The following is a 57671-nucleotide window of genomic DNA, read 5'->3' as shown; positions in this document are numbered from 1 at the left end:
TGGGGGATATGCTGAGAAAGCGGATGGAGATTATCCGCCAGTTGAAAGAAGAGGGTGTATTTACATTGAATAAAGAATTACCGTTCCCTGTCCTGCCTAAACGTATTGCTGTTATTACTTCCCCGACGGCTGCCGGGTATGAGGATTTCCTGAATCAGCTGGCAAATAATAAAGCGGGCTATCCGTTCTATCCGAAGTTATTTCCCGCCCTGATGCAAGGGGAGAGAACGGAAGAGTCTGTCATCGCAGCGCTGGACCGTATTTACCATCATATCGATTGTTTCGACGTGGTGGTCATTATCCGCGGCGGTGGTTCAACTTCCGATCTGAATAGTTTCGACTCCTATCTGCTGGCGGCAAATTGTGCCCAGTTCCCGTTGCCGGTGATAACGGGTATCGGCCATGAGCGCGATGATACCATTCTGGATATGGTGGCACATACGCGGATGAAAACGCCGACAGCCGTAGCCGAATTTCTGATCGGCCGTATGGATGCAGCGGCGGAAGAACTGGAAGACCTTCAGCAGGAGGTGAGCGAACTGGCAAGCACGATCTTATTGAAACAAAAAAACTTCCTGCAATTGCTGGGGGCACGTTTACCGGTGATTGTCACGAACAGGATCGAGCGTAACCGTTCTTTCCTGCAAATGGCAGGCAATAAACTTCCGGCTTCTGCTTCGGCCATGTTGCTCCGCCGGCGTTCAACGCTTGAAAGCCTGCAAATGCAGTTACAGAACCGTGCTGCTTCGCGCCTGGCGGAAGGCACGCGGTTTATCCAGTTGACGGAGCAGTTCATTAAAATGGCATCTCCCGATTATGTATTGAAGCGTGGTTATAGCTTGTCCCTGAAAGACGGCAAAATCATCAAGCATGCAACCGATCTGAATCCCGGCGATGAACTGGTGACCCGGTTTGCGGATGGGGATGTGAAGAGTATCGTTAAAAAATAAATTATTCCGAAATATGACAAAGAAAGAAGAAACATACAATGAAGCGGTAGAGAAACTCCGTAAAATTGTGGCCGATATAGAGAACGGTGATCTGGATGTGGATGTCCTTTCAGAAAAGGTGAAAGAGGCTACCCGGCTGATTAAGTTATGCAAGGAGAAGTTGTATAAGGTAGACGAAGAAGTCAAAAAAGTACTGGAGGAACTGGAGTAATGCACAAATATGTATTGATCGTGGCCGGAGGGAAAGGTCTCCGGATGGGAGGCGATTTGCCTAAGCAGTTCATTCCGCTGGAAGGTAAACCGATCCTGATGCATACGTTGGAAGCCTTCCATCGCTGGGATAATGCGGCAGAATTGCTGCTGGTCCTTCCCGAAGATCACCAGCCTTACTGGAATATGCTTTGCCGGGAGATCGGGTGTAAGGCACCTCACCGGATAGCGAATGGCGGTGAGACCCGGTTTCATTCCGTTCGGAACGGATTACAATTCCTTTCGGAAGAAATTGGAAATGCATCCGGACGAAATGAAAAAGTCTTGATCGCGGTACATGACGGTGTACGTCCGTTTGTCTCTCCCGAAGTAATCTGTGCCTGTTTTGATGAGGCAGAAAAAAGCGGTGCTGCTATTCCGGTTATGCCGATGATCGACTCGTTGCGTGAAACCGATGAAAACGGTTCGCATCCGGTAGACCGTAGCCGTTATGTAGCTGTACAGACACCGCAGGTTTTTCGCAGTGATATTTTGCTGGAAGCATACGAACAACCGTTCACATCTCTTTTCACGGATGACGCTTCGGTTGTTGAGGCTGCCGGAGTACCGGTCCGGTTGGTAACCGGCAACCGTGAGAATATCAAAATAACGACCCCGTTCGATCTGCTGATAGCACAGGGATTGCTTCTTAATCAGTCTCAAAACAATATTTTCCGGAAGACACCTCCATAACCGCATAACCATCCTGTATCCCGTTGTATTTAACGTCTTTTGCCTGTTTGATGCCGGAGCGGCATTCTTTTACCGTCTTTCCGGAAATAACCGGCAGATAGACTGTGGCACGGCTTCCAACGGGTATTTCTACATCCATTTTGAACGTATTATTTTGTTTTTCCCAACTCACAGCCGCCTGTCCGAAAGGGGTACGGGTAGAGTAGGAAGCATAGTTGATCGCTTTAGGAGGATAAGGTTTTATGATGATGTGTTTATAGCCGGGTTCCTGTTGGTCGCTATTCAGTCCTGCCATCTTCCTGTAAAACCAGGTAAAGCCGCCACCGAACATCGGGTGGTTGCGAGAGTTGTTGCCGTTCCATTCTTCCCAGGTCGTTGTGGCTCCCTGTGAAATCCACCATCCGTAACCAGGCATATCCTTTTTATTCATTGCTTCGTAGGCCAGTTCGTTCATTCCGTTGTCTGCCAATGTCTCAAAAAAGAACTGAGTACCGAAAATACCTGTGTATAAGTGTCCGTTATGGGCGCGCACTTCTTCCCGTATCGTTTCCTGTACATCTTTCTTTACTTCATCCGGAACTCCCATCACCAGAGCGAAGATATTGCTGCCCGAAGGACCATATGTTTTAGTCACCGGATTATAGAAACGTTTGTGGAAAGCCTGCCGTGTTTTCTCTGCCAGAGCGGAGAAAAGGCTTGCATCCTTTTTCTCTCCCAGTGCTGATGCCGCTTTTGCCGTAAGATCGGCACAACGCCAGAGATAGAATGTATGAACCAGGTCTTTCGGAGGAAATCCGTCTGCCGGGCACCATTCTCCCAGGTTGTGCCATTCGCTGACGTTTCCGTTGCTTTTTATCTGCGAAAGCATGATGCCGTCGGAATCTACCCAGGTTTGCATGTATCGGAGCTGTTCTTTCATTCCGGTGTAATTGGCAGCCAGCAAATCTTTATCTGCATAATGCAGATAAAACTCCCACGGCATAATGTTCATAGCTGCTCCCCATGCCACGCCGCCTCCGCAGCCGGGCTGCCAGGGTGCACCGTTCGGAACATAACCGGTCGCTTTATTCTGGGCAAGCAATATGTCTTTGATCCATTTGGTATATAAAGCTGCGGCATCATAGTTGTGCATGACAGTGACGCAAGCCACCTGTCCGTCGCCGGTATAGGCAGAACGTTCCCGATGGGGACAGTCGCTGATAATACTGCCGTGTGAGTTGTCTGTCAGGCTTCGTCTCCATATCTTATTGATCTGGTTGAAAAGAGGGTTCGAGCATTCGAAATGTCCGGTCGTTTCAATTTCCGTATATACGGCTTCTGCTGTCAGGTTATCCTCCCGGAGTTCACCCGGCCAGTTGATGATCTCCGCTTCCCGGAAAACAAACCAGGTGAAGCGGGCGGCATACGATTCCGGTCCGCCGCCTTTCATTGTGTAAGAGTTTGATCCGTTGGGTGATTCACAGATATAACGTATCTCTACCTTTCTGCCTGCTTCTCCCTGCATATTATGCAGATGTATCCAACCGGATATTTCTTCCCCGAAATCGACTTTGTAATTCCCGTTTTCCAGTCGTGTGATCTTTTTCGGTTTCAAGACTTCCATTACCTTGTCGGAATGAGACATCTGTGCCTGTAGTTCACCTTCCGGCGCTTTCCGTACGACGGCAGACTCCCATCCGTCAGCTGGTTTGTCCGGCGAACACCAATCCGGCTGTTCCAACCGGGCGTCATAATGTTCTCCCTGGTAAATTCCATCTAAGACAATGGCGCTACGCGATACTTTCCAGGAAGTGTCCGATGTGATGACCTCCTCGCTGCCGTCGGTGTAGCCGATATGTAACTGCGCGATCAGGCGTGGCGATCCGTAGGGCATCGTCCAGCTTAGTGCCGCATTATAGAAGCCGTTACCTAACAGGCAGCCGAGTGCATTTTTACCTTGTTTCAACGCTTCTTTCAGGTCGTAGCAGAGATAGAGTACATTATAGCCTCTGAAATTATCGTCGAGGGTCACACGGGTTACATCCAGGTCGTCCCGTTTCCCATAATTGGTCTGGTTGGGGACCAGAACGTCGTTGCCGACTTTTTCTCCGTTCAGATATAATTCAAAATAACCCAATCCGCTGATATAGATTTTTGCTGAAGCTATTTCTTTGGAAACGGTAAAATCTTTTCGAAAGAGTGGGGCAGGGGGAAGTGTTTTGTCTGCTGATTTTGCCGTGGCTTCTTCGCCTTGCCAGGGGGCACCGATCCATTGTGCTTTCCATTCATCGGCATTTAGCAATCCCATATTCCAGCGGGCAGGTTCACTCCAGTCCGATATTTTTCCGTTGGCATCCCAAACACGGACTTGCCACCAGCATTCCTGTCTCGATTGTAGCGGCTTTCCTTCGTAACGAACCAGAAAGGACTGGCTGCTTTTTTTCTTACCACTGTCCCAAAGGTCGGCCTGTTCTTTTTTCAGTTTATCGGCCGATGAAGCAACCCGTATCTGATAGGCGGTCTGCTGTTGTCCTCGTTCGCCGGGAGCGGCTGTATTGATCCACGACAACCGGGGATGCCGGGCATCTATAACGGAGGGATCGACCAGATATTCACAGGTGAGCCTGACAGGAGTAAGAGTTGCATTTGCTGTCAAAACAAAAAGAAATGACAAAAGAATTGAAATACCGGACTTAAGTTTCATATTGACAAAGTTTAGTTTCACATGGATTAGGACAAATGTATATGATTTTTGTCGATGCTCAAATAGTAAACCCGTACTTGTGTCAGATTTGATAAGAAAATTATCAAAATCCAAAACTATACCGACTGTCGATAGGGCGGCAAGGTTTGTGCTTGTTAATAAAAAGTATCATACAAAAAGTATCATACAAAATGTATGATAAAAAAGTGTATATTTGTAATTCATAAAACTTATGCAATATGGCTTTTAGTAGTGTAAATCCTTTTCCAATAACAGGTTATATCGGTAAATCATTTTTCTGTGATCGGGAATATGAATTAATGACTTTAAAAAAACAGGTCGAAAATAATATAAATACGTCGCTTATCTCTCTGCGAAGATTGGGAAAATCGTCGTTAATACATCGTTTGTTTGAGGATTTGAGAGTTGATAACACTTGTCATTGTATATATGTAGACATATATCCTACACAGAATTTGAAAGAATTTACGGAAAATCTGTCACAAGCCATTTTGCAACAAATTCCGGAACACAAAAGTTTCGGAAAGCGTTTTCTTGATTTGTTGAAGGGATTTCATCCGGTCATTTCGTATGACCCTTTGACTGGGGCACCAGAAGTTAGTTTTGGGTTTACTGAGATGAAAACTACAGAAAAGACACTTACCGGTATATTTCAGTTCTTGGAAAACGAAGCTCAGCAGGCAGTAGTCGCAATTGACGAGTTTCAGCAAGTTGCTAATTATCCGGAGGTAAATACAGAAGCATTACTTCGTTCACGGATACAGAACCTGCAGAAGACACGATTTATTTTTAGTGGAAGTAACAAACATATGATGGCAGAAATATTTAATAGTGCCAAGCGCCCGTTTTTTTCAAGTACACAAATGATGTATTTGAATCCTATTTCGCAGGATGCATATTATACTTTTATAAAAAATAAGTTTGAAGAGGGTGGGAAAAAAATAGATGACGAAGCGATCGGTTTCATTCTCGAATGGACGAGGCTACATACTTATTACACACAGGTTATTTGTAATAACACGTATGCTTTACCGTTAAAAAATATCCGTTTGGAAGATGTCAAGCAGGTTTGCAGTAATCTTTTATTATCTCAGCAAGCCACTTATGTTCAATACCGTCAGTTGTTAAGTCCTGTGCAATGGCAACTTTTGATTGCGATCGCCAAAGAAGGAAAAGTGTATCAGCCTCAGTCTAAGACATTCATACAGAAATATAAGATAGGAACACCTGCTAATTCCAAACGAGCACTCGATGCTTTGCTGGAAAAGGAAATGATTTACCGGGAGGAAGATGTTCGTGATTTATGGTACCAGGTATATGATGTATTTCTGTCCCGCTGGCTTGAATTGACTTTTTGATAGTATGTCTAAATGTTTACCCTTAATGGAGCTGGCGTCAAGACTTGTCAACAAGGGGGTAAATGGGGATAGAAGAATTATCAAAATGTAAAATAAGGTCTCTTATCAGTGAGTTGTATGAGGGCTTTATAGGGAAGATGAATTTTTACTCGTTTTATTCGTTATAAGTGTATATCATTATTTTTATATTTACTTGATGTGGGTATCTTTATGATTTTATTTATAACGCATATGTAGGGATTGGTAGAATGAATGGTGTTATCTGTGTGAATTTGCTGTTTGGATTTTGTATGTATTATTGCTCTTTCTAGAAAGAAAAACTGTTTTTTAACATGTCTTTGTGCATGAAAAAGAATGCTCTAAAAGCGCTTTTTTCGACTGCAATCAATAAAAAACTCGTTTTAAACGGAGTTCAACTTCATTTAAAACGAAAAAAATTTTGCTTTAAACGGAGTTGAAATTTGTTTTAAGTGAATAGTTGGAATTGATATTGGCTGATTATGTGTTAAATAATGTATTTATTTTCATTCTATTTTGTCCGTTTTGTGAAAAATAGCGGATATGAAATTTGTGCAAAATGCATTATTCTGATATTTTTTAGGTGAAAAGGATATCTTTTTGATAATTGGGAAATTCTGATTAGTGTTTTAATTTTGAATATACTTGCTGTTAATTTGTGCATTAAATATTTAATTCGGATATTGCAGTTTGAATAACACACAAGTATTGATATGAAAAACGTCATATTACTATTTATTCTTTTCTGTTTGTTCTTTTCCTGTAAAAGTAACAATGAAATTAATTTAAAGATAAAGGAGGCGGAGGAGTTGATCCGGGCTGAACAGCCGGATAGTGCTTTTGCCTTGTTGGACGGTATTACCAATCCGGATATACTAAATGATAAAACCTTTGCCCGTTTCTGCTTGATTCATGCCGGTTTATCCGAGCAGTTGGGTGAAGACATGCCGTTTGTTCCGCAAATGGAGCGGGCGAATGATTATTACGAAAAACACGGCTCTCTGGAAGAAAAGATGAATTGTCTGATGTATCTGGGTATGTCCTATGAAGAAGAGACCGATTTCGATTGGGCCATGAAGTCTTATTTGAAAGCGGTAGAGATGGCGAAAAAGGCAAACAACTATTTGTTAGTTGGGAAATTGTATAAAAAAATTGCCGGGTTACATGACTATGAAGATAATTATGATGAGGCACAGCGTTACCATTTGTTGAGTGGCGAATATTATCTAAAGGGGGGAGATAGCTTGGATTATATTTATTCGATTCGGGATATAGGTTGGCTTTATACGTTGAAAGAAGAATATGGAGAGGCTTCGGAATCATATCAAAAGGCTTATCAGCTAGCATTGAATATGAATGATTCGTTGTTATTGAGTTCCATGACCAATCGTTTGGGGATTAATTATAAAGAATTAGGTGATTATTCATTGGCAGAAAAATACTTGTATCAATCAATAGCTTATGATGAGGCGGGAAGTGCTCCGACTTATTTAGCTTTAGCTGATTTATATACTCGGAAAAAGGAATATGGAAAGGTACGGGAATATATAGAAATGGCTTCTATGTATCGTACTCCGGGGCATAAATTGACAGGTGGCCTTTTGTTTCGATTATATATATTGGAAAAAGAACAGGGCAATTATTCTTTGTCCTTGGACTATTATGAACAGTATGTTAATTATGCTGATTCTATAGCGGATTTACAAGCTCGGGCAGATGTTTTAAAAGTTGAAAGACGATATGAGTATGCTGAATTGTTGAATAATAATAATGAGTTGGAAAATAGAAATCAATGGATTATTATTGCTTGTGTTTTGTTGTTGTTGGTTAGTTTGTTTTTGCTTGTATTGTATAAATATAGAATTACTTTAAAAAATGAATATATACTTAATCAGCAAAAAAGGATTAGTGAAGCAAATAAGGCTTTACAAGAAAAAGAATTTGCAGTAAAAGGGCTAAAAGGTGATATATTGAATATCAGAGAAAATATATTGAGGAGTTCCGCTGTTTATAAGAAAATTATTAAAAACTCTCAATCAATTGAAGAAGCAAAAAAGTATCCGTTAACAGATCAGAATTGGTTAACATTAAAAGAAATACTGAAGACTACTTATTTTCTTTTTATTGATAATTTGCAGAGTCAAATCCCAAATCTGACTGAAGATGAAATACGTTTCTGTTGTCTATTGAAGATTGGACTGAATAGTCAACAGCTGTCTATCCTATTAAATATTCAGTCTGCATCTGTCAGTCATAAGCGCTATCGTATTATGAAAAAGGGGCAGTTGGAGAATACTGATATAACGTTGGAAAAATTTGTTTTTGGTTTGTAAATGACCTCTCCGGAAGGATGAAAATAGGGCTCATACATATGTTTTTATATGTATGAGCTTTTTATTTTGTTTATTATCAGTAGCTTACTGCTTGTTTGGAGGACTCTCCCCATACATGCCTTTCAGCAGATTTGGTCCCCCTCGTTACTATTAAGACCTGTACCTTTGCCCCTGAAATTTAATCTTGAATGAATATGAACAGATTGTTATTAGTAGTCATGATATTATTGTGTGCAACGATTTCCGGTTTTGCAAAAAGGAAAATTGATTTGAATGGTCAAACCAGGTTTCCTAAACCTCCGATAGAGGTGTTTATTGATGAAGAAAGTAAGGAGTTGACATTGGATTTGAGGAAAGGCAAAGAAAATGTCAGAGTTGTTATAACTGATTTTTCCGGTAATAATATATGTAATGATAACATGAAAGTGGATGGTACATGCCTACTGTCATTGCCAATGATTCAGAAAGGTGATTATATCTTGTACATATTTTTAGAAGATGTAGAATTGCAAGGTTTTTTTGAAATAAAATATTAACTAATTATTAATGTGATGAATGTATTTAAATTATGTGTGGCTATAGTATCTTTATTTACTGTAGTATCCTGTTCAAATGAAGATTTAGAAAATGTACTTGGACCAGATCAAAATCCTAATACAAAATCGGTAGGGAGTATAGTTGATAACTCGGTTGTAGCTCAATTGTTAGTATCTGTAGAGATAGATCGGGCGATAATGAATGAAGTGAAAATGGGGATTGATCGTTCTGTAAACTATGGATTGGATGAAGAGTTTCGATTTACTGATATGTTAAGTCCTTCTAATAGCAAGTTATGTCGTATGGGACAAACGCCAAGCTTAATACAGAAAATGAGCGATAAAATATCAAGTTCTTTATTAAGATCCTCAATCTCTCCTTCTGATTTTTTTGAATATTTATCCAAAAATGATATTCAAATCTATTGGCCTTATTCAGAGGATTGGGATGGTGAGACATTGCCCGTAATTACATTTAATCCTGAAAATGGTAATGAAGATTGGAATTATGGTTATAAGCAAGTGAAGGAAGCTGATGGTACGATCAGTATTGATACAGTAATTGTAGATGAAGTATATGTTACGGAAAATCCAGTATGGGTTATAAACAGGAATGAAACAAGATATGAAGATTTACCTGATTTTGAAAATGGTATATATGAAAAAAATGGAGTTGTATTTGATCAGCCTGTTGATACTAATATCATCCATCCGGAGCCACGATATATCATTTGGGAACCTAAGACTGATCCTGATTTGATATATACTTTTTATATTCAAAATATGAGGGTTTTTAAACAGCTAGATGGCGTATTGGCTGGAGGCTCTGAAATAGTTGTACAATGTGCATATCCTGAAATAGAGGGAGGAATGAAAGCTCCTGTAACAAGACTAAAGAAAACTTGGTCGCGAAAAGAAATATCTAAAAGTAAAATAAAGACATTCACAACCCCTTTGATAACCAGTTGGAGGCAAGAACAACTCCAATGCGGTTTGAAAATTATAGAAGAAGACAATGGCGATGCTAAGAACTGGGAGTTTTCTTTAGGAGTTAAGTTTAATGGGAAGGATTATGGTGTAAATGCAAAAATACCATTTCAAAATCATGATGATGAAATTGTCGAAATTATTTTGGATCGGGAATATATAAACTCTAGAAAAAATATAGCTCAAGTAAATACACCTGAATGGGGAATTTGGAAAATGTACTCTGAGAATGGAGTTGCCTATACTTTGCCAATTCTTACCGATAAATAAAGTATAAACAGAATGCTATATCAATGATGCTTTTGGGTATCTTTGGCTATAGCATTTTAACATAAAAAGGTTATGAAGATATTTCTCTGTATAATTTCTATTTGTATATTGAGTTTTACATCACTGCATTCACAACTGTCTCTATCACCAAATGTGGGTTTTAATATTTCTTCTTTATCCGGTATTGAGTCTTCTCAATCTTTTATTTCTTGTAATGCAGGTGTGTCTGCCTTGTATAATTTTTCATCCTTTTGGGGATTGGAAAGCGGAATTTATATTACTCAAAAAGGGGCTAATAATATAAAAGGAACTATAAACATATCAGAATATCCGATAAATGCTGATTTGGTATCTATGGATTTGAAAACAACATATATGAAAATACCTTTGATGTTGTCGATAGGTCATTCTTTGTATAAAGACTTATCTATCCGGTTAAAAAGCGGACCTTATTTTTCTTATGGACTTTCAGGGAAAGGTTCTATAGGGCGACTGGATAATACTTATAAAGCAGGTCTAAGGCCTTTTGAATCTATCTCCTTTGAGACATCATCTTATGGAAGAAAGGTTTTTCCCGGTATGAATCGCTGGGATATTGGTTGTAGTTTTAATATAGAATTAGTTATGTATGATTTACAAATAGGAGTATTGTATGATTTGGGGATTTCCAAATTATCAGATTTTTTTCCTATAAGAAGTGCTGATGATTTAAAAAACAGAACATGGAGTGTATATGTTGCCTATAAACTTCCTTTTCGTTGAATATGTGTACTCTTATATTATTTCTTTTCCTTTTGGTGATAATGAGTTGTCATACACAATTGAGAGATAGCTTATCGATAGGGACAAATTTCCGATTGTAATATATCTGTATTTATCCCGTTTACACTTTGTAAATAAATGAATATATGATGAAAAAGACACTGGTATTAATTGTTATTGCATTGTTCTCTGTTTTTAATTGTGTACAGGCCGCTGATATAGAGGCACGTACCGGTATAATGGGTGGAGATGTATGGGGGCTTCATGCGGGAGCCTATATAAACTTTCCGCAATCAACATTATTTTCAATTCAGACCGGGGTGTTGTTGCATACGGCAAATAGGTCGGCAATCGGTAATTTGGATACATGGGATATTGATTTTAATATCCCGGTTTATGCATCATTCCACATTCCATTGAAGGAAAAGGCAAATCTTCGTCTGAATGGAGGCGCTTATTTTGGTACGGGGCCGGAAGTTCAGGTAGGTGCTACGGCAGAAGTCAGTGTTGAAATGAAAAGAGTCTTTGTCGGCGTTAACTGCTTCCAGAACTGTATAAATGAACAAGAGTTCCTGTTTGGACTATCTGTCGGATACAAATTCAAATTGTAATAAAAGCAGAGTATCTTACTGAAAATGTGAGATACTCTGTTTTCTTATTTGCATAATGCCCATAAAAATGATAAATTCGCTGTCCAAATAGACAGCTATGTTCGATTCAGACCGATGCTGTACTATTGAAAAATCCGTAAAGAAATATGAAAGATTCAGAGATGTCAAATTCGCAAATAATAGAGGTTTTATATGATAAAATCTCTATGTTGATAGAGTCGACTCGTAGACAACTAGCTACAGCTATAAATGTGGCTATGGTGTATACAAACTATGAAATAGGACGTTATATTGTGGAAGAAGAACAGCAGGGAGCTTCTCGTGCGGAGTATGGTAAAGCTACATTGAAAGAATTGTCAAATAGGCTTTCGCAACAATTTGGCAATGGATATTCTTACCCGAATTTGAAGAGAATCAGACAGTTTTATGTAACTTATTCTAATAAGCTCAACAGTGTTGAGCCAATTGAAACGGAGATTTTATCAGGGCAGACCGTCCAGTTTACTCTTAGCTGGTCACATTATCTTGTTCTTATGCGGATAGAAAATCCTGAAGAACGAAATTTTTATGAAATAGAATGCGGCAAACAGAATTGGAGTGTACGACAATTAAGTAGACAAATTGGATCAAGTTTATATGAACGATTAGCATTAAGCCGAAACAAGAACGAGGTAATGCGTTTGGCAATAGAAGGGCAGACATTAGAGAAATCATCTGATATAATAAAGAATCCATTGACTTTGGAATTTTTGGGGTTGAGAATAGATGCTGCTTATAGTGAGAGTAAGCTTGAAAATGCGATCATAGGAAAATTGCAAGACTTTCTATTGGAGTTAGGAAAAGGTTTTTTATTTGAAGCGCGTCAGAAGCGTTTTACTTTTAACGAGCAACATTTCTTTGTTGATTTGGTTTTTTATAATCGATTGTTACAATGCTATGTTCTCATAGACTTGAAAGTTGATAAATTAACACATCAGGATTTAGGACAAATGCAGATGTATGTCAATTTCTTTGATCGTTATGTAAAGATGGATTTTGAGAAACCGACGATTGGTATTTTGCTTTGTCAGGAGAAAAATGATGCTTTAGTCAAACTCACTCTACCAGAGAATGCAAATATTTATGCAACGGAATATGCGCTATATCTTCCGAATAAAAGCTTACTACAAAGAAAATTGAAGGAATGGATTGATGAGTTTGAAGATAAAGGCGATGACGATTATGTTTTGTGAATTATATAGACAGAAATAGACAGCTATGCTTGATTTAGACAAACGATCCCTTATGTATCTGCCGGGTGTAGGCCCGAAGAAAGCGGAGATATTACGGAAAGAGGCCGGAATATCTTCGTATGAGGATTTGTTGTTTTATTTTCCGTATAAATATATCGACCGTAGCCGGTTTTATAAGGTTTCCGAAATAACGGGAAATATGCCTTATATCCAACTGAAAGGACGTATTCTGTATTATGACACGGTGGGGGAAGGGCGGACCCGGCGATTGGTGGCTAAATTTACCGATGGCACCGGGACGATCGACCTCGTCTGGTTCAAAGGTCTTAATTATGTGACCGATAAATACAAAACGGGGACAGATTATATTGTTTTCGGCAAACCGACCGAGTTCGGACATATTTATAATATTCCCCATCCCGATATCGATCCGATGGATCAGGCAGACCAGGTGGCAGCCGGTCTGACACCTTTCTATAATACATCGGAAAAAATGAAAAAGTCGTTCCTTAATTCGAGGGCGATACAGAATCTGCAATATACATTACTGAGTTCTTTGAACTGGATATTGCCTGAAACACTTCCGGCAGATGTCCTGTCGCGTATCCGGATGATGCCGTTGAAGGAAGCGATCCGTAATGTCCATTTTCCGGAGTCGACGGAGAAGCTGAGACAGGCACAGTTGCGCTTGAAATTCGACGAACTGTTTTTTATACAGTTGAATATCCTCCGTACAGCCAGTCTGCGGAAGTTGAAGCTGAAAGGAATCGTATTCCCCACTGTCGGGAATTACTTTAATACATTCTATAAAGATTATCTTCCGTTTGAACTGACTGGTGCACAAAAACGGGTGGTGAAGGAGATCCGTGCCGATATGGGGAGCGGGCGGCAGATGAACCGTCTGTTGCAGGGAGATGTGGGAAGCGGAAAGACGTTGGTCGCTTTACTCTCCATGCTGCTGGCTGTCGATAACCATTGCCAGGCCTGCATGATGGCGCCGACGGAAATACTGGCAACCCAGCATTATGCTACTGTGATGGAATTCCTGAAAGATATGGACATTCGTGTTGCCTTATTGACCGGATCGACGAAAAAGAAGGAGCGTAATAAAATACTTCCGGCCATTGCCAGCGGTGAAATACAGATCGTGATAGGAACGCATGCCCTGATTGAAGAAACTGTGGTATTCTCTTCACTCGGGTTGGCTATTATTGACGAACAACATCGTTTCGGTGTGGAACAACGTTCACGCCTCTGGAAAAAGAATGCAGTTGTCCCTCACGTATTGGTGATGACGGCTACTCCTATTCCCCGGACACTTGCCATGACTTTGTATGGTGATCTGGACGTTTCCGTTATTGATGAGTTACCTCCCGGTCGCAAGCCTATCCAGACAGTGCACCGTTACGATAATAAAAAAGCCCAGTTATATGATTTTCTGCGTAAGGAAATTCAGTTGGGGCGCCAGGTGTATGTTGTTTACCCGCTGATTGAAGGAAGTGAGAAGCTGGACTATAAAAATCTGGAAGACGGTTTCGAAACATTTAAAGAGGTGTTTCCCGAATATAAAGTTTGCATGGTGCATGGGAAAATGAAAGCAGCGGACAAGGAAACCGAAATGCAGAAATTTATTACCGGCGAAGCGCAGATATTGATGGCAACAACTGTTATCGAGGTAGGGGTGAATGTTCCGAATGCCTCTGTGATGGTGATTGAAAGTGCCGAACGTTTCGGTCTGTCACAATTACACCAGTTGCGCGGCAGGGTAGGACGTGGTGCGGAACAATCCTATTGTATCCTGGTCTCTTCTTATAAGCTGAGCAACGATACCCGTAAGCGTCTGGAGATAATGGTGAACAGCAATAACGGTTTTGAGATTGCAGAAGCCGACCTGCACCTTCGCGGACATGGAGATCTGGAAGGAACCCAGCAAAGTGGGGAAGGGCTTGACCTGAAGATTGCGAACCTGGCTGCTGACGGGCAGATATTGCAATATGCGCGGGATATCGCACAGGAAGTCTTGGACAAAGACCCCGAATTACTGTCCGAACCCAACCGGATTTTGAACGAAAGGTTAAAAACACTCTTTACCCGGAAGATAAACTGGAGTATGATTAGCTAATATGTTGTGAAACATGTTTTTGTGTAAGTGTTTGTATTTCAGAAAGAATAGTGCGTCGTTTTGAATTTCTTCACTTTCATTGCGGAAATTTTTCCGGATTGAATTTTGTCAACTTGCTCAAAATAACGAACTTTGGTCGATTTGTAAAAAATAGGGTCTGTTTCACAGCTTATTTTACTTCTGGATTCCATTTCGAAAAATGATAAAAATGAAAATAAGAGCACTACTTTTTATTTGTTGTACTTCCTTTATGGTTTCGGCTGTATCAGCTCAGAAACAAACAGGGACAGATACTCCAAAAGAAACTATACATATAGTAAAAATGGATAAACGCGTATCCGAACTGATGGCTGACCGTGTTACCATCCGTAAAGATATGGGTTTGAAAGAACTGGCAGAGATTAATGCAAGAGTTGATGAATCTCTTGCTGCCAATGAAGCCCTTCTGTTTCCTGCAGATGAATTGTACGGATCGAACTGGGACACCCGTTGGGTAGATCCTTTCCGTGGAGGTGCTAAAGTTGAAATGCCGGATTCCTGCGCTATAGATTGTTCAACATTTATTCTTCCTATCGATACAATGACGCGCGTTACCTCTAAATATGGTCCCCGTCGTCGTCGTATGCATAAAGGAATAGACCTGAAGGTTCAGGTAGGCGATACGATCCGTGCAGCATTTGACGGAAAGGTACGTATCCGTAATTTCGAACGTCGCGGATATGGAAATTACCTGGTGGTTCGCCATCCGAACGGACTTGAAACAGTTTACGGTCACTTATCCAAATCACTTGTTGATGTAAACGACATTGTTCGTGCAGGCGATCCGATCGCATTAGGAGGAAACACCGGACGTTCTACCGGTTCTCATCTTCATTTCGAAACCCGCTTCCTGGGACAGGCTATCAACCCGGCCGACATTATTGATTTCGAAAACTCAGTTCCTCATCAGGATGTTTATGTATTCCATAATATAAAGATTAACGGGCGTAAGAGTAATATTTATACTTCTTCAAGCGACCAGATGGTTTATCACCGTGTGAAATCGGGTGATACACTGGGTAAGATTGCCCGCATGTATGGCACGACAGTTAATGAGCTTTGCCGTTTGAATGGCATCAAGAGTACTTCTATGCTTCGTTTAGGTCAGTCAATCCGTTGTAGTGCCGGAAAAGAAGCGACTGTAGCAGCTAAATCTGCAACCCAAAAGACAAATACGCAAACTGTAGCAAAAGCGGTTAAGACTACAACTGTAGAAGCTGCCACTCCGGTTGCCTCTCTGACTGGAAATGTCAGTGCTGATCAGGAAGCAACACCTGTTTACCACCGCATTAAGAGTGGTGATACCTTGGGTGCTCTGGCTGCTAAATACGGAACAACAGTTGGCAAGTTGTGCGAAATGAATGGTATATCCAAAACTACTGTTTTGAAACTGGGTCGTTCCATCCGCTGTAAATAAGTTATTTTTAAGATAAAGGCAAGGCGCAGATGGAAACTTCATCTGTGCCTTTGTTGTTTTTTTACTATCTTTGCGGCATAATATATTTAGTATATGGCTGATACGAAAGAGCAATTCGAGAAAGTGATCTCCCAATGCCGGGAGTTGTTCGAAAAGAAGTTGAAAGATTACGGTCCCTCCTGGCGGATTATGCGTCCCCTGTCTGTGACCGACCAGATATTTATTAAGGCAAACCGTATCCGCAGCCTCGAGATAAAAGGGGTGAGCATGGTGGACGAAGGGATACGTCCGGAGTTTGTTGCGATCGTTAATTACGGAGTGATCGGACTGATCCAGTTGGCAAAAGGTTTTTCGGATACGACCGATATGACGAATGAGGAAGCGTTGGCATTGTACGATAAGTACATAACGGAAACCAAAGAGTTGATGTATGCCAAGAACCATGATTACGATGAAGCCTGGCGCAGCATGCGTATCAGTTCCTATACCGATCTGATCCTGATGAAGATCTACCGTACCAAACAGATAGAAAGCCATGGTGGCAAGACGATCGTATCGGAAGGTGTGGATGCCAATTATATGGATATGATTAATTACGCCCTGTTCGGTTTGATCAAACTCGAATATGGCGAAGAATAATATATGAACTATAAAGAGACTGCAATAAAGATACTGACAGAGTGCAGCCGTCTGCTGATCGGGGTCGTGTTTATCTTCTCCGGTTTTGTAAAGGCGGTCGATCCGATGGGAGGCGCAATTAAGATAGGCGACTATCTGACTTCTTTCGGGTTGGATATGTTGCAGCCTTTTACTGTCCTGGCATCTTTTGCCCTTTCGGCTGCCGAGTTTGCCATGGGTGTTTGTATGTTGTTAGGGGTATACCGCCGCTACAACTCTTTCCTTGTTTTACTTTTTATGGCATTCATGACGCCGCTGACGTTGTATCTTGCGATATTCAATCCGGTTTCCGACTGCGGTTGTTTCGGGGATGCAGTCGTTATTACGAATTGGGAGACGTTTTTTAAGAACCTGGTTCTTTCGGCTGCTGCTATTATGGTGTTCATGAACTGCGGCAAGATGTTCCAGTGTTTTACTTATAAAGTTTACTGGTTCGTAGCGTTGTTCTCTTACTTTTTCTGCATTGGGTTTGCTTACTGGAATTACAATCATCTGCCGGTCATGGATTTTCGTCCGTATAAGATCGGGGCTAATATCCCTTCTTTAATGGCAATACCCGATGGCGCTCCCGAAGATGAGTATAAATATACTTTTGTCTATGAGAAAGATGGCGTACAGAAAGAATTTTCTTTGGAAAACTATCCGCAAAATGACAGTACCTGGACATTTGTTGAGTCGAAGACCGAACTGATAAAGAAAGGGTATGAACCTCCTGTGGCTTCTTTTAATATCTATAATGCCGAAGGAGACGATGTCACCGATGAAATATTACATAATCCGCAGCCGATTCTGCTGCTGATCGCTCCGAAACTGGAAAAGGCGGATGATGAACAGATTGACGAGATAAACGGAGTGTACGATTATGCGCTGGAATATGAAATGCCTTTCTATTGTGTGACCGGTTCCTCTCCTGAAATGATCGATGAATGGAGCGACAATACCGGTGCCGAATATCCGTTCCGTATGGCCGACGAGGTATTATTGAAGACGATCATCCGTTCTAACCCGGGGCTGGTACTGCTGAAAGACGGTACTGTGATGGGTAAATGGCATTATAACGATATCCCGGACGAGGAACATGTAAAGGCTGAGATCGAAGATCATTTGAACCTGAGTGAAACAAAAGAAAAAGAAGATGGCTGGCTTATTACCATTTTATTGACTTTTACCGTACCTTTGCTGCTCGTTTGGGTATATGACTTTTTCCGATTCCGCCGGAGACGGAAAGAGAAGGCTGAATAAAAGATTTTATTGTATTTATATATTTAATTAATTAAATCATGAGAAAGAATATTGTTGCAGGAAACTGGAAGATGAACACAACTCTTCAGGAAGGTCTGGAATTGGCAAAAGGATTAAATGAAGCCCTGAAAGGCAAAGCTATCAACTGTGATGTAATCATCGGTACTCCGTTCACTCACCTGGCAAGCATCGCTGCTGCTATCGATACTGATAAAATCGGTGTAGCTGCTGAAAACTGTGCTGACAAAGAAAAAGGTGCTTACACCGGTGAAGTTTCTGCTGCTATGGTTGCTTCTACAGGTGCTAAATATGTGATTCTGGGTCACTCTGAAAGACGTGCTTACTATCATGAAACTCCGGAGATTCTGAAAACTAAAGTTCAGTTGGCTCTGGCTAACGGTCTGACTCCGATCTTCTGTATCGGTGAAGTACTGGAAGAAAGAGAAGCCGGCAAACACTTCGAAGTGGTAGACGCTCAGATCAAAGAATCTTTGTTCGACCTTTCTGCTGAAGATTTCGGTAAGATCGTTCTGGCTTACGAACCGGTTTGGGCTATCGGTACAGGCAAGACTGCTTCTGCTGAACAGGCTGAAGAAATCCACGCTCATATCCGTGCTACACTGGCTGCAAAATATGGCAACACAGTGGCTGACGACTGCACCATCCTGTATGGTGGTAGCGCTAATGCCGGTAACGCAAAAGAATTGTTCTCTAAACCGAACGTAGACGGTGGTCTGATCGGTGGTGCTTCTCTGGCTGTTGATAAATTCATGCCGATCGTTGAAGCATTTTAATGACATTATCCTGTAGGGAAAGGGCAAACGCTCTTTCCCTCCCGATTTGAACATAAAAATAAATCACAATGAAGAATTCCCCTTGTATCACTTTCTTATTCATGTTACTGGTTTGTGTGACCGGGGCGTCAGCACAAATGAGTGTCGATGGATCGGCACAGACGATTTTTGACGACCTGCAAACATCGAAGCCCGGTAAAGGCGAGGTGATTGTCAATCAGCCGGAGGCCCTTCGTAAAATGGTGGGAGTACGCCTGTATGGTGATAATGTAGAGAAGACGGATAGTACTGCCTTCCTGAAGATACAGGGATTCCGGACACAGGTGTTTTCCGGAAATAGCCAACGTAAGTCGAAAGATGAAGCGTTCGAAAAAGAAAAGAAGATCAAGGAACTTTTCCCTGATGTCCCGACTTATGTCAGCTATACCGCACCGTTTTGGAAACTGCGTGTAGGTGATTTCCGTTCACACGAAGAAGCATATCATATGCAACGCCTGTTGATGACAGCTTTCCCTTCGTTCGGAAAAGAAATGTATATTGTTCGGGAAGAAGTAAAAATCCCATTGAATTAACTAAGAAAATAAGAAACTTGTCCCCGTGGCTGACACGGATAATTATAGAAATGACAAAAGAAATAGACGACAAGACCTTGGCGGCACGCGAAGAACTGGCCGGCCATTACAAACAAATATTAGGCCTGCTGGGCGAAGATGCCGAACGTGAAGGTCTGATCAAAACGCCGGAACGTGTAGCAAAAGCTATGCAGTTTTTAACCAAAGGATACAACGAAGATCCTGCAAAGGTACTTGCTTCCGCTATGTTTCAGGAAGAGGACTACAAGCAGATGGTTATTGTAAAAGATATTGATTTCTTTTCGCTGTGTGAACATCATATGCTTCCGTTCTTCGGAAAGGCCCATGTCGCTTATATTCCCAAGAAATATATTACGGGTCTGAGCAAGATTCCCCGGGTAGTGGATATCTTTGCCCGCCGCCTGCAAATCCAGGAACGCCTGACTATGCAGATCAAGGACTGCATCCAGCAAACGTTGGACCCTCTGGGTGTCATGGTGGTGATCGAAGCACAGCACATGTGCATGCAGATGCGCGGTGTGGAGAAACAGAATTCCCTGACGACAACTTCCGACTTTACAGGTTTCTTCCAGCAGGCTAAGACGCGTGAGGAATTTATGAACCTGATCAAGAATAACCGGTAGGATTTGCGGTGACCGTACGGGATTATACGGTCACCTGATTGTTTAAGGATGTAGCACGTCTGTGAACACAGCCTTTTGATTGGTGAATTTTAATCCGTTCCCATCCTGGTATGTTCCAAATTCCGAGATGATGGCACCATTGTCGCCTGCACGAAGGAAATGAGGAGACAAGAGTTCCTTCAGCGGAAGTATATCGCCGACTTTCATATAAGTGAAGTTGGAGACAGTGATAGCCTCTTTCTGACTTTCAGGCAATGCCGGAGGATTGGGGGTAGGATCACCGATCCCGAAATTATAAGCCGATCCGTTGCGTACCATCCATGATTCGAATTTAGCCGGATACTCAGGGGTTGCCACATGACGGTGTTCCGGGATCATTTGTCCGGGTAACAGATATATTTCGTGTCCGAAATGGCGGTTAACCGGGTCGTTAACCCAAAATACGCCGGCCATACCGGCATGTTCGAAATCTCCTAAGCCGAAATCGGATATCCACATGTTCTCCTTCATAAAGTCTGTAAAGGGAACTCCATAAAATTCAAACATTTCGAGATAGGCTTTCAGGGCGACTTCGCCGTTGAACTTTCCGTCTACATAAAAATCTGCATTTGTGTACTTTTTGGTGAATACCTTTTCTTTTGTCTGTACCATGTTGTCTTTACTTTTGTTTGTTTCGCATCCGGTGAATCCGCCTAACAACAGGGCGGATAACAGAATGGATGCGGTAAGTTGTTTTGCATTCATTGTTGGTTCATTTATTTGTTTGTACTATTCAGGGAAGCAATACTGTCGGCAAGTGCCTTGAAGTTGTCGAGGACTTTCCGGTAGGTTGCCTGATGACGGGGATCGGGCCTGAACCGCTGTTGTTCCTGATGCAGGGTGTCGATCTTTTCATAACTATTCCAAAGACCTGTACCTTTCAGGGCGAGTGCCGCAGCACCCAACGAAGCCGCCTCCTGCCCGATGTTTGTCTTTTGGATTTCCAGTTCGTAGATGTCGGCAAAGAGCTGCATCCAAAAATCACTTTTTGTGCCACCGCCGACAAATAACATCTCGGAGAATGAGGCGTGATATTTCCGGAACAGATCCAGTGCGATACGAAGATTCAAGGCGATACCTTCCATGGTTGCACGAATCAGGTCGGCACGGGTATTCCCTAATCTCAGTCCGGTAAAGGCTCCTGTCATATCTGGACTGGGCTCGATGCTTGAACCACCAGCCAGGCTTGGGTTGAAGAGCAGGCCATTCGCACCCGGAGCCGAAGTCTCTGCCAGTTTGTTCATGGCTATATAGGCGTCTTCTCCACCTTGTTTTTCGGCCGATAACAGATCGGGACAGATCGTATTTCGTACCCATTGCAGGCTACTCCCTGCCGAGAATATGCAGGTGGCGGAGGCATACATTCCTTTGATGACGTGTGCAAAGACATAAGGCTTTTTGTCAAAGTCGAGCACCGGATTTTTGGATACCAGGGCGATCCAGGCAGAAGATCCCAGCGAGGTATAAATACGGGAAGGCTTGATCCCTTTGCTTCCCAGGGCCATACAAGAGTTGTCCACACCGCCGCAGATAACCCTGACATGTTCCGGCAATCCGGTTTCGAGAGAGGCTTCGGGAGTAATTGTCCCGACGATAGCGTCTGAGTCCAGTATTTCCGGGAATATATCCGGGCGGATGCCGGATGCCTGTACATATTCCTCTTTGTAGTTCCAGGTTTTCAAGTCGAAAACTCCGCTTCCGGAGGCATACGAATAGTCGGTGCAAAGGCGACCGGTAAACCGGTAGTTACAGTAGTCTTTTGTTCCGATTATTTTGTCTGTAACCTCATATTGTTCCGGGAAATGTTTCTTGTACCACATGATCTTGAAGACCGAATAACATTCCGGCGGGAAACCGTTGCCGGTTGTCTCATACCATTCTTTATAATCGATCCGGTTGAAGAACGTTTCGGCTTCGCTACTGGCCCGGCGATCGGACCAGATAGGGGTGGCAACCTGCAACAGGCTACCGTCTTTGCCGATTGGAACGACGCCCAGGCTGTGTCCGGAGATGGCAAGGGCGGTTATTTCATTTTTATCGATCTTAGTCTTATCCAGCAGGTGCCGGGTGGAACGGATAATAGCCTGCCACCAGTCTTCGGGTGCCTGTTCCTGCCAGCCAGGTTGCGGGTAGGCAGTCGGATAGGGGATAAAGACGGAATGTAGAGCCTCTCCGTTGCGATTGAAGAGAGAGGCTTTTATTCCCCCTGTTCCCAGATCATAGGATATTACTTTTTCATTCATGTGTTTCCCTGTTTATACATTCTTCCATGATGTTGAGGGCTGATTTATAGCCAATACCGAAACGGCTGACGCCCATTTGATACATTTCCAGCAACGTGTCGAGCGTGCGGACACCTCCTGCCACTTTTAATTTGATGGCGTCGCCGACGGTCTCTTTGATCAGATCGATATGATGGAGCGTAGTTGCTCCCGCCCAGCCGGTTCCGGTTTTAATGTAATCCGCCCCGGCTTTCAGGATGATGGAGGAAGCTGTTTTTATCTCTTCATCGGTGAGGAGGACGACTTCCATGATTACTTTTAAAGGAAGAGGGGAAACGGCGGCTTTGATCTGCCGGATTTCGTCTTCTATATCGTTCAACATACCGGACTCTAGTTTGCCGATATTCAGAACCATGTCGATTTCGTTGCAGCCAGCCTCTTTCAGTTCTTTAGCCTGGAACAGCTTGCTTGCCGTAGTCTCTCCGCCGGAAGGGAAACCGACAACACCTCCGATTCCGATCTGCGGATGGTCTTTCAGTTTCTCAAAAACGAGCGGAAGCATGCCGGGCATGGGGAAGACGCAGATGAAGTTGTGTTTTATAGCTCCGTCGATGATGTCTTCCACGTCCTGGCGGGTGGAATCTGCACGTACGGCACTAATATCGATCAGACGTGCGATTTCCCGGGAGGAAATGATAGGATTGTGAGTGCTCATGATTATAAACTTGTGTAACCGCCGTCAACAATTAAATCTGTCCCTGTTGTGTAGCGTGCGGCATCGCTTAACAGGTATAAATAGGCTCCGATAAGGTCTTTCGGCACACCGAGGCGGCCGGCCGGGATTTTCGATATCCATCCTTCGTGCATGTCCTTCATCTCTGCAACCAGCTCAGTTGCCATATATCCCGGACTGACGCAGTTGACGCGTATATTATACTTGGCCCATTCGACTGCCAGTGCTTTAGTCAGCAGAAGCACGCCACCCTTTGAGGCACAATAGTTGGCAATTGTCTGTGGGGTGTTGATGATATGGGCGGACATGGAGGCCGTGTTTACGATACTGCCGGCTTTTCCTTCTTTTATCATCTGGCGGGCTGCGGCCTGGGCTGTCAGAAAGACGCCGTTCAGATTGATATCGACAACTTTCTTGAAGTCTTTGGATGATATTTCCTCTGCTGCATAAGTGTTTGCTATTCCGGCATTGTTGATGGCAAAGTCGATGCTGCCGTACTTTTTGATAAATGTGTCCATCATTTGTCCTATATCTTCTGCATCCGTCACATCGCAGCGGATGGCGATGGTGTGGGCTGAGTAACGGGCGGCCAGTTCTTTTGCTGTCTTTTCCGCCTCTGCAATATCTATGTCGACAATGGCGATAGAGGCGCCCATTTCTGTGAATGCATCGGCAAGGCATTTTCCGATACCGCGTGCGGCTCCGGTGATAAAGCCTTTTTTCCCTTTCAGGCTGAATAAATCGAGTGTACTCATGGTTGTGTGTTTATATTATTTGTCGTAAATCTTATTACCTTGTCCGATGACTGAACAGTTTTGCTGTTCGACCTTCAGACGTTCCGCATATTTTCGTAGCTGTGCTTTATGCCGTTCGCAGGGAACGAGGTCTTTTTCAATATCTCCGCGTGGAGTAGCTTTCAGCCGCTTTTGTCCGGTGCGGATGATTTCGACGGCACGGGCATATTTCTGCTTGTCGTTTCTGATTTTATCCAGGCATGGACTGACTTCCGGGCGGTCGAAAGATATTTGTGCGGTCAGTTTTCGGCCGTGGTGGTTGAGGTCCCAGATGTTTACTTCCGTCAGTTTTATTAATTCTTGTATTTCGTAATTATATAGGGGGCTTCGTCCGGCAAGTGTAGAGTCGAAAGCGGACTCATAAACCGGATAGTAAACGCCGTTCAGGTCCATCCAGGTGTAAAGTATCTCTTTATCTTTGGGGGATAATTTCACATCGTGATGATTGCCTTCAATGACCTTTGTCAGTTTGCTGGCATGCGATCCCCAGGAATAAGGCTCCTGTATCTGTGCGGGGCCTCCACCGATGAGTGTAATTTCTTTCTTTACATATAAATTGACGTAGGCGGCATTGAAGAATGGATTTTTGTCTTTTGCCAACACCAGCTTGTCACGGTTCTTCTGGTCGAAATCATGACAACGTACACAGCTTTTATCCAGAATCGGTTGAACCTGTTCCATAAAGGAGAAGTTCCTGGGTGCCTTACCCATCCAGCCATTCATCTGTACAGGAGCCTTTTTTAAGGCCAATGGTTTGGGGCCCATTGCACTCGGAACACTCAGGCGATCTTCGTGGCAACCGATACAACCATTTACCTCTCCCGGCATAACCATTGTTCCGCTGCGCATGGATTGGATCATTTTCTTATCCTTGTCGAGCAACTGGAAATAGACGAATGTACCCGAAGGAACTTCGAAATTAGCAGAGCCGTCTTCTTCTACCGGTACTTCTCCCAGGATACGTTTATTCTCGAAGCTGTGCCAGTTAACGGCCGGTGCCTGCTCGCCTTGTCCGCCCCAGCCGTTCTTTGTCCATGTCCTTTTCTCCGGAGATTCGATGACACGCAGGTATTTGGCTGTTCCCGGTTCGACGCCTTTCATATGTGTGCCATGATAAACATTTTGCACGTAGAAGGAACCTTTCTTATCTGTATAATTTCTGTTGGATGGTATGGCATGAGGTTTAGGGCGCGGTTCGATAATCATCGGATCGAAAAGGCTTCTGTTTCCTTCGATAACCAGTTCCTGTGTACCGTCGCGACCGATCAGGTAGATGCCGGACTTGGAGTCGAGATGCATCCATCCGCCCGGCTTTGCCCAGATTGTACGGGAAGCCAGAAAGAAGTTCTCATTGAGAGGATAAGGGTCTTCAAAGAAGTATTCGATCCATTTGAATGAGTCGAGGTCGCCGTTGTCAACCAGTTTCCTGCTGTCTTCGGGCCATATCTGTACGACGGGTTCAACGCCGTCTACTCCTTTTTTTCTGTCTATAATGGCAAGGGCTCCCCAAGGACGGTCATGGCAGGAGCCGAAGATACAGATTACCTGGTCGGTTCCGGGGATTTGCCGGGCGTCGATTACTCCGCCCGGCGACTGAGTATTGTTGCCATAGTATATAGAATGTTTTGTTCCGTCGGGGTTTACCGTCCATAATCCCTGTGCATCACCGAAGTTGCGGTCTACGTATTCCCAGCGATCGTAGAGGATTCTACCGTCGTTCAATAAAGAGGAATGCCCTTCGAATAACGTGCTAACGCCGATTTGAGTGATATTGGCACCATCTGCTTCCATCCGGTACAGGTTGCACATGATATGCCGGTTGCACATGCAATATTTGGGCTGGCGGGTGGAACTGAACACGATTCCTCCGTCCGGCAGATATAAAGGATCTATATCGGATACTCCTGCGGCGAAAGTCAATTGCTTTAATTCGCTTCCATCCGTGTTTATTTCATAGATATGATAGAAATCATCCTTATTCTTCCGCATGGAAAAGATGATCTTTTTCCCGTCGAAAGACAATTCAGGATCGCGGACCAATCCGTCTTTCAGTTCGATAAGTGTGGTCGTATTCCCTGTGTTCACATCAAAAATACGCATGGCACCTCCCGGGAAGAAACTGCTTTCATTGATTTCCTCTTTCTGGAAAAGAGTGGCGGTATTATGATGGTCCGGGGCATACTGTTCCCTTTCTATATACAATATTTGTTTTCCCGCCAATTGTTCTTTGGCCTTTGCGGTGAGTGTAATTTTCTTCGGGTCCATTTGTTCGGCGGAAAGTTGCATACTCCCTATGCAGACTGTCGCCAGAAGGATGATGAATTTGCTGTAGTTTCTCATGATATGTGGTTATTTATATTGTTATTGCTTACAAGTATATCCCAAACTGGTAGAGATACTATTCGCTGTTAGGATTAATTCTTTTGCGACTACAGGAAAGATACTTTTGGTTAGACGGCCGGATGGACCGGACGTCCAGATTGTTGCGACAATATTATTAAATTGATTAAATATAGGTGCAGCGATACATTGCACACCGGCCATTTCTTCTTCCAGGTCTACTGCATATCCGATTTTCCGAATGCGTTCGAGCTCTTTTTTCAGTTGAGCTTCGTTTTCGATAGTATGTTTGTTGAAGACGGTATATTGTATCGTTTCCAGTGCTTTTTCGAGTTCTTCTTCCGGCAAATAGGCGAGGGTCAATTTGCCGGGGGCAGAGGCGTGCAAGCAAAAGCTTGTTCCGGGACGTAGCAGGAAGGTGAAATTGTGAGATCCCAGCACTTGCTCCAGCAGGACTATTCTGTTTTCCATAAAAACGCCGAGCATAATACTTTCTTTGATCTTATCGCGCAGCGCTCTCATGGGTGAAAGAGATTGTTCCACTATATTGGATTCGCCCAAAGCTGCCAGACCCAGTTTTAAAAACTTTTTGGAAAGGAAAAACTGTTGGGTATCGATGTTTTTTGATAGATATCCCATATTGAGCAAAGAGTTCAGCAGGCGGAAAACAGTCGTTTTAGGTGTATTCAGCAGGTTGACTGTTTCCTGCATGGTTAACCCGTTCGGGTACTTGATAAGTAGCTCCAGCAGTTCAAAGCTTTTTTCAAGCATGGGGATGTTATATTTATCTCCGTTTTTTACTTCTTTTGTTTCTTCCTGATTCATCATATTGTCACTTCCTTCTTTTGTTTCTTATTTGAAATCATATTTCTTATTTGAAACAAATTTCGCGTTTTTATAATAAATAGACTTCATGTATTTTGTTAATTAATTAATAACAACAAGGGGTAAGGTTATATAATTTGTTAATTTACAACCATGGAACAAATGTGTGGAATATGAAAAACGGGAACACGTCAACCGTGTTCCCTGTTTTTATATTTTGATTGATTCAAATATTTTGCTTATGCATTTTCTTATCCTATTTATCTTCAGGTAACCAATATTTGTATCCTTTCGATTTTACTTGTGCCCAACTTTGGGGAGAGATGCTATTCCCTTTGATCGGATCCAACGTCAGGTCTTCTGATTCGAAGGTTAATACATCGGTATAATCCTGCCCGATTACATTCTTGTAATGAATGGTAAGGGTCTTTGTTTTAGGATCATATTTGTTGTCTTCCGTGACACCTTGTACGGTGCTATAGGCAAATGTTTGGGCTGGGAAGTCACTGTTTCCTGCCAGGATGGGTTCGATGGTGTAAGTTCCGGCAACCTGGTCGTTCAATGTGAACAGGTTATACATCCAACCGAAACCATGATAGGCGAAGACTTCGAAACTCCAAACACCGGTTCCCCAGATTATATACTTTCCTTTTAGTTCAGGGGTATCGCCCAACGGTGTGATATATTTATATTTACGATGTCTGCCGTCTGCCGGTATGTTTTCGGCTCCGTTTCCTAACAGACGGGCTGAGAGGTAACGGCCTGTCGGTATTTCTGGTATCGGAAAACCGGACCAGTCGACCACTCTTTCCAGGTCTACATTGAGTTCGGATACCATGAAGTTGTAGTATTGGCGGCTCAGTGTAGCATTTCCTGTCTCTTTTATTTTCAGGGCAAAAGCGAAATCGGCATACGTTTCCATCTTGTCGCGTTCGATGGGAACCTGAAATGTCAGAGACGTGGAGGCTGTTCCTGCTTTAATGACGACAGGGAATCCTTTTCTTGTCTGGTCGTAAGGGATGTTTGTCGTGTACAGTGACGGATCCGGAATATAACGTTCGGCATTTTTTGAAATGTTATAGTCTTTCACGGCTTCTTCGTCAAAATCGATCAGGATTTCCAAATCTTCATGGGCGGAAAGCGATCCTCCTATTCCTATTTTGAAAATAATATTGGCCGTGCCGACTTTGTAGTCTACTAAAGTGTCCGTGTCGTAACTGTCGTTGATGATCTTTAGTGTATCAACGAAAGTATAAGCTTGGACACCTGTTATCTCGCGCTCCGTGGCGGAGGTCGATTCTGAATTGATGATATAAACTTCCTGTTTATAAAATTCTTTATTTTCGTAATCTAGCTTTCCACATGCTGCTGTTATCAGCGTAAGCGTGAAAATGGTTATATAAGACAAATATGTTTTCATATACGTTATTATTTTTATAGGATATTAAAATTACCATCCCGGATTTTGAACAAGGTCTCCCCAGTGATTTGCCACATCCTGGTAAGGAATCGGCAGGAAGTAGTTTTTTTTCTTGAACAGGTAACCGTCTATGATGGTCCGGTCATAAAAACTACCGTCGGTGGCTTGATAATTGCAACCATATACGGGGCCGTTCATTCCTTTGTTGTTACCGAATTGATCTCGTTCGTTTATCTCTGCATCTTTCCATCTGCGCGAGTCGAAATATCTCTTGCCTTCAAAAGCGAATTCGACATATCTTTCTCTTTTGATTCTTTCCCGATTTACATCTTGGTTTCCCGATCTGTAACCCGGTAGTCCGGCTCTGTAACGAACGTAATTCAGATATTTCAAAACATCCGGATTCTGTGGGTCATATTCATTTAATGCTTCGGCATACGATAAATAGATTTCCGCCATTCTGAATACAGGATATTGTTTATCGAAACTTCCGGCTGCGTTTTGATCTTCGTCATTGATCCATTTTACGATCTGGTAGCCGGTACGGATAGAAGGACGGTCGGATTGTAAATATCCGTCAACCATATTGGCACGGTAATCGGCATAGTGTATGCTTCCGGTATTTTCGACATAGCCTTTCCCGATGAACCCGATCGTTGCATAAAAGCGAGCTTCCCTGTTCAGGCATCTGTTGGGCACTTTTTGAATCGTGTTGTTCAGTTTGAATCCGGTTATTATGGGAGAAACTTTGTCTTTCTTCCCTTCTCCATGAATGAAGTAGTTGTCGCCGATGGAGGTCATTCCCAGATCGATGTACAACTCTTTTTCTTCCTCGATTGTCTTGCCGTTATTCATAAAATAAGCATCGACAAGCTTTTGTACGGCACATAATTTACCGGTGTTACCGCCGCCCTGTCCTTTGTTATAGTTGCGGGGGAAACCTAAATAGCTTAACGAGGAGCTTTGTCCGGATGTGTTCACCTGCCAGATTACTTCTTTGTTCCAGTAATTTTTTCCTCCGTTGAATAATGCTTTATAAGACTGATAGGCGTCGATACCTGCGGGACCGTTTGGCCATTCGATATTGTTGCCTTCGAATTCGCCAAGCGGAACGGTTGGATAGCCGTCGTTGGCGGGCATCGTGAACAAGTCGAATTTATTTAAATCGATAATGTCCTTAGCTGCTTTGGCGGCTTTTTTCCATTTCTCCATATCAGGCGATTGTACGTTGAAATACGGAACACCTTCTTTATTAACAAAGTCACTATAATCCGGATTTCCGTTTACCAACGGACTGGCAGCCCATAGTAGCAGGCGAGTTTTCACGGCCATGGCTGCCTCTTTGGAAGGACGGCCGTAGTCGGAAGTCAGGATGTCTTCGCTGTTGGGAAGTTCGGCAATACACTGTTCTAATTCTTTTAGGATGAAATCCGTACATTCGTCTAATGTCGATCTGGTGGTAGGGTATTCTTCCAGCTGCGAATAGTCGATCGTTTTGTCGATGATGACAAACGGGCCATATAATTCTATCATTTGGGAATAATAGAAGGCTCTTAAAAAGCGGGCGTCTGCAGCATAACCTTCTACTTCGCCCTCTTCCAGCAGTTTGTCGTTTGCCAAATGAGAGTTTTCCAGAAATTGGCAGCATAACCGAATGGCTTTGTAATAGTTTTTCCAATATTCGTATATCGGTTTGTCTGCGTCATATTTGCCTTGGGCAAAGGTAAGGCATTTATAACTGTCCAGGCCGCCATGAGCTTCATCGTAATTGCAGTTGAAAGGCCAACCGTTGACCATGTCTGCATAGTTGGGCATGGCTCCGTAGCAAGCGGCCCATGCTTTTCGTATGCTGTTTCGTTCAGTCCAGATATCGTTCAGGTTTTCTACCTCATTCAAATACTCATTTGCATCCAGATAGTTGCAAGAGTTAAAACCCGCCGACAAGCAAAGGCTTAATGCTAATTCTATGATATATGTTGTTTTCATGATTTGTATTATAAATTAAAACCGATTTCAAAACCTAATGTGATCGTTCTTTTTAGCGGATATGCATAAGGAGAGGTTAGTTCCGGATTCCAATCCTTGAATTTGGAGAACGTACATACATTATCGCATCTTCCGTAGAAATAGATACTCTTGAAGAATTGATTTTTGTCTTTAGGTATCCAGTTATAACCCAATTCTATGTCGGCAATTTGCAAATAAGAAGACTCACGAAGCCAGAAGGTAGATTGTTGGGCATTGTTTCTGTTTTCAGATCCGAAAGCCAGACGCGGATAAGTCGCATTCGGATTTTCTGTGGCAGTAGTTCCTGAATAAGAGGCCGGTGTCCAGTGGTCGTTCATTGCGGCATAATACAATGCTCCGTTTTCGTTGATTACTTCCTTGCCGTTGGAATCATATGGATTGAAGGGTATTCTACCTCCGCTGATCGTCCTGTAAACATTCGACTTTCCGATGAGTCGCGATGCCAGAGTGAAGTTTTTGTAACTGATGTCGAAAGCCAACGAGTAAGTCCATTTGGGATACTGGTTTCCTAACCATACACGGTCGGTAGGCGTAATTACACCGTCTCCGTCTATATCTTTATATTTTATATCGCCGGGCTTTACATCATTCCATGTCTGAACAGGACTATTGTTGATGTCTTCTTGGTCTTTGAACAGGCCTAAAGCAATATAATTGAGAGATCTTCCGTAGTCCAGGCCGATACCGCTCTGGTAAGGAACTTTCGGGTCTAATTGTCCGTTTTCTTTGATCTCGTTATTATTGTAACTGATGATGCCCTTTATGTAGTTGATTCTGAAATCATTCCATGAATTGGAATAAGTGAAATCGAAGTCAACACCTTCGGAAACGGTCCATCCCAGATTGGCCTTTGGTATAGCCGGTAAGCCTAATGTGGATGGCAGGCGGTTCAGGTCGATCAATTGCATCTCGTTGTCGTAGTGGTATAACTCAGTGATTAATTTGAATTGTTCAAATAATCCGATTTCTACTCCGAGATTGATTTTCTTGTTGCGCTCCCAGGTTAAACCTAATTGCTCCAGTCGTGTTTCGCCAATACCTCCAATGCCGATGCCACTGCCTGCGGCATTACCGAATCCGAATGAATAACCGGTCAGAGGACCTGTCGCTGCCAAATAACCGAAACGTTTGGCACTACCCGGAGCCCCTACTTCTCCATAAGTGGCTCGGATTTTAAATAGATCCACTACAGGACGTAAGCTCGACCAGAAATTTTCATCCGAAATCAGCCAACCTGCGCCAATGGAAGGGAAAGTAGACCATCTCTTATCCGGTGTAAAGAGTTGAGAGCCTGATGCCCCTATATTCACATCCATAAAGTAGCGATGCTTCCAGTCGAATGTCAAACGGCCTGCCAACGATTGTTCGCGTGAGGCCAATGCGTTGATCAGCAATTCTGCTCCTTCTCCTTTTGGTGCATCTGTCAGATATTCTCTTTGCTTATAAAGGAACAATCCTGTTGTGTGAAGATCGGTGAAGAAAGTTCTGCTGTAATTTGCGCTACCTTGTACTTCTATAACTCTGTTTCCTGTTGGTGCTACATATTTAAAACTCATTTTGTCGTCGACATCCGGGGTTTTATTAATGGTGACCAGGTTGCCTTCTTCGTCTCGTCCGGTACCCATATAACTATGGGCGAAGTCAGGAGCATGTTTTTGATATTTCTTCTCGTACTTGTGCGTGTAATAGTTGTTTTTTGTAAAAGAAGCAATAAAGTTGACAAATAGCCCTTCTGTTATAAAGTCAAGTTTTTGAACGATATTCAGGTTGGTTGACATGTGATTGGCATAATCTTTTACAAAACCAGTCTTTGTCAGCAACGAATACGGGTTTGTCACACCGGACGGCTCTTCTGGAGCTGTACCGTTCGAGTATTCGGCCGGGAAAAGCGTCGGGTTTAGATTATTCATAATATTCAGAAGATTGTCAACGCCTTGCCCCGGTTCTGTCGTTGTATTGTAACGACCGTCAAATCCTAAAGCTAATGTTGTTGAAGAACTCACATCGGCTTTGATATTTGAACGGAAATTGAACTGGTTGTAATCGGCATTGGAATCATTTCCGCTGTTGAACATACCATTTTCTTTATAAAAACCTCCGGACATGTAGTAGGTTACCACGTTTCCTCCACCGCTGATGTTGAAGTTCGCTTTTTGAGAGAAATTATTCGGTTTAACCATAGTCTTGTACCAATCCACATTCGGATAAAAGTCCATATCCGCATCACCGAATTTCTCTATATCCTGATCTGAGTAATACGGTTTTTTCCCTCTGACAACGTATGCTTCGTTTTTCATCTTGGCATAATCAACTGCATCTACCCACTTGGGTTTGTAAGTCGAGTTGTTAATAGAAGCTGAATAGCTGACTCTTACGGATGGTTTTGCTGAAACTTTTCCTGTTTTTGTTTTAATAACAATGATACCGTTGGCTCCTTCCAGACCATATACAGCTGTTGCTGAGGCATCTTTTAAAACGGAGAAGCTTTCAATATCATTCGGGTCTACGTCGTCAATCGTTCTTTTTAATCCGTCAATTAAGATAAGAGGTTCACTATTCCCTGTCACAGAGTTGATCCCTCTGATAATAAAGGAGGCACCATCTTTTCCTGGTTGTCCGGACTTTTGTACAAAGGTAACGCCTGCTACTCTACCAGCCAATTGGGTTGATAATGATCGTGTTGGCGCTTTTAATTCACTTGGTTCAAGAGTCGTAATAGCACCTACGATACTTACTTTTTTTTGAGAGCCGACACCTGTGACAACAACTTCATCCAGAAGTTCAGAGTCTTCTTCCATTTCGACAAGAAGGGAAGTCAGTTCCTGATTCTTTAATTTACTGATATTTATTTCTTTCGTTTTGTAACCGAGATAAGAGAATACGAGGGTCGAATTTCTTGGTACATTGCTCAAGCTAAAACTTCCATCTTCTCCAGATATTGTTCCGATCAGCGCGTTGGCTTTAACGTGAATTGTTATGTACGCTAACTCTCCTAAAGCATCTTTTACTTTACCTGAAACCAGGACGTTGTCTTTGGCTTGTTGGTGTTTGGTCGGTTGTTGAATCAGAGAAGGCTCTCCTATATTATCCGCCCATATATGCCCTACAAAGAATGAGAATAATAATAAAGACCCCAAAGGTCTAAAAATGTGTGTACAGATTGAATTTGGATGATAAAATGTAATATCATCTTTTATGCGATTTTTTTTCATACTTTTGTATGCGTTTTTGTTAGTATTAATTTAATGAGAAAAGAGGTACTAATTTAAGGCTGATAAGTGAGGCAACACTTATTGGCCTTTTTTTGTACAAAGGCAGGTGATTGTGTTTATTTCATAGGCATGTAAATTTAAAATGTTACTAATTATTTAACTGTATTGTCTTGAATTTAAACGAGTAATATCATTTGTTTAAGGTTTGTGATACAAAACATTTAGTTTCTGTATGGAAACTTGGTTTTGTATACGGAACAAATATGGAATTTTTTTATGGAATAAATATAGTTTGATGTATTAAAAAAAAGTGAATATTAAAATATTTTGAAATTTTTACAGATGTAGTAAAATGAAGATTTATGCAGATTTTTGATTTATTATTGTAATTATCCATCTTTGCATACGACTGATATAGTAAACAATACGATTGTTAGTAAATGAAAGCACAGCAACAAGAGAAAGAGTTTATCGCACTTGTAGAAGAATATAAGCAGGTGATATATAAGGTATGCTATATCTATGCAAGTGATCCGGAAAATCTGAATGATTTATATCAGGAGGTCGTGATAAACCTGTGGAAAGCATTTCCCCGCTTCCGGGGCGAGTGTAAGGCTTCCACCTGGGTGTATCGTATCGGATTGAATACTTGTATTTCTTTTTTCCGCAAGTCAAAGTCCAAACCGGAAGTGGTACCGATTTCGGTCGACTTGGAAGATTTTGTGGAAGAAGAAGATAAAACAGCCCAGCTTCATGAACTTTACCGGATGATAAACCGGCTGGGACGTTTGGAGCGTGCACTGATCCTGCTTTGGCTGGAAGAAAAGAGTTATCAGGAGATGGCGGATATTACCGGACTTTCCCGTAATAATGTGGCAGTAAAACTCAATCGTATTAAAGAGAAACTAAGAATCATGTCAAACAGTTAAATTAAAAAGAATATGGAACTGGAGGAATTAAAAGCAGGTTGGAATGTGCTGAACGAGCGATTGGCACAGAATGAGATATTGAATAAAAGGATCATTAAAGAGATGATAATTAATCGGACACAGTCGGCCTATGAACGGTTGTTCAGGTTTGATTTGTTTGGACTTATATTGGCATTCGTGATGTGTGTGTTGTTTCCTGTGCTAGTTGTGACAGGTAAAATCGTGATGCAGCCGCTCTCTTTTGCTGTATTGGAAGGGACTATTGGCATAGGATTTATTATACAAGTCTTTTTCTCCGCTATACTTCTTAGGTTCAATATGGAGAAGAAGAGGATTTGTGAACTGGCCCGACTTACGTTAATTTATAAACTTTGGATGAAAAGGAATTTCATGTTTGCTTCGGGACTTGTAGTTTCAGCTCTGATTGCTTTTCTGTTTATTGAAAAGGCCCGGCTTGTCGCTAATTGGGAAATACGTCTGATATTAATATTGCTCTTTATTTCTATTATGATGTTCTATCAAATCCGTTTTTACCTGAGAAATATCCGAACAATAGAGAAAGGCCTGGAAGAACTGAAGGAGTTCGAAGAAGAAGTGGGTTAGAATAGGTCGGAATGGGTACTGTTATCAATGTCTTCCATGTCTTTTTCAATGTCGGACTCCTTTACTCTGATAGTCCACCCGAATTTATCGGCCAGTTCCACTTTTTTGATTGTCGCATCCATATTATTTATTCTTTAATTTATTGAGACAAAGTTACGTAATTTCTTTGTCTCAATAAATTAAAGAATAATAAACCATTCGTCAAAGGAATCCTTCCGTTTGTCACAATAATTTCCGGACTTGTTTCTACTCGTCTACTTTTGGTGTAAAAACAAAAGATATGAGTGGGAAAAGTGATGACGTGAATGTCCTGAATGTGGCAGGCCATGAAATACCAGTTGCGCGTAATTGTAGAGACCCTGTTTTTGCCTGTATAATAAAAAATCCCCTGTAGTCGTCCTAAATATAGAGGGGTAACATACGAAATTGTTCCGACTCTCGTTTAATTCTCATAACGAATTAAATGAAGATTATGAAAAATAAGAGTTGTGTATGGTTGGTGTGTATGTTGTTATGTATTGCCGTAAAGGGAAATGCACAAGTGATAACGTTGGAAAACGGTTTTGGCATAACATCTATGCGAGCAAAAAAAGCCAGTACGAATAAGGTTTATCCCTATCAGATGTCGTTAGGGTATCAGTATTTGGATAAAGGCTGGTATAATTTATCCAGCAATATCGGTTATACCCGAAGAGGTGGTCAAGTGAAAATATCTTATAATTCGATAACTGGTTCTGAATGGAGTGGGAGGATTACAGAAAAAGATAAGTTACATTATCTTACATTAAGTACAACTTTCGACATTAAGAAAACAAGTCGTGACGGTTATACTTTTTTTATCGGAGTGGGGCCCAGACTCGATTTTAATTTGAAATCGGTAGTAACAACCTATTCGGATTTTGATGATACAGTTTCAGATTATAAGTCGACAAAAGAAAAGCTGGATGGCATTCATCCTGTCCTGTTCGGTTTGAAATGTGTGGGTGGCATCCGGAAAGACTTCAGGAATATGCAATTAGGATTTAATATCGCTTATTTACCTAGTTTTAGCCGTTTATCGGATGGAATACGTGACCGTACATTTACATTTGGATTATCTTTGGGGTACAAATTAGGAACTGAAAAGACGGGTACTATTCGTAGCGTTCGTCGTCATAAATAATAAGATATACAGCTTATGGATCGTAGCAAAGATTCTTTTTATTGGATTGAAAAACTAAATATGTCTCCGCATCCGGAGGGTGGTTATTTTAAAGAAGTATATTGTCCGGACAGGTGGAAACCTATTCCCGGATATCCATCCGACCGCAGAGTGTTGACAACGATTTATTATCTGTTGGAAGAGGCGGACTTTTCGGCTTTTCACCGTATTCAATCTCCGGAAAGCTGGTTTTTCCATAAGGGTGAACCTTTACATATTTATTCTTTCGAGAGAGGGCAACTTGTTTGCCGTGAATTATCGGATCAGGAGGGAGGACAGTTGCAGATCACTGTTGAACCTGATACCTGGTTTGCTGCCCGCCTGAAAAATCCGAAAGGTTTTACATTGGTAAGTTGTGCCGTCGCTCCCGGATTCGAATATAAAGATTTCGAACTGGCCCGGAAAGAAGAACTGGTCGTTAGGTATCCTCAGGAAAAAGAGATTATTGAACAATTGTGTAGATAGAGAAAACTATCTACACAACTAAAATATAGGCTCTGTACTTTGTCTCCTTTGTCACCGGGCATAAAGACAAGTATCCTTCCCTGATTTTGCCATTTTCTATGGTGAGCGGGTAAGCTCCTTTCATGAAACGATGACGTTCGTAGGCTTCCCCGACTTTACTGTCATAAGTGATGTGGAAATCACCAATGGCATACGGAGCCAGATATCTTTGACTGAGACGGAGGGCAACCATTCCCATTGTATAGCGCATATTGATCTCGATACAGGGATGAAGGGCATACGAACCGTCTTTTGTTTTGTAGACGATCATATCCACTCCCAGATATCCACGGTATATATTTCCATAAATGCCTTTCAGGGCTTCTGCAACTGCTTCCTGGGTCCGCAGGTAAACATCTTCTCCTATCCAACGTTTGATCGGTGTAGCCAGATATTCCTGACTTCCCAATACATTTCCGGAGTAGGAACCTTTTTTTTCCGTACTGAAGACGGAGAGTCCTTCATAGGTGACATGGCCTTCCCCATCGGAATAAAACTCCATCGCCAAATCATGGACCTTGTCTAGTCCGCATTCAATACTGACAGTGCCCTGTTTATTGATAGCCCCTTCTATCCAGGTACGGTCTTTAGGGGTGAGTTTACGCTCCGGTATCCAGTGCAAGCCGCGTCCGGATGAAGAATAAGGAGTCTTTACAACAAAAGGGGCATTTTGCAGGATCAGGTATTTTTCTATTTCCCTGATCTTTTTGCAGAATTTTGGAGTAGCCGGTATGGGAAGGTCGGGTAACAGCTGGCGGATTCGTTCAAGGCATTCTGCCGCTGTCTGCCTGCCGGTCAGCCGGAAATATTCTTCTTTCCAGGTCGGTACGGACAGGTTTAATTGTAATTCTTGTTTCAGTTTCTCAAAGAAGTGCAGGCTGTGCGGAGATATTCCCCAGGGAGACGCCGCCAGTTCCGGGAGGGAAGGAGCGAGATTCTTCAACTCTTTTCCGGAAACAAGTGTGGCGAATGGCCTGAGCTCTTTAGGTTGTAAAGAAAAGAAACGGGGTGAAGCGATCTCTTCCGTAAATACATAATCGTTGCTGTCGGCGTACCACACCGGAAGATATGATAACTCCTGTATCATTCTTTGTACGTTTGCCGGAGGGGTATAGTTCTCTGTGCCCAGCAGTACGGCAGTTTCATGTCCGGGATTAAATAAATGTATCTGGGATATCATATAAAATAGTAGATGTATATAAACAACGAAGCCGTCTGTTAGCGAGACGGCTTCGTTTTATTTATTCAAGATTTTCATCTATTGCATCGATCTTTTTAATTATGAGCGCCATCTCATCTTTTAGCTTTTCGATCTTGCGCTCCATTTCTTTCACGAGACCGCCACCACCTTTCGAAGAGATGCTGAGGAAGCCGATATTATTTTCGTATGTCTGCAATTCATTTTTCATGCGGTCATACATTCTCATCAGCTTTTCGCGTTCGCCATACAGTTTGCCTTTTCCATGTTCGCCTGCCATATCGTTCAGGTTACTGCGGAATGACTGCATCTTACGATCTGTCTGGTCTACTTTCAAACGGTCGAACTGGCTGTCTACCGCTTCGTGATATTCTTTATAGATTTTATCTTTTTCCTTGAAAGGTACATGACCGATTGCATTCCATTCAGCCATCATATCTTTCAGTTCAGCCAATGCTTCATCTGCACTCAATGTTTCGTCCAGCTTATTGATCTTTTCGATCAATGCTTTTTTAGCAGCCAGATTTGTCTGTTCTACGCTCTTCTGGGAGGAAACATTTTTATTTTTCTGTTCGAAGAAATAATCACAGGCAGAAATGAAACGTTTCCATACAACATCCGAGTGCTTGCGGGCAACCGAACCGATCGTTTTCCATTCTTTCTGGAGAGCAATCATCTTTTCAGTCGTACTCTTCCATTCTACGCTGTCTTTCAGTGCTTCCGCTTTCTCACACAAGGCTTTTTTCAGTTCGAGATTCTTTTCCATCTCTTCCTTGATATTCTTGTAGAAAGCGCTTTTCTTGTTGAAATATACATCACAGGCAGCGCGGAAGCGTTCGAAAATCTTTACATTGGATTTTTTCGGTGCGAAACCGATTGTTTTCCATTTATCCTGTAAAGCGATCACCTCTTTATTCTTTTCTTCCCAGTCTTTGAATGTCTTCAATGCATCGAAGTCGATACCTTCTATTTCTTCGCAGATAGCTGTTTTTGCGACCAGGTTTTCCTGTTCTTTCGATTTCAGCGATTCGAAATGCTCCTGATGACGTTTGTTGATCACGGTAGAAGCCGCTTTGAAACGAGCCCATAACTCTTCGCGCAGTTCTTTGGCAACCGGACCGATCTCACGCCATTGCTGATGCAGTTTTTGAAGCTGGTGGAATGCGGACACGACATCCGGTTCGGTTTGCAGCTTTTCAACTGTTTCACATAGAGCAGTTTTCAATTCCAGATTTTTCTTGAAGTCGTAATCGCGGAACTGGTTATTGATCTTGATTATATCATAGAATCTTTCGCTGTAAGTCTGATAGTTTTTCCACAGTTCGTTTGCATGTTCCTGTGGTACGGCTTTAATTTCTTTCCATCTCTGCTGGATGTCTTTAAAGTCGTTGTATAGCTTATTGAAGTCGTCCTGACTTTCGGTAAGCACTTTTAACTGGTCGATCAGTTGAAGTTTCAGTGCATAGTTCGCAGCCTTTATGCGTTCTTCTTCTGCCAGGATTGCAGCTCTTTTTTCTTTAAAAACGGCTAGCAATTCTTTCAGTTTGTTTTCGCCTTCATCTTCAGGAGCGACGAAATCCTTTTCTTCTCCACCACCTTCGAGGAATGTTTTCTTCGATTCTTCAACTTCGGCTCTGTGGATTTTATAAAATGCCTGTTTCAACGATTCCACTTCGTTGCGTGCCGTTTCGGCAGCAGCATTTACCAATTCAGCTAATTTTTCAAGAATCTCTTCTTTTGATAATTTACTGATAGCGTTCGCTGTCGCTTCATCCGGGGTTTCAGTTGTTTCAACTTCAGCCGCAGTGTTTTCCGGAGTTACTTCCGGTGCTTTAGTTTCTTCTAATTTGCCGGTTTCTTCAGCTGGCAGATTAGTTTCATGAGTGTCCTTCATATTCAATCACATTTAAGAAAAGGATAAAAAGCATTCCTATATCAAGTCACAAATTAAAGTATTTATTTTTGGATTACAGCATTTGCGGGCAATTTATTTATTAGAAAAGGTTAATATTCGTGTAAAAAGTCCGGAATTAACCGCTTTGTTCTCCAAAAAATGTATTAAACAAAAATCCCTGCAACTTGCATTGAGCAGATTACAGGGACTTTTTATAAATAGTTGCAGTTTTTTTATCCCAGGAATGAGATCAATACGCCGGCTGCAACAGCTGAACCGATTACGCCGGAAATGTTGCTGGCCATGCAATACTGCAATACATGGTTTTTAGGATCATATTGCAATGCAATCTCATTGGCAACACGTGAAGCCATTGGGACGGCACTTAATCCGGTTGCACCGATAAGCGGATTGATTTTCTTCTTGGTGAACAGGTTGAACAGTTTTACGAAGAAGATACCGCCAGCGATAGACAAGGCAAAAGCCAGGAATCCACCGATCACAATACCGATCGTTGTAAAGTTCAGGAAGGCTTCCGCCGTCATGGTTGCACCTACCGACAGTCCCAGGAAGATTGTCGCTGCATTCATGATGCTGTTGGAGGCTGCATCGTACAGACGGAATGTATTGGTTCCGATCTCTTTTACCAGATTACCGAACATCAGCATACCGATCAAAGGCACAGCACTCGGAACGAACAACGCTACCACGGTTGTTACAACAATGGGGAAAATAATTTTCAACACCCGCAGATTCTTGATCTCGGTAGTTGACGGATATTTCTTTTCCTGTTCCTTCATATTGATACATAACTCTTTTTTAGAGCAGAGCGCTTTAACCACCAAAGGGATGATTACCGGAACCAACGCCATGTACGAATAAGCCGCGATAGCGATCGGGCCTAATAAATGCGGAGCCAGTTTGATGGTGGTAAAGATAGCCGTAGGGCCGTCTGCACCACCGATGATACCCAGTGAAGCCGCTTCCTGCGGAGTGAATCCCATCAGGATCGCTACCAGTAAAACGGTGAAAATACCTAGCTGGGCAGCCGCACCGAAAATCGACAGGCGAAGATTACGAAGCATCGGTCCGAAGTCGGTCAATGCTCCTACACCCATAAAAATGATTGGCGGAAGGAAACCGGTCTTGATCAGCATGTAATAGATGAAGTTCATGATTCCCAGTTCATGCGCAATGTCGTGCAACGGCATTTCCCAGATGTTTTTCATTACCCCGTTAATATTGATCAATCCGTTTTCATCAGCCTGGATCACGCCCATGTCACCTCCGGGGAAGTTGGCGAGCAACACCCCGAATGCAATAGGGACAAGCAGCAAAGGTTCATATTGCTTCTTGATACCCAGATAAAGCAATATGAATGCGATTGCATACATGATCAGGAACTGCGGTTCAGCAATAATATTGCTGAACGCAGTCATTTCATACAGATTTTGAAATATCTCGTTCATTACTGTATAGTCATTAATACGTCGTCTTCAGAAACCGTGTCGCCACCAGCGTAGTTGATGGAAGTGATCTTTCCGCTGAATTCCGAACGTACGGCATTATATGTTTTCATTGCTTCCACATAACAAAGCACATCGCCTTCTTTGACTATATCTCCAACTTTAAGCGGTGTGTCGGAAGCGTTCTTTACGAGGAAGAATTTTCCTTCCAGCGGTGAAAGAATTTCATTTCCGGCTCCGGCAGGCGCTGGAGCGGCCGGTGCTGCCGGTTGTGCGGCCTGGGCAGGAGCAGCAGCAGGTGTGGTATTAGCCGTATCTCCGAAAGCAACTGTTACGCGGTAAGGCTGTCCGTCTACATCTACAGTCAGCACCTGAGGTGTTGTAGGCAGAGCTGCCGGAGCGGCTGTGGCCGGTGTTGCCGGTTGTGCCTTTTCCTGCAAAGCAGCTTTTTTCTGGGCAACATCAGCCAGAAATTCGACTTTCGCTTTTCCGGAACGGTAGGCTTCGTACTGAGCCGGGTGCATTGCATATTCGAACAACTCTTCGTCGTCTTCGCCGGTTTCCCATTGTTTCTCGTTCATCATCTTGCGATATTTATCAAGAGCATCCGGGTAGTTGTCCTGCGGATTTCCTTCGAAGAATTCGCGTCCTTCGGCTTTTGCCTTTTCGATGATTTCAGGAGCCAGCGGACCAGGCAGTCTTCCGGCTTTTCCGAGAAGCATATCCCAGATGTCGTCGGCGATCATGCTCCAGCGTGCTTTCCCTTTTTCCATCTGCATTACGTTCATCAGTGCCAGGTTCTTTACGTACTGGCTGAACGGAGTTACCAATGGAGGATAACCGACACGCGGCCATACATAAGCCACTTCGTCGAATAGCTTGATCAGCAGCTGGTCTTGCGACATCAGCGGCTTGTTGTTCTTGATATTGTTTTTGTTGATCGATTCCAAATTCTTTTCCAGGTCAGACATCAGGCTGCCCATCATACCGCCGGGAAGTCCCGGGCCGATCAGCAACGAGTTCATCAGACGGTTTTTCGGACTGATATACAATCCTAAGAAATCATCCATAAATTCCTGGATCATGCTGCGTACTTTCATGTAGGCTTCCATATTGATTTCCGGCACTTTGTAACCGGCATCTTTCAACATGGCCTGCACGGTCAGCAGGTCGGCATGCCCTGTACCCCATGACAGTGGCTCCATACCTACGTCGATATAGTCGCAACCGGCGTTGCACACTTCCAGGATAGAAGCTACATTAAATCCGGGACCAGCATGGCTATGATACTGGATAGGTATTTCAGGGTGTTTTGCTTTGATATTGGCAACGATCTGTCCCAATGAATAAGGACGTCCGATACCTGCCATATCCTTGATACAGATTTCGTCTGCTCCCAGTTCGATCAGTTCCAGGGCCATCTTGGTATAATATTCGACCGTGTGGATAGGCGAGTGGGTGATACAGAGCGAACACTGGGAGATCATCCCGGCTTCTTTGGCATACTGGATGGAAGGAGCAATGTTGCGTACGTCATTCAGGCCGCAGAATGTACGGGTGATGTCGGTACCCTGTGCTTTCTTTACCTTGTAGAATAGCTGGCGGACATCTGCCGGAACCGGACTCATACGGAGGCCGTTCAGTGCACGGTCCAACATATGTGTTTGAATACCTGCTTCATGGAATGGCTTCGTCCATTCACGTACGGCTTTATTTGGATTTTCTCCGAATAGTAAATTAACTTGCTCGAATCCCCCTCCGTTGGTTTCAACGCGGGCAAAACAGCCCATCTCAACAATAGCGGGGGCAACTCTGGTTAGCTGGTCTACTCTGGGAACATATTTTCCGGCAGATTGCCACATGTCTCTGAAGACCAAACTGAATTTGATTTCTCTTTTCATATGTAAATAAATTGCGCTCCCTATCTCAAGAGAGCCGTTTAAACCATTAATAAATTGATTTTTTTAGAGTTCAGACAAAACAAAAGAGAGCACTTGTATAGATACAAATGCGGTTGGCTATTATCTTTGGGCATTTTATAATTTTACAACAGCTAAGAAAAAAAATTTCATACACGCGTTAAAGGACTCGCAGTCTTGACCGCTTAGCAGTTGAGATCAGTTTCATGAGCGACCTCTTGCTGTTTCTTACGACAACAAGCCAGTAAAAATCGACCTTCTCTATGTTTTTAACCTACTTCTGGGATTGGACCATCATCACGGCTGATTTTAACTTTATAGCCAAGTGCTTCCAGCTCTTTCTTCAAGTAATTTTTCCGTTTCTGCTCCATCCTTTGGTTGAGATATTCCGCACCGAGTTCCTTATACTCACAAGCCTCTTTCAGTACATGCCATACCGATTTCAGGATCGAGTGTCCTACTGCTACTAAAGCCCTCTTTTTCCCTCGACGGGCGGCTAAACGGTGATAACGTGCACTGTAAAAGGTGTTCTTGGTACGGGTGGCTGCCCACGCAGCCTCCGTGATTACGGCTTTCAACTGTTTGTTGCCATGGGTGGTTCTACCACTTTTTTTTTACCTGCGCTCTCGTTATTGCCAGGACAGACACCGGCCCACGAAGCCAGGTGCTTTTCGGTTGGAAAGGCTTCCATATCCACACCTATCTCTGCTATCAGGTCTTCAACCGTTTTCCGGCTAAGTCCGGGGATCTTCTGCAAGAGTTCCATCACATTCTCATAAGGAGATAAAACCTCTTTTATACGGCAGGTAAGGTCAGCTATGATGGCTTTCGTCTGTTCCATATCTTTACGGATGGTCTGCAACATATAGATGTGATGCGGTTCTATAAAGCCTTCACAAGCCTGATAAAGAAGTTCCGGACTGGCTTCAAGTTTTTTATGATAGATGCAAGTTATGTCATCCATTGTTACATGACCCTTATCGATCAACATATCTATCAGCTTGTTCGCCACGACTCCGTCCAGGCTGCACACCACGCTGGAAAGTTTGATGTTACAATCTTCCAGGATACGAACAATACGGTTTTTCTCAGAAGATACATGCTGGATCAACTTGTTACGGTAACGGGTTAAATCACGAAGCTCACGTTGTTCACGCTCCGGGATATAACTCGGTTTCAACAAACCTGCTAAAAGCAGTTTGCAAATCCAGGCACTATCCTTTTTATCCGTTTTGTGCCCGGGAACATACTTGATGTGCCGTGCGTTCACGATCCAGACTTTCATATCAGGACATTCAAGAATCTTATAGACCGGCTTCCAGTAAACACCGGTACTTTCCATGGCTACATGCGTAATGCCACTGGATAATAACCATTCTTTTAATTCTGTCAAAGAACTACTGAAGGTCTTGTAACTGCGGGTTTCAGTTTTGAGACCTTCGCCACTTATCGTAGCAACTACCATGTCCTTGTGGACATCTATTCCACAACCCCGGAGGATGACTTGTTCAAAAGGTACTGTTTTCATTGCATTCGTTTTTTCGAGTGAATGACACTAAAGTAAACAATACCCCCCTATTTACATGCTCTTGGACGAAATTTATTTCATGGATGTTTCATGATATATTATGTATAGCTAGTATTATAATTTTCATGATATATTATGTATAGCTAGTATTATAATTTTTCAATTTTGGTAACCTTTCCTTGTCCACCTGTTACCATGCTGACAGCGGCTACGATAGCAGCGGTAGTCTTACCCGGAATATTTCCGGACTGTCCGGCCGCAACAGGTTGTGTTGTTACTTGTTTTTTTACGATGACTTCTTCCGGTGCGTACTTGTTAACCAATGTGATTAATCCTTTTCCTAAATAGATTACGATCAAAAGAATTGCAAATACTGTGGTCATTCCGACTACCATTAACAAAAGTCCAGTTTCTATGTTTTCCATATCTAATATTTATGACAATAAGTGTTGTGGGAAGCGATCAAAACAATCTCCGCCAAGTTATAAATTGCATGCAAAAATAACAAAATCCCGCAATTTTCTTTGCAGGAAGACTATAAAAAAAGTAAAAGAATAGAATATTTATTCTTTTGAATGTTTTGTTTCGTAGGATTAATGCGGTTTTTTGTGATAAATAGTTATGAAAGCGAGCTTTAGATGACCTGAATAAAGCTATCCTTTTTTTCTTCATCAGGCTCGCTATAATTCACGCTTTGTTGTTGCCGGAGAGGATATTGAAACGCTTCTGTCTAAAGTTGAATTACTCCGGGATATTACGAAACAATGCTGTGAGGAAAGAATCAGAGCCTATGAGGCAAAGAAAAGATAACATGTACACTTATGTGCAATTGTTTGAAATGATTGGTTTGACAAAATGAATTAATATGGAACTGTTCTTGAACAAAAAGATTCTATCAGTCGGATTTTCGTGGCGCAAATATTCTTTCAAACCGATGTTACAGGATGCTTTCGAATACAATATTTAACAGTTGTCTCTTTGAATACATCTTTTGTAGTTTGTTTTCAATAAAAGTAGAACTCGTTTTAAACGAGTTTTTTTTTATTTTAAATGAGTAGGTGGCTTATTTAAACCTGAGATTTGTGTTAATTAATGTTGAATATCCTCCTTTGAGAGGCCCTTTCATGGAGGAAAAGTATGTTGAAAAACATTTTATGTTGTCTGTAGCAGGATAAATGATTGTCGAGGTTGTAGTAGCATATTTGTTGTATGTGTGAAAAGAATATAGCAAATTGTTTTATTGTGTTCTTTATGGATTCCATAAAGATGTTTTTTTATGTATAAATCGGTTGAAGTGTTATTCGTTTGATCGCTGACAATTGTATGAAAAACTATAGGTTTTGACATTGGTCCGTATAACTCTTCTAAGAATGGGTTGATTTGACAATTTGATATTTGTAAATAATGTATTTAGTATTAAGCCGGTTTATACCCTATCATGGTATCTGCTGTCATTTTGTTAATCTCGGAATTCTTAGGTTAATGCTGAATATCTTTGTTTTATTTTTTACCTTTGGCCGGTACTTTTATATGAGGGGGATAATTCGATACAGGATAATGCGATTTTTTCTTATTACCATATTACTTGTGATGTCTGCGGTAACGGCCCGGCCTGTCTATTTTAATCACTTAGGTGTTAAAGACGGACTTCCGCAGTTATCCGTTCATGCCATCTATCAGGATAAGCTGGGCAGGATATGGTTCGGCACAGAGGAAGGGGTATGTATTTACAACGGGGAGGAAATCGTCAATTATAAAAATTATTCCCAGTTATTGAACAGGTCTGTCACTAACTATACTGTTAACCATATAACAGGAACGGACGAGGGGGATGTCTTTTTTACGATCGGTAATCTTCTTGTCCGATATGATCTGAAAGAAGATTGTTTTTATGCCTTGAAAACACGTATCTCTTCGTTACAGAAAACGCAAAACCAGATATTTCTTTCTTCGGGCGACAGTATTTTTACCTGGAATCCAGCAGAAAAGAGCATTGATTTATTTCAGGTAACGGGGATAAAGGATAATATCACTTCTGTTTGCTATGACAGCCGGAAACAATTGTGGATCGGCACGCGGAAAGGACTTTATAGGATGGAACAAGATGGTGAAAAACAATGTGTCATTCCGGAAAAGGATATATCGGCTCTGTTTGAAAGTTCGACTCACGACGTGTGGATAGGAACCCGTCTTTGCGGTTTGTACTTGTGTGGTACGGATAACAAGTTGACAGAATTTGTGTCAGACAAAAATGAAAATTCAATCAGTCACAACTATATACGCTCTATTGTTGAGGATTATTCCGGTAATATCTGGATCGGAACGTTTTATGGACTGAACAAATACGATCCGGTTGCAAAACATTTTTCTTCTTATAAAAAAGATCATGTAAGAGGCTCCCTGACCCATTCGTCTATCCTGTCTTTGTTCGTTGACAAACAAGCTGTGTTGTGGGCCGGGACTTATTACGGGGGAGTTAATTATTTTAATTCCAGGAGAAGTATGTTCAACTTCTATTCGGATGATCCGCTGCGGAAGGAGTGTTTGAATTTCCCTATTATCGGACAGATGACGGAGGATAATGCAGGTAATCTCTGGATTTGTACGGACGGGGGAGGTTTGAACAAGCTCGACCGGAAAACAGGTTTGTTCTCTTATTACACGGCCTCTTCCGGTGAAAATTCCATCAAGCATAATAATCTGAAATGTATAGATTATGACCCGGAAGAAAACCAACTGTATATCGGGACATACACCGGCGGACTCTGCCGCCTGGATATAAGTAGTGACCGGTTTTATAATTATATAGATAAGGAACCGCATTCTGCCGGGCTGCATACGAATATCAGTTGGCTGAGAGTCTATAAAGAATATGTCATTTTTGTGGACGATTACGGACTTTTCAAACTGAAAAAAGGGACTGGTGAGATTACGCCCTTATTTCCGGGCTCCGATGAAAAAACATTCTACGGCAACCAGTTTATCATTGACTCAAAAGATAATTTATGGTTGGCTCATTTTTCAAGTATAACTCGTATACCGCTAAAAGAGCCGTCTGCAAGGCAAACATATAGTACGGGTGAGAAAGGACTAGGAACTGCATTCATGACCTCTTTGGTCGAGGTTGCCGGGAATAAGATATTTGTTGCGACGGCGGGTGACGGCATTTTTCTGTATAATGAAAACGATGATAATTTTACGAATTATAATGCGGAGAAGGAACAGTTGCTGAGTGACTTTTGCTATTCGATGGGCGAGGCACAAAACGGGAATCTGATTATTAGTTGTAATAAAGGTCTTTCCATAATGAACCCGGAAACCGGTGAGCAGGTTTTCTCTGCCAGTATTGCGAAGGACCTGCCTTTCTCTGCGATCAACAGTGGATGCGGGATATACAGATGCAGGAATAAGGAGGTTTTTGTCGGATCGGCGGACGGAATGATCTCTTTTTGGGAGGATAACATTATCTGGAACGATAAGAATTATGACCTGTATTTTTCAAACTTGGCAATTAATCATAAAACAATCACCCCTTCGGACCAGAGCGGCATCCTGACGGTAATTCCCGCCTATACCGCGCAATTGACCTTGTCGCATGAGCAGAATAATCTTATTCTCAGTTTTGCAAGCAATAATTCCCTGCAATCGAATAATTCATCTGTTTATGAATACAAGCTGGATGGTTTCGATCCGGAATGGATACCGACGCACAACATGCATCTCAGCTATACCAACCTTTCCCCCGGTGATTATACGCTTCATGTACGGGAGAAGAAGGCTGAAAATGATCAGTTGAAAGAGATACGGATGGCGATAACCATCCTGCCGCCTTTTTATAATACTCCGTTAGCCTGGGTGTTATATATTGCATTATTCTCCGGTCTGCTGTATGCTTTCCTTTCTTTCCGTCAGCGACGGGTGAAGTTGGAGGCTTCCCTTGAATACGAACGGAAGGAGAAAGAGTATATAACTAACCTGAATAAGGCAAAGATCTCTTTCTTTACGAATGTCAGCCATGAGTTCAGGACGCCTCTTTCCCTGATAATCTCTCAGATAGAGTTATTATTGAACGGTAATACGGTGTCGCTGGCTGTGCGTAACCAGATCAACAAGGTGTATAAAACGACCTTCCAGATGCAAAATCTGATTAACGAACTGCTGGATTTTCAGAAAGCGGAGCAGAAACAAACCTGTCTGAACGTATCTGAACAGGATTTGATCCCTTTCCTTCGTAATATCTATATCTTTTTTGAAGAGAAAGCGCAGACGAACCAGATCCGTTATTCTTTCTCAACTTTAAAAGATTCGATACCATGCTGGTTCGACCCGAAACAATTGCAAAAGGTTGTTTCCAATGTCTTATCGAATGCTTTCAAATTTACTCCGGTGCAGGGAAGTATCGAGTTGGTCGCAGATGTTGTTGATGAGCAGATTGTAATCAAAGTGATCGATAGTGGTATCGGCATCGACAAGAAAGATTTATCGACTATTTTCGAGCGTTACTATCAGGCTTCAAACAGTCTTCTTTCTTCCCAGAAAGAGTTCAGTACCGGTCTCGGACTTGCCCTCTGCAAAGAGATTATCGAATTGCATCATGGAAAAATCCAGGTAGAGAGTAAATTGAATTATGGCAGTATTTTTATAATCACCTTGCTTCCCGGCAAATTGCATTTTGAAAAGGATGCCCATGTAAAAATAGAGGAGACTGCCGGCGCGGTAAATACAATGACCGGTTACATGCCGGTTGAGTCTGTTGCCCTGGATGATTTGCATGATTTGGAGGTGCCTGCTTTGCAAAAAGAAAACGAGAGCCGTTATAAGATTTTGATAGTGGAAGATAACAGGGAGTTGCAGGAAACATTGAACACTCTTTTCTCTCCATTTTATCAGGTTTTACAGGCCTATGACGGGGTGGAAGGGCTTCGCATTGCCCATGAAGAAGAGCCGGATATTATTGTGAGCGATATAATGATGCCCGGAATGTATGGCGACCAGATGTGTTTTGAACTGAAGCAGAATATTGCCACCTGCCATATCCCTGTCGTCCTGTTGACAGCCCTGTCTTCCACCGAAGATAATATAGAAGGGTTGATGAAAGGGGCGGACGATTATATAACAAAACCGTTCAATACGAAAATATTACTTGTCAAATGTAATAACCTGATCCGCAACAGGCTTCTCCAGCAGCAAAAATATCAGCATGAGCCGGCCTTGACCATGCAATTACTGGCTAATAATGAAACGGATAAGAAGTTCTTGCAGAAGGTCGAGTCTGTTATAGAGGCCTATCTGAGCGATACGGAGTTTTCGATCGATAAGTTGGCGGAAGAAGTAGCTATAAGCCGCCGTTCCCTTTTCAGCAAATTTAAACAACTCACCGGGATGACTCCCAATGATTTTATCCTTAACTATAAACTGAAAAAAGCAGCATTCCTCTTAAAGGACGACACGAGCTTGCAGATTGCCGAGATAGCCGATATGCTTGGCTTCGGTTCTCCCCGCTACTTCAGCCGTTGCTTCAAAAACCAATTCAATGCTTCCCCGATGGAGTATAGGAATAGTAGGGGGTGAAATTTTCGACTTTAATATCTAAATCCTTATAAATAAATCTGTTAAAAATGGATATGCACTATTTGTGCCTATCTTTTGCATTATTCTGCCAAGTCTGAACATGCCTCTCCTTCTACTTTTGCCCCGGGTTGAGAGATAAATATCACATTACATAAATCTAATTTCAGGAACATGAAAAACAGATCCATTATCTACATCTGTATTCTTTCTTTTGTTTGTACGGTTTCTTTATGTGCGAAAGGGGAGAAACAGAATCTGGAACAAAACGACAGGGCTTATTGGTGCTCTTTGCTGTATCGTATATCCGAGCCTGTACTGAGTAATATGAGCAAGGGGGAACTTAGAAAGAATATGACGGTCGAGCTGAGTCCGAGTTGGTTGAAAGGGCGTGACCCCGATGTGACTTATCTGGAAACTTTCGGGCGGTTGATGGCTGGTTTGGCTCCTTGGTTAAGTTTGCCGGACGATGATACGGAAGAGGGGAAAATGCGCTGCCGGTTACGTGAATGGGCGTTAAAGAGTTATGCAAATGCAGTAGACCCCGAAAGTCCCGATTATCTGAAATGGGAAGGGGAAGGACAGATTTTATGCGATGCCTCTTATCTGGCAAACAGTTTCCTGCGTGCTCCGAAAGCGTTATGGGAACCTTTGGACAGTGTGACGAAACAACGGTATATAGATACTTTCCATAGCCTGAAGTGGGTACGCCCCGCCTATAATAACTGGTTGCTTTTCAGGACGATGGTTGAAACATTCCTTTTATCTATAGGCGAGGAGTATGATGCTTTTGTCATTGAAGTGGGGCTTCAGAAGATGAACGAATGGTACAAAGGGGACGGATGGTATTCGGACGGTCCGGAAATCTCTTTCGATTATTATAATGCTTATGTGATTCACCCGATGATGGTTGAAGTGACGGAGGCCATCAAAGATACTCCCATACATAAACCGGTCAGTTTCGACCTGGCATTCCGCCGCATGCAACGCTATAATGTAATTATCGAGCGACTGATATCTCCGGAAGGAGCCTATCCAGCCGTCGGGCGGTCGATGACCTATCGCCTTGCCGCTTTTCAATCCCTGGGACTATCTGCTTGGAAATATGGATTGCCTGAAACACTTACAAACGGCCAGGTCAGAAGTGCTCTGACCACTGTGATGAAACGTATGTTCAGCCAGGAAGGTAATTTTAATAAAGAAGGATTCCTTCAGTTGGGCTTTGTCGGTCATCAGCCGAACCTGGCCGATTATTATACGGATAACGGCAGTCTTTATATGACATCGCTGGGTTTCCTGCCATTGGGATTGCCTGCCGATCATCCTTTCTGGACTTCTCCCGCCGAAGAATGGACTTCGCTGCGTGCATGGGGCGGAAAAGTTTTCCCGAAAGATTATCACGAGTCAATCATGAAATAACACATTATATACATATCAGACATGAAGAAAACAGCTTTGTTCTGTTGCTTTTTAATGGTTTTGTCGGTGACAGGTTGTAATCAGAGAAAAGATACGGAAGAGTCCTTTATTCAGGAAAACGTGAATTTTGCATCGGAACAGATGCAGTTATTACTTAACAGTGTAGGAGAATATAACGGAAAAAACTATCCGCGGACAACAGATGCGGAAGGGCGTCTTGTATCCACTTCGAGACATGACTGGACACCCGGATTTTTCCCCGGAGCCCTTTGGTATCTGTATGAGCTGACGGGAGACAAAAAATGGGTGACCTATGCGGAGAAATGGACTTACCCGCTTGAACCGCACAAGTCTTTTACCGGAAATCATGACATCGGTTTTATGATGTATTGCAGTTATGGCAATGCAGAGCGTCTGGCTCCCAAAGAAGGCTATCAGGATATTCTGATAGAAAGTGCCAATTCGTTGTGTACACGTTTCGACGAACGGGTACAGGCTATTGAATCATGGGATTACCGGAAAGCATGGGATGGTTCCGAATGGTTTTACCCGGTTATCATCGACAATATGATGAATCTGGAACTGTTGTTTTATGTATCCCGCATAACAGGTGATGCAAAATATCATGATATAGCTGTCGCTCATGCAAACACGACTTTGAAATATCATTTCAGGGATGATTACAGCAGCTATCATGTGGTGGATTACGATACGATTACCGGTCAGCCGCTGCACCGCCAGACATGTCAGGGATATAGCGACAACTCCACCTGGTCGCGTGGACAAGCCTGGGCAGTCTATGGTTATACGATGATGTACAGAGAGACAAAAGACCCGGTCTATCTGGAAGCGGCCGAAAATTTTGCCAATTACTTTATCCGGCATCTTCCAGACGATCTGGTTCCTATGTGGGATTTCAATGCGGGGGAGGCTGGCTTTACACCGGATGGCGATTCTTATGCCAAAGAGTTTAAAGGAGAAGTCAGGGATGCTTCTGCGGCTGCAATCGTTTGCTCGGCTCTTTTCGAATTGGGCGAGTTCAGCGCCAATAAAGCATATACCGAGATGGCTGTCAGGATGTTGAAAAGTCTTTCTTCACCGGGTTATCATGCTCCGCTGGGCGGCAATGCCGATTTCATTATTATGCACTGCACGGGCAGTCTGCCTCATAAGTCGGAAATAGATGTACCGCTTATTTATGCGGATTACTATTATCTGGAGGCCTTGACCCGCTACAAACATCTGATTAACAAACAAAATATAGATTAGCCATACAGGAAAATCTATTATTCATTTACTCAAATAATATTATTATGATGGAGAATTGTAAAAATTATCCGACATCGAGGCTTGCATTTGTCGGAGCCTTTATGTTTATGGCTTCTGTTGCAGCTGCAACACCCGTTGATAGCCGGGCTATCAACGGTACGGATGTAAATCGGGAGGTCTTTGTTAACCCTTCCACACAACAGGCGAAATTGACGGTAACCGGTGTTGTGGAGGATCAGTTCGGTCCTGTTGCCGGTGCCAATATCGTAGAAAAAGGAACAACCAACGGAACGATTACCGACATGGAAGGTAAATTCACGTTGGAGGTTTCCCCGAAATCGACGTTGGTCGTATCTTTTATCGGATACAGGGAACAACAAATTCCGGTCAATAACCAGACCTCTTTCACGATTAAAATAGTGGAAGATTCGGAAGCGCTCGATGAGGTGGTGGTTGTCGGTTACGGCACACAGAAAAAGGTGAACCTGACCGGTTCTATTTCGTCCGTCAATTTTGAAGATCAGGCGCTGTCCCGTCCTGTGACGAATGTGTCGAATGCACTGGCAGGTCTTAGTGCCGGTGTACAGGTTCAGCAAAGTTCCGGTAATCCGGGTAGTGATGGCTCTAAAATCAGGATTCGTGGTATCGGTACGTTGAATAACTCCGATCCGTTGGTTTTGATAGATGGAATAGAAGGTTCCATGGATCTGGTGAATCCACAGGATATAGAAAATATATCCGTACTGAAAGATGCCGCTTCATCTTCCATCTATGGTTCTCGTGCGGCTAATGGCGTTATTCTGATAACCACAAAGAAGGGTAAAGCAGGTAAACTCTCTATTTCTTATTCTGGTCGTCTTTCGTATGCCCGTCCGACCAATTTGATTGAACAGGTGACCAATTATGGCGATTATATGGAAAGAATTAATGAAGCCTATGAAAATATGGGTCGACCGAACCACTTTTCGGAGGCCACTATTGAAGCCTGGAGGGCTGCAGAAAAAGATCCTAATGGGTTAACGGAGAATGGTATCCCGAATTATGTTGCTTATCCGGATACTGATTGGGAAAAGGAAATGTTTAACCATGGTATAATCAATGATCATAATGTATCTATTACCGGAGGAACGGACAAACTGCGCGTATTGATGTCTGCGGGTTATCTGGATAATCCCGGTTTAGTCGATAATACAGGAATTCGGAAATATTCTTTACGTGCGAATATCGAAGCAGATATAACAAAGTGGTTAACGGTCGGAACCCGTACTTTTGCTTCTCAGGAAGATAAAGAACCTGCTAATTTTGACAATGCGAACGAGGGGCTGAGAAGTGCTATTGCCGGAGTTTATCCGATATGGAATGGTCAGTACGGAGCCCCGGAAGCTCCGGAAGAAAATACGATGGCTAATAATCCTTTGGCGAGATTGCACGATATTGCCGGTTCGAAACAGAAAACGAATTTCAATACGACTTTGTATTCTACCATCACCCCGATAAAAGGATTGTCATGGGATTTTAATTTGAACTATAAACGATATTGGGAAGATAACGAGACATGGACAAATCCGTATGACAGGGTAAGATTTAGCGATGGAGTGATATTGACACCAGCTACCGCACCGTCAGAGATGACTACTGATTTCTATAACCGTGCGGATTACAGTTATACAATACAAAATATATTACGTTATAATGCGACGTTTGCTGAAGATCACGATTTAGGCATTTTGGCGGGATATGAAGAGTATTATTATAAACAGAATACTCGTAATGCAACGAAAAAAGGATTGATTGATTCCAGTATCCATACTCCCGGCTCCGCAACCGAAATGCAGAGTATCGGAGGTGGTGCTTTCGACAGAGCCAGCCGTTCTTTCTTCGGAAGGATTAACTATGCGTATAAGTCAAAATATTTGTTTGAAGCGAATCTCCGTCATGACGGTAATGCCCGTTATCACAGGGACTATCGTTGGGGAACTTTCCCTTCTTTTTCTGCTGCCTGGCGAATAACGGAAGAAAGTTTTATGGATAATACGCGGAATTGGTTGGACAATCTGAAGTTACGTGTTTCTTATGGTTCTGTCGGAAATAATGGAGGTACGGATGTGGGAGAATATGAATATATGTCAACGTATGCTAGTGCGAAATATCCGCTAGGAGGTAAACTGGTTTCTGGTTTGGCTTCGACATCTATTGCGAATAGTATGTTATCATGGGAAACATCCAAAATGGTCAATGTCGGTGTTGATTTAAATGCTCTTAATAATCGTCTTTCATTTACCGCTGATGTTTTCCACAAAAAGACTACAGGCATTTTATTTACTCCTTCTATTTATCTGACAGCCGGAAATAAGACGGCTCCCCGCCAGAACATCGCTGAAATGAGTACTAAAGGGGTAGAGTTGACGTTAGGTTGGAACGATAAAGCGGGAGAAGTGAATTATTCTGTTTCCGGAAACTTTTCATATACGCCGAATAAGATAGATAAATACAAAGGTGTATTTCAGGCGGGGTATGATGAGAATGGCAATTGGAAAAGCAATATCGGTGATGTGGCATCCAGTTCTTCTGCCGTGGATCCTATTATCGAGGGAAATATGAAAAAAGAGTTTTATCTCCGTTCGCCTTATAAAGGTTCGGGAAAGGGATACGATGTTGACGGTGTCGCCGGAGGTCCCGCTGACGGTATGATCCGTACGGAATTGGATATGGCCTGGTTGAAAGCGATGATAGCAGAAGGATATACATTTATGCCTAATAAAACTGTAGATAAAAGTAAGATATGGTATGGAGATTATATTTATGCCGATGTCAATGGTGATGGCATTTATGGAGGAACGGATGACCGTGAATTTCAAAATGTATCGGCAGATCCTAAATTTAATTTCGGATTTCAGATGTCGGCAGCTTGGAGAGGTTTCGATATTTCGATGAATTGGGCTGGGGCCGCTGGTTTTAAATTGTATTGGGGACCAACATTTGGTCATAATTCTCTTGCAGCCAATGTGGGTTATTCTTTAGGTAAAGATGTGGCAGATAATCGTTATTTTTATAATCCAGACGATCCGTCAGATCCCAGAACTAATATAAACAGTAAATATGGTCGTTTGGTCACTACTGCGAGTGGGAATCAGAATGCGGAGGGTACATCTCTTTATTTATATAATGCCAATTATTTGAAATTAAAGAATCTGACATTCGGGTATACGGTACCGGTTTCTGTTTCTAAAAAAGTATTCATTGAAAACCTGCGTGTCTATATTTCCATTGAAAATGTATTTAATATTACGAAATATCCTGGACAAGATCCGGAACTAGGAGCGACTCCCCAATATACCTCTTTGAGGCAGTTTGCTTTTGGTGCTAATATTTCATTTTAAAAATAAAGAATCATGAAACATCCATGAAATAAATTTCGTCCAAGAGCATGTAAATAGGGGGGTATTGTTTACTTTAGTGTCATTCACTCGAAAAAACGAATGCAATGAAAACAGTACCTTTTGAACAAGTCATCCTCCGGGGTTGTGGAATAGATGTCCACAAGGACATGGTAGTTGCTACGATAAGTGGCGAAGGTCTCAAAACTGAAACCCGCAGTTACAAGACCTTCAGTAGTTCTTTGACAGAATTAAAAGAATGGTTATTATCCAGTGGCATTACGCATGTAGCCATGGAAAGTACCGGTGTTTACTGGAAGCCGGTCTATAAGATTCTTGAATGTCCTGATATGAAAGTCTGGATCGTGAACGCACGGCACATCAAGTATGTTCCCGGGCACAAAACGGATAAAAAGGATAGTGCCTGGATTTGCAAACTGCTTTTAGCAGGTTTGTTGAAACCGAGTTATATCCCGGAGCGTGAACAACGTGAGCTTCGTGATTTAACCCGTTACCGTAACAAGTTGATCCAGCATGTATCTTCTGAGAAAAACCGTATTGTTCGTATCCTGGAAGATTGTAACATCAAACTTTCCAGCGTGGTGTGCAGCCTGGACGGAGTCGTGGCGAACAAGCTGATAGATATGTTGATCGATAAGGGTCATGTAACAATGGATGACATAACTTGCATCTATCATAAAAAACTTGAAGCCAGTCCGGAACTTCTTTATCAGGCTTGTGAAGGCTTTATAGAACCGCATCACATCTATATGTTGCAGACCATCCGTAAAGATATGGAACAGACGAAAGCCATCATAGCTGACCTTACCTGCCGTATAAAAGAGGTTTTATCTCCTTATGAGAATGTGATGGAACTCTTGCAGAAGATCCCCGGACTTAGCCGGAAAACGGTTGAAGACCTGATAGCAGAGATAGGTGTGGATATGGAAGCCTTTCCAACCGAAAAGCACC

At 42.5% G+C, this 57671-nt stretch carries 44 protein-coding genes and 1 pseudogene (2 of these 45 only partly in view); 27 read left to right on the top strand and 18 right to left on the bottom strand.

What is annotated here, in order from left to right:
- The 3 genes in view from xseA to K6V26_RS20225 are tightly spaced (at most 13 nt apart) and all read left to right on the top strand, a layout consistent with a single transcriptional unit that may run on beyond the window.
- Window positions 1–950: the 3' portion of an exodeoxyribonuclease VII large subunit gene (xseA, locus tag K6V26_RS20235; protein WP_010801476.1), read on the top strand. It extends 394 nt beyond the left edge of the window; only the last 950 of its 1344 coding nucleotides appear in the window; its start codon lies beyond the left edge, outside the window; the stop codon is at window positions 948–950.
- A gap of 13 nt (window positions 951–963) precedes the next feature.
- Window positions 964–1161 (top strand): exodeoxyribonuclease VII small subunit, encoded by a 198-nt coding sequence (gene xseB, locus K6V26_RS20230; RefSeq protein ID WP_007655765.1) that lies wholly within the window; start codon window positions 964–966, stop codon window positions 1159–1161.
- On the top strand, window positions 1161–1892 hold the full coding sequence (locus K6V26_RS20225; protein ID WP_224263677.1) for a 2-C-methyl-D-erythritol 4-phosphate cytidylyltransferase: 732 nt from the start codon (window positions 1161–1163) through the stop codon (window positions 1890–1892). The genes xseB and K6V26_RS20225 overlap by 1 nt, the downstream gene beginning before the upstream one ends.
- Here the strand turns inward: K6V26_RS20225 and K6V26_RS20220 are convergent.
- On the bottom strand, window positions 1849–4575 hold the full coding sequence (locus tag K6V26_RS20220) for a family 78 glycoside hydrolase catalytic domain (RefSeq protein WP_224263676.1): 2727 nt from the start codon (window positions 4573–4575) through the stop codon (window positions 1849–1851). The genes K6V26_RS20225 and K6V26_RS20220 overlap by 44 nt on opposite strands.
- A 239-nt stretch (window positions 4576–4814) precedes the next feature.
- Here K6V26_RS20220 and K6V26_RS20215 point away from each other — a divergent pair, with 239 nt between their 5' ends.
- The 14 genes from K6V26_RS20215 (at window position 4815) to folE (ending at window position 20211) form a co-directional block, all read left to right on the top strand.
- Window positions 4815–5954: an AAA family ATPase gene (locus tag K6V26_RS20215; protein WP_224263675.1), complete on the top strand. Its 1140-nt coding sequence runs from the start codon at window positions 4815–4817 to the stop codon at window positions 5952–5954.
- A 731-nt stretch (window positions 5955–6685) separates the two neighbouring features.
- Window positions 6686–8305: a tetratricopeptide repeat protein gene (locus K6V26_RS20210; RefSeq protein WP_224263674.1), complete on the top strand. Its 1620-nt coding sequence runs from the start codon at window positions 6686–6688 to the stop codon at window positions 8303–8305.
- Between the two features lie 194 nt (window positions 8306–8499).
- Window positions 8500–8841 (top strand): DUF3244 domain-containing protein, encoded by a 342-nt coding sequence (locus K6V26_RS20205; RefSeq protein ID WP_224263673.1) that lies wholly within the window; start codon window positions 8500–8502, stop codon window positions 8839–8841.
- Between the two features lie 15 nt (window positions 8842–8856).
- On the top strand, window positions 8857–10098 hold the full coding sequence (locus tag K6V26_RS20200; protein WP_224263672.1) for a hypothetical protein: 1242 nt from the start codon (window positions 8857–8859) through the stop codon (window positions 10096–10098).
- Between the two features lie 72 nt (window positions 10099–10170).
- Entirely contained in the window at window positions 10171–10860 is a 690-nt protein-coding gene (locus K6V26_RS20195) for an outer membrane beta-barrel protein (RefSeq protein ID WP_122329356.1), read from the top strand.
- A gap of 146 nt (window positions 10861–11006) precedes the next feature.
- A complete protein-coding gene (locus K6V26_RS20190) occupies window positions 11007–11471 on the top strand; it encodes a hypothetical protein (protein ID WP_224263671.1) in 465 nt (154 codons plus the stop codon).
- Window positions 11472–11617: 146 nt separating this feature from the next.
- Complete coding sequence (locus tag K6V26_RS20185) at window positions 11618–12703, top strand: PDDEXK nuclease domain-containing protein (RefSeq protein WP_195437172.1); 1086 nt, start codon at window positions 11618–11620, stop codon at window positions 12701–12703.
- 25 nt (window positions 12704–12728) lie between these two features.
- Window positions 12729–14825 (top strand): ATP-dependent DNA helicase RecG, encoded by a 2097-nt coding sequence (gene recG, locus K6V26_RS20180; RefSeq protein WP_007655756.1) that lies wholly within the window; start codon window positions 12729–12731, stop codon window positions 14823–14825.
- A gap of 208 nt (window positions 14826–15033) precedes the next feature.
- A complete protein-coding gene (locus tag K6V26_RS20175) occupies window positions 15034–16281 on the top strand; it encodes a M23 family metallopeptidase (RefSeq protein WP_128133107.1) in 1248 nt (415 codons plus the stop codon).
- A 93-nt stretch (window positions 16282–16374) separates the two neighbouring features.
- The gene (locus K6V26_RS20170; protein ID WP_007655754.1) at window positions 16375–16920 is read left to right on the top strand and encodes a DUF1599 domain-containing protein; all 546 of its coding nucleotides are present in this window, start codon (window positions 16375–16377) and stop codon (window positions 16918–16920) included.
- 3 nt (window positions 16921–16923) lie between these two features.
- A complete protein-coding gene (locus tag K6V26_RS20165; RefSeq protein WP_224263670.1) occupies window positions 16924–18201 on the top strand; it encodes a BT_3928 family protein in 1278 nt (425 codons plus the stop codon).
- 38 nt (window positions 18202–18239) lie between these two features.
- On the top strand, window positions 18240–18995 hold the full coding sequence (gene tpiA, locus K6V26_RS20160; protein WP_007655752.1) for a triose-phosphate isomerase: 756 nt from the start codon (window positions 18240–18242) through the stop codon (window positions 18993–18995).
- A 68-nt stretch (window positions 18996–19063) separates the two neighbouring features.
- The gene (locus K6V26_RS20155) at window positions 19064–19567 is read left to right on the top strand and encodes an SPOR domain-containing protein (RefSeq protein ID WP_010801486.1); all 504 of its coding nucleotides are present in this window, start codon (window positions 19064–19066) and stop codon (window positions 19565–19567) included.
- Window positions 19568–19617: 50 nt separating this feature from the next.
- Window positions 19618–20211: a GTP cyclohydrolase I FolE gene (folE, locus tag K6V26_RS20150; protein ID WP_010801487.1), complete on the top strand. Its 594-nt coding sequence runs from the start codon at window positions 19618–19620 to the stop codon at window positions 20209–20211.
- 42 nt (window positions 20212–20253) lie between these two features.
- Here folE and K6V26_RS20145 read toward each other — a convergent pair whose 3' ends face one another.
- From K6V26_RS20145 to K6V26_RS20105, 9 genes are all read right to left on the bottom strand, one after another.
- Window positions 20254–20955: a cupin domain-containing protein gene (locus K6V26_RS20145; RefSeq protein ID WP_224263669.1), complete on the bottom strand. Its 702-nt coding sequence runs from the start codon at window positions 20953–20955 to the stop codon at window positions 20254–20256.
- Window positions 20956–20966: 11 nt separating this feature from the next.
- On the bottom strand, window positions 20967–22493 hold the full coding sequence (locus K6V26_RS20140) for a xylulokinase (RefSeq protein ID WP_224263668.1): 1527 nt from the start codon (window positions 22491–22493) through the stop codon (window positions 20967–20969).
- Complete coding sequence (gene deoC / locus K6V26_RS20135) at window positions 22486–23187, bottom strand: deoxyribose-phosphate aldolase (RefSeq protein WP_195586164.1); 702 nt, start codon at window positions 23185–23187, stop codon at window positions 22486–22488. Before deoC ends, K6V26_RS20140 begins: the two co-directional genes overlap by 8 nt.
- A gap of 2 nt (window positions 23188–23189) precedes the next feature.
- Window positions 23190–23960: an SDR family oxidoreductase gene (locus tag K6V26_RS20130; protein WP_122329360.1), complete on the bottom strand. Its 771-nt coding sequence runs from the start codon at window positions 23958–23960 to the stop codon at window positions 23190–23192.
- Window positions 23961–23975: 15 nt separating this feature from the next.
- Window positions 23976–26339 carry an HzsA-related protein gene (locus K6V26_RS20125; RefSeq protein ID WP_195586165.1) on the bottom strand — a complete coding sequence of 788 codons (2364 nt, stop codon included), beginning with the start codon at window positions 26337–26339 and terminating at the stop codon, window positions 23976–23978.
- A gap of 21 nt (window positions 26340–26360) precedes the next feature.
- Window positions 26361–27167 (bottom strand): IclR family transcriptional regulator, encoded by an 807-nt coding sequence (locus tag K6V26_RS20120; RefSeq protein ID WP_048314443.1) that lies wholly within the window; start codon window positions 27165–27167, stop codon window positions 26361–26363.
- A gap of 253 nt (window positions 27168–27420) precedes the next feature.
- Entirely contained in the window at window positions 27421–28584 is a 1164-nt protein-coding gene (locus tag K6V26_RS20115) for a DUF1735 domain-containing protein (RefSeq protein ID WP_048314442.1), read from the bottom strand.
- Window positions 28585–28614: 30 nt separating this feature from the next.
- Window positions 28615–30570 carry a RagB/SusD family nutrient uptake outer membrane protein gene (locus K6V26_RS20110; protein ID WP_195586166.1) on the bottom strand — a complete coding sequence of 652 codons (1956 nt, stop codon included), beginning with the start codon at window positions 30568–30570 and terminating at the stop codon, window positions 28615–28617.
- Between the two features lie 8 nt (window positions 30571–30578).
- On the bottom strand, window positions 30579–33824 hold the full coding sequence (locus tag K6V26_RS20105; RefSeq protein WP_224263667.1) for a SusC/RagA family TonB-linked outer membrane protein: 3246 nt from the start codon (window positions 33822–33824) through the stop codon (window positions 30579–30581).
- Window positions 33825–34264: 440 nt separating this feature from the next.
- On the opposite strand from K6V26_RS20105, the gene K6V26_RS20100 reads away from it, so the two are divergent.
- Together K6V26_RS20100 and K6V26_RS20095 are read left to right on the top strand one after the other, a co-directional pair.
- Entirely contained in the window at window positions 34265–34753 is a 489-nt protein-coding gene (locus tag K6V26_RS20100) for an RNA polymerase sigma factor (protein WP_007655744.1), read from the top strand.
- 12 nt (window positions 34754–34765) lie between these two features.
- Window positions 34766–35356 (top strand): hypothetical protein, encoded by a 591-nt coding sequence (locus K6V26_RS20095; protein WP_048318192.1) that lies wholly within the window; start codon window positions 34766–34768, stop codon window positions 35354–35356.
- Here K6V26_RS20095 and K6V26_RS28595 read toward each other — a convergent pair.
- Complete coding sequence (locus tag K6V26_RS28595) at window positions 35353–35478, bottom strand: hypothetical protein (protein WP_007655739.1); 126 nt, start codon at window positions 35476–35478, stop codon at window positions 35353–35355. The genes K6V26_RS20095 and K6V26_RS28595 overlap by 4 nt on opposite strands.
- 350 nt (window positions 35479–35828) lie before the next feature.
- On the opposite strand from K6V26_RS28595, the gene K6V26_RS20090 reads away from it, so the two are divergent.
- Entirely contained in the window at window positions 35829–36518 is a 690-nt protein-coding gene (locus K6V26_RS20090) for an outer membrane beta-barrel protein (RefSeq protein ID WP_224263666.1), read from the top strand.
- Window positions 36519–36533: 15 nt separating this feature from the next.
- Window positions 36534–37022: a cupin domain-containing protein gene (locus K6V26_RS20085; RefSeq protein ID WP_224263665.1), complete on the top strand. Its 489-nt coding sequence runs from the start codon at window positions 36534–36536 to the stop codon at window positions 37020–37022.
- Between the two features lie 10 nt (window positions 37023–37032).
- On the opposite strand, the gene K6V26_RS20080 is transcribed toward K6V26_RS20085, so the two are convergent.
- From K6V26_RS20080 to K6V26_RS20050, 7 genes are all read right to left on the bottom strand, one after another.
- The gene (locus tag K6V26_RS20080) at window positions 37033–38241 is read right to left on the bottom strand and encodes a hypothetical protein (RefSeq protein WP_224263664.1); all 1209 of its coding nucleotides are present in this window, start codon (window positions 38239–38241) and stop codon (window positions 37033–37035) included.
- A gap of 61 nt (window positions 38242–38302) precedes the next feature.
- A complete protein-coding gene (locus tag K6V26_RS20075; RefSeq protein ID WP_007655731.1) occupies window positions 38303–40153 on the bottom strand; it encodes a DUF349 domain-containing protein in 1851 nt (616 codons plus the stop codon).
- A 233-nt stretch (window positions 40154–40386) separates the two neighbouring features.
- The gene (locus K6V26_RS20070) at window positions 40387–41622 is read right to left on the bottom strand and encodes a sodium ion-translocating decarboxylase subunit beta (RefSeq protein ID WP_224263663.1); all 1236 of its coding nucleotides are present in this window, start codon (window positions 41620–41622) and stop codon (window positions 40387–40389) included.
- The gene (locus K6V26_RS20065) at window positions 41622–43520 is read right to left on the bottom strand and encodes a biotin/lipoyl-containing protein (RefSeq protein ID WP_224263662.1); all 1899 of its coding nucleotides are present in this window, start codon (window positions 43518–43520) and stop codon (window positions 41622–41624) included. Before K6V26_RS20065 ends, K6V26_RS20070 begins: the two co-directional genes overlap by 1 nt.
- A 287-nt stretch (window positions 43521–43807) precedes the next feature.
- Window positions 43808–44116 (bottom strand): hypothetical protein, encoded by a 309-nt coding sequence (locus tag K6V26_RS20060; RefSeq protein WP_007657317.1) that lies wholly within the window; start codon window positions 44114–44116, stop codon window positions 43808–43810.
- Window positions 44113–45066: an IS110 family RNA-guided transposase gene (locus K6V26_RS20055; protein WP_010800681.1), complete on the bottom strand. Its 954-nt coding sequence runs from the start codon at window positions 45064–45066 to the stop codon at window positions 44113–44115. Before K6V26_RS20055 ends, K6V26_RS20060 begins: the two co-directional genes overlap by 4 nt.
- Window positions 45067–45215: 149 nt before the next feature.
- Window positions 45216–45491 carry an OadG family protein gene (locus K6V26_RS20050; protein ID WP_010801500.1) on the bottom strand — a complete coding sequence of 92 codons (276 nt, stop codon included), beginning with the start codon at window positions 45489–45491 and terminating at the stop codon, window positions 45216–45218.
- 247 nt (window positions 45492–45738) lie between these two features.
- On the opposite strand from K6V26_RS20050, the pseudogene K6V26_RS28655 reads away from it, so the two are divergent.
- From K6V26_RS28655 to K6V26_RS20025, 6 genes and pseudogenes are all read left to right on the top strand, one after another.
- Window positions 45739–45876 (top strand): annotated as a pseudogene (locus K6V26_RS28655) (HEPN domain-containing protein); the annotation flags it as partial.
- 780 nt (window positions 45877–46656) lie between these two features.
- Entirely contained in the window at window positions 46657–50637 is a 3981-nt protein-coding gene (locus K6V26_RS20045) for a hybrid sensor histidine kinase/response regulator transcription factor (RefSeq protein WP_224263661.1), read from the top strand.
- 171 nt (window positions 50638–50808) lie between these two features.
- A complete protein-coding gene (locus K6V26_RS20040) occupies window positions 50809–52053 on the top strand; it encodes a DUF2264 domain-containing protein (RefSeq protein WP_195587015.1) in 1245 nt (414 codons plus the stop codon).
- A gap of 21 nt (window positions 52054–52074) precedes the next feature.
- On the top strand, window positions 52075–53322 hold the full coding sequence (locus K6V26_RS20035; protein ID WP_195587016.1) for a glycoside hydrolase family 88 protein: 1248 nt from the start codon (window positions 52075–52077) through the stop codon (window positions 53320–53322).
- A 44-nt stretch (window positions 53323–53366) separates the two neighbouring features.
- On the top strand, window positions 53367–56702 hold the full coding sequence (locus K6V26_RS20030) for a SusC/RagA family TonB-linked outer membrane protein (protein WP_224263660.1): 3336 nt from the start codon (window positions 53367–53369) through the stop codon (window positions 56700–56702).
- A gap of 104 nt (window positions 56703–56806) precedes the next feature.
- A protein-coding gene (locus K6V26_RS20025) for an IS110 family RNA-guided transposase (RefSeq protein WP_010800681.1) crosses the window boundary here: on the top strand, window positions 56807–57671 show its 5' portion. Its footprint extends 89 nt past the window's final position; 865 of the gene's 954 nt are visible here — the first part of the coding sequence; it begins with the start codon at window positions 56807–56809; its stop codon lies off the right edge, out of view.

This window comes from Parabacteroides goldsteinii (assembly GCF_020091425.1).
Classification (GTDB): Bacteria; Bacteroidota; Bacteroidia; order Bacteroidales; family Tannerellaceae; genus Parabacteroides; species Parabacteroides goldsteinii.
This window is presented reverse-complemented; position numbering and strand designations above follow the sequence as displayed.

Excerpts from the sequence above, each read along its gene's own strand:
- xseB (WP_007655765.1), top strand. The coding sequence starts at position 964 with ATGACAAAGAAAGAAGAAACATACAATGAAGCGGTAGAGAAACTCCGT.
- K6V26_RS20225 (WP_224263677.1), top strand. The coding sequence starts at position 1,161 with ATGCACAAATATGTATTGATCGTGGCCGGAGGGAAAGGTCTCCGGATG.
- K6V26_RS20220 (WP_224263676.1), bottom strand. The coding sequence starts at position 4,575 with ATGAAACTTAAGTCCGGTATTTCAATTCTTTTGTCATTTCTTTTTGTT.
- K6V26_RS20215 (WP_224263675.1), top strand. The coding sequence starts at position 4,815 with ATGGCTTTTAGTAGTGTAAATCCTTTTCCAATAACAGGTTATATCGGT.
- K6V26_RS20210 (WP_224263674.1), top strand. The coding sequence starts at position 6,686 with ATGAAAAACGTCATATTACTATTTATTCTTTTCTGTTTGTTCTTTTCC.
- K6V26_RS20205 (WP_224263673.1), top strand. The coding sequence starts at position 8,500 with ATGAACAGATTGTTATTAGTAGTCATGATATTATTGTGTGCAACGATT.
- K6V26_RS20200 (WP_224263672.1), top strand. The coding sequence starts at position 8,857 with ATGAATGTATTTAAATTATGTGTGGCTATAGTATCTTTATTTACTGTA.
- K6V26_RS20195 (WP_122329356.1), top strand. The coding sequence starts at position 10,171 with ATGAAGATATTTCTCTGTATAATTTCTATTTGTATATTGAGTTTTACA.
- K6V26_RS20190 (WP_224263671.1), top strand. The coding sequence starts at position 11,007 with ATGATGAAAAAGACACTGGTATTAATTGTTATTGCATTGTTCTCTGTT.
- K6V26_RS20185 (WP_195437172.1), top strand. The coding sequence starts at position 11,618 with ATGAAAGATTCAGAGATGTCAAATTCGCAAATAATAGAGGTTTTATAT.
- recG (WP_007655756.1), top strand. The coding sequence starts at position 12,729 with ATGCTTGATTTAGACAAACGATCCCTTATGTATCTGCCGGGTGTAGGC.
- K6V26_RS20175 (WP_128133107.1), top strand. The coding sequence starts at position 15,034 with ATGAAAATAAGAGCACTACTTTTTATTTGTTGTACTTCCTTTATGGTT.
- K6V26_RS20170 (WP_007655754.1), top strand. The coding sequence starts at position 16,375 with ATGGCTGATACGAAAGAGCAATTCGAGAAAGTGATCTCCCAATGCCGG.
- K6V26_RS20165 (WP_224263670.1), top strand. The coding sequence starts at position 16,924 with ATGAACTATAAAGAGACTGCAATAAAGATACTGACAGAGTGCAGCCGT.
- tpiA (WP_007655752.1), top strand. The coding sequence starts at position 18,240 with ATGAGAAAGAATATTGTTGCAGGAAACTGGAAGATGAACACAACTCTT.
- K6V26_RS20155 (WP_010801486.1), top strand. The coding sequence starts at position 19,064 with ATGAAGAATTCCCCTTGTATCACTTTCTTATTCATGTTACTGGTTTGT.
- folE (WP_010801487.1), top strand. The coding sequence starts at position 19,618 with ATGACAAAAGAAATAGACGACAAGACCTTGGCGGCACGCGAAGAACTG.
- K6V26_RS20145 (WP_224263669.1), bottom strand. The coding sequence starts at position 20,955 with ATGAATGCAAAACAACTTACCGCATCCATTCTGTTATCCGCCCTGTTG.
- K6V26_RS20140 (WP_224263668.1), bottom strand. The coding sequence starts at position 22,493 with ATGAATGAAAAAGTAATATCCTATGATCTGGGAACAGGGGGAATAAAA.
- deoC (WP_195586164.1), bottom strand. The coding sequence starts at position 23,187 with ATGAGCACTCACAATCCTATCATTTCCTCCCGGGAAATCGCACGTCTG.
- K6V26_RS20130 (WP_122329360.1), bottom strand. The coding sequence starts at position 23,960 with ATGAGTACACTCGATTTATTCAGCCTGAAAGGGAAAAAAGGCTTTATC.
- K6V26_RS20125 (WP_195586165.1), bottom strand. The coding sequence starts at position 26,339 with ATGAGAAACTACAGCAAATTCATCATCCTTCTGGCGACAGTCTGCATA.
- K6V26_RS20120 (WP_048314443.1), bottom strand. The coding sequence starts at position 27,167 with ATGATGAATCAGGAAGAAACAAAAGAAGTAAAAAACGGAGATAAATAT.
- K6V26_RS20115 (WP_048314442.1), bottom strand. The coding sequence starts at position 28,584 with ATGAAAACATATTTGTCTTATATAACCATTTTCACGCTTACGCTGATA.
- K6V26_RS20110 (WP_195586166.1), bottom strand. The coding sequence starts at position 30,570 with ATGAAAACAACATATATCATAGAATTAGCATTAAGCCTTTGCTTGTCG.
- K6V26_RS20105 (WP_224263667.1), bottom strand. The coding sequence starts at position 33,824 with ATGAAAAAAAATCGCATAAAAGATGATATTACATTTTATCATCCAAAT.
- K6V26_RS20100 (WP_007655744.1), top strand. The coding sequence starts at position 34,265 with ATGAAAGCACAGCAACAAGAGAAAGAGTTTATCGCACTTGTAGAAGAA.
- K6V26_RS20095 (WP_048318192.1), top strand. The coding sequence starts at position 34,766 with ATGGAACTGGAGGAATTAAAAGCAGGTTGGAATGTGCTGAACGAGCGA.
- K6V26_RS28595 (WP_007655739.1), bottom strand. The coding sequence starts at position 35,478 with ATGGATGCGACAATCAAAAAAGTGGAACTGGCCGATAAATTCGGGTGG.
- K6V26_RS20090 (WP_224263666.1), top strand. The coding sequence starts at position 35,829 with ATGAAAAATAAGAGTTGTGTATGGTTGGTGTGTATGTTGTTATGTATT.
- K6V26_RS20085 (WP_224263665.1), top strand. The coding sequence starts at position 36,534 with ATGGATCGTAGCAAAGATTCTTTTTATTGGATTGAAAAACTAAATATG.
- K6V26_RS20080 (WP_224263664.1), bottom strand. The coding sequence starts at position 38,241 with ATGATATCCCAGATACATTTATTTAATCCCGGACATGAAACTGCCGTA.
- K6V26_RS20075 (WP_007655731.1), bottom strand. The coding sequence starts at position 40,153 with ATGAAGGACACTCATGAAACTAATCTGCCAGCTGAAGAAACCGGCAAA.
- K6V26_RS20070 (WP_224263663.1), bottom strand. The coding sequence starts at position 41,622 with ATGAACGAGATATTTCAAAATCTGTATGAAATGACTGCGTTCAGCAAT.
- K6V26_RS20065 (WP_224263662.1), bottom strand. The coding sequence starts at position 43,520 with ATGAAAAGAGAAATCAAATTCAGTTTGGTCTTCAGAGACATGTGGCAA.
- K6V26_RS20055 (WP_010800681.1), bottom strand. The coding sequence starts at position 45,066 with ATGAAAACAGTACCTTTTGAACAAGTCATCCTCCGGGGTTGTGGAATA.
- K6V26_RS20050 (WP_010801500.1), bottom strand. The coding sequence starts at position 45,491 with ATGGAAAACATAGAAACTGGACTTTTGTTAATGGTAGTCGGAATGACC.
- K6V26_RS20045 (WP_224263661.1), top strand. The coding sequence starts at position 46,657 with ATGTCTGCGGTAACGGCCCGGCCTGTCTATTTTAATCACTTAGGTGTT.
- K6V26_RS20040 (WP_195587015.1), top strand. The coding sequence starts at position 50,809 with ATGAAAAACAGATCCATTATCTACATCTGTATTCTTTCTTTTGTTTGT.
- K6V26_RS20035 (WP_195587016.1), top strand. The coding sequence starts at position 52,075 with ATGAAGAAAACAGCTTTGTTCTGTTGCTTTTTAATGGTTTTGTCGGTG.
- K6V26_RS20030 (WP_224263660.1), top strand. The coding sequence starts at position 53,367 with ATGATGGAGAATTGTAAAAATTATCCGACATCGAGGCTTGCATTTGTC.